This window comes from Fibrobacter sp. UWB5, from assembly GCF_002210295.1.
GTDB lineage: Bacteria > Fibrobacterota > Fibrobacteria > Fibrobacterales > Fibrobacteraceae > Fibrobacter.
On the sequence record NZ_MWQH01000011.1, the window covers coordinates 1 to 57,671 of the forward strand.

At 50.6% G+C, this 57,671-nt stretch carries 55 protein-coding genes (1 of these 55 running past the window's edge); 26 read left to right on the forward strand and 29 right to left on the reverse strand.

Translation table 11 applies throughout. The annotated features are described in order from the left end of the window. The first annotated feature begins 276 nt into the window (after positions 1-276). The 3 genes from B7989_RS12685 (at position 277) to B7989_RS13905 (ending at position 1,634) form a co-directional block, all read left to right on the forward strand. Positions 277-873: a hypothetical protein gene (locus tag B7989_RS12685; RefSeq protein WP_144265068.1), complete on the forward strand. Its 597-nt coding sequence runs from the start codon at positions 277-279 to the stop codon at positions 871-873. A gap of 116 nt (positions 874-989) precedes the next feature. Further along, a complete protein-coding gene (locus B7989_RS12690; RefSeq protein WP_088628846.1) occupies positions 990-1,295 on the forward strand; it encodes a hypothetical protein in 306 nt (101 codons plus the stop codon). 27 nt (positions 1,296-1,322) lie between these two features. Further along, positions 1,323-1,634, forward strand: coding sequence for a hypothetical protein (locus tag B7989_RS13905; protein WP_144265069.1), 312 nt, complete (start codon positions 1,323-1,325; stop codon positions 1,632-1,634). 224 nt (positions 1,635-1,858) lie between these two features. Here B7989_RS13905 and B7989_RS12695 read toward each other — a convergent pair whose 3' ends face one another. Continuing rightward, the gene (locus B7989_RS12695) at positions 1,859-2,140 is read right to left on the reverse strand and encodes a hypothetical protein (RefSeq protein WP_144265070.1); all 282 of its coding nucleotides are present in this window, start codon (positions 2,138-2,140) and stop codon (positions 1,859-1,861) included. 310 nt (positions 2,141-2,450) lie between these two features. Between B7989_RS12695 and B7989_RS12700 the strand changes: the two genes are divergently transcribed. Further along, positions 2,451-2,798 (forward strand): hypothetical protein, encoded by a 348-nt coding sequence (locus B7989_RS12700; RefSeq protein ID WP_088628848.1) that lies wholly within the window; start codon positions 2,451-2,453, stop codon positions 2,796-2,798. A gap of 241 nt (positions 2,799-3,039) precedes the next feature. Next, on the forward strand, positions 3,040-4,407 hold the full coding sequence (locus B7989_RS12705) for an ATP/GTP-binding protein (RefSeq protein WP_088628849.1): 1,368 nt from the start codon (positions 3,040-3,042) through the stop codon (positions 4,405-4,407). Positions 4,408-4,724: 317 nt separating this feature from the next. On the opposite strand, the gene B7989_RS12715 is transcribed toward B7989_RS12705, so the two are convergent. Next, on the reverse strand, positions 4,725-5,279 hold the full coding sequence (locus B7989_RS12715) for a GNAT family N-acetyltransferase (protein WP_233144424.1): 555 nt from the start codon (positions 5,277-5,279) through the stop codon (positions 4,725-4,727). Between the two features lie 161 nt (positions 5,280-5,440). On the opposite strand from B7989_RS12715, the gene B7989_RS12720 reads away from it, so the two are divergent. Both B7989_RS12720 and B7989_RS12725 read left to right on the forward strand, forming a co-directional pair. Beyond that, a complete protein-coding gene (locus tag B7989_RS12720) occupies positions 5,441-6,772 on the forward strand; it encodes an ATP-binding protein (protein WP_088628852.1) in 1,332 nt (443 codons plus the stop codon). A 115-nt stretch (positions 6,773-6,887) separates the two neighbouring features. After that, positions 6,888-7,292, forward strand: coding sequence for a cupin domain-containing protein (locus B7989_RS12725; protein ID WP_198959562.1), 405 nt, complete (start codon positions 6,888-6,890; stop codon positions 7,290-7,292). A 1-nt stretch (position 7,293) separates the two neighbouring features. On the opposite strand, the gene B7989_RS12730 is transcribed toward B7989_RS12725, so the two are convergent. After that, the gene (locus B7989_RS12730; RefSeq protein ID WP_088628853.1) at positions 7,294-7,779 is read right to left on the reverse strand and encodes an AraC family transcriptional regulator; all 486 of its coding nucleotides are present in this window, start codon (positions 7,777-7,779) and stop codon (positions 7,294-7,296) included. Positions 7,780-7,867: 88 nt separating this feature from the next. Here B7989_RS12730 and B7989_RS12735 point away from each other — a divergent pair, with 88 nt between their 5' ends. Then, positions 7,868-8,377, forward strand: a complete 510-nt coding sequence (locus B7989_RS12735) for a hypothetical protein (protein WP_088628854.1) — start codon at positions 7,868-7,870, stop codon at positions 8,375-8,377. A 28-nt stretch (positions 8,378-8,405) separates the two neighbouring features. After that, positions 8,406-9,560 carry an SGNH/GDSL hydrolase family protein gene (locus B7989_RS12740; protein WP_088628855.1) on the forward strand — a complete coding sequence of 385 codons (1,155 nt, stop codon included), beginning with the start codon at positions 8,406-8,408 and terminating at the stop codon, positions 9,558-9,560. Positions 9,561-9,852: 292 nt separating this feature from the next. Here B7989_RS12740 and B7989_RS12745 read toward each other — a convergent pair whose 3' ends face one another. Then, complete coding sequence (locus tag B7989_RS12745; RefSeq protein WP_088628856.1) at positions 9,853-10,860, reverse strand: hypothetical protein; 1,008 nt, start codon at positions 10,858-10,860, stop codon at positions 9,853-9,855. A gap of 38 nt (positions 10,861-10,898) precedes the next feature. Between B7989_RS12745 and murJ the strand changes: the two genes are divergently transcribed. After that, positions 10,899-12,491 (forward strand): murein biosynthesis integral membrane protein MurJ, encoded by a 1,593-nt coding sequence (gene murJ, locus B7989_RS12750; RefSeq protein ID WP_088628857.1) that lies wholly within the window; start codon positions 10,899-10,901, stop codon positions 12,489-12,491. 14 nt (positions 12,492-12,505) lie between these two features. On the opposite strand, the gene B7989_RS12755 is transcribed toward murJ, so the two are convergent. Both B7989_RS12755 and B7989_RS12760 read right to left on the reverse strand, forming a co-directional pair. After that, a complete protein-coding gene (locus tag B7989_RS12755; protein ID WP_088628858.1) occupies positions 12,506-14,044 on the reverse strand; it encodes a phosphomannomutase in 1,539 nt (512 codons plus the stop codon). Positions 14,045-14,052: 8 nt separating this feature from the next. Continuing rightward, entirely contained in the window at positions 14,053-15,795 is a 1,743-nt protein-coding gene (locus tag B7989_RS12760; RefSeq protein WP_144265071.1) for an FISUMP domain-containing protein, read from the reverse strand. Positions 15,796-15,966: 171 nt separating this feature from the next. On the opposite strand from B7989_RS12760, the gene B7989_RS12765 reads away from it, so the two are divergent. Both B7989_RS12765 and B7989_RS12770 read left to right on the forward strand, forming a co-directional pair. Further along, positions 15,967-17,601 (forward strand): endo-1,4-beta-xylanase, encoded by a 1,635-nt coding sequence (locus B7989_RS12765; protein ID WP_158212924.1) that lies wholly within the window; start codon positions 15,967-15,969, stop codon positions 17,599-17,601. A 119-nt stretch (positions 17,602-17,720) separates the two neighbouring features. Then, complete coding sequence (locus tag B7989_RS12770; RefSeq protein ID WP_158212925.1) at positions 17,721-18,416, forward strand: FISUMP domain-containing protein; 696 nt, start codon at positions 17,721-17,723, stop codon at positions 18,414-18,416. Positions 18,417-18,582: 166 nt separating this feature from the next. Here B7989_RS12770 and rbr read toward each other — a convergent pair whose 3' ends face one another. After that, positions 18,583-19,122, reverse strand: a complete 540-nt coding sequence (gene rbr, locus B7989_RS12775) for a rubrerythrin (protein ID WP_073057415.1) — start codon at positions 19,120-19,122, stop codon at positions 18,583-18,585. A 130-nt stretch (positions 19,123-19,252) separates the two neighbouring features. Between rbr and B7989_RS12780 the strand changes: the two genes are divergently transcribed. From B7989_RS12780 to B7989_RS12790, 3 genes are all read left to right on the forward strand, one after another. Then, positions 19,253-20,623, forward strand: a complete 1,371-nt coding sequence (locus tag B7989_RS12780; protein WP_088628862.1) for an anaerobic C4-dicarboxylate transporter — start codon at positions 19,253-19,255, stop codon at positions 20,621-20,623. 87 nt (positions 20,624-20,710) lie between these two features. Next, a complete protein-coding gene (locus B7989_RS12785) occupies positions 20,711-22,459 on the forward strand; it encodes a 1-deoxy-D-xylulose-5-phosphate synthase (protein ID WP_088628863.1) in 1,749 nt (582 codons plus the stop codon). Positions 22,460-22,527: 68 nt separating this feature from the next. After that, the gene (locus B7989_RS12790; RefSeq protein ID WP_088628864.1) at positions 22,528-23,751 is read left to right on the forward strand and encodes a DUF4434 domain-containing protein; all 1,224 of its coding nucleotides are present in this window, start codon (positions 22,528-22,530) and stop codon (positions 23,749-23,751) included. A 14-nt stretch (positions 23,752-23,765) separates the two neighbouring features. Here B7989_RS12790 and B7989_RS13910 read toward each other — a convergent pair whose 3' ends face one another. After that, positions 23,766-24,017, reverse strand: coding sequence for a hypothetical protein (locus B7989_RS13910; protein WP_144265072.1), 252 nt, complete (start codon positions 24,015-24,017; stop codon positions 23,766-23,768). Positions 24,018-24,069: 52 nt separating this feature from the next. Between B7989_RS13910 and B7989_RS12795 the strand changes: the two genes are divergently transcribed. Further along, a complete protein-coding gene (locus tag B7989_RS12795) occupies positions 24,070-24,945 on the forward strand; it encodes a glycoside hydrolase family 11 protein (protein WP_088628865.1) in 876 nt (291 codons plus the stop codon). Between the two features lie 35 nt (positions 24,946-24,980). Here B7989_RS12795 and B7989_RS12800 read toward each other — a convergent pair whose 3' ends face one another. The 5 genes from B7989_RS12800 to B7989_RS13915 form a co-directional block, all read right to left on the reverse strand. Next, positions 24,981-26,237 (reverse strand): radical SAM protein, encoded by a 1,257-nt coding sequence (locus B7989_RS12800; RefSeq protein WP_158212926.1) that lies wholly within the window; start codon positions 26,235-26,237, stop codon positions 24,981-24,983. Between the two features lie 36 nt (positions 26,238-26,273). Beyond that, positions 26,274-27,173 (reverse strand): hypothetical protein, encoded by a 900-nt coding sequence (locus B7989_RS12805; protein WP_088628867.1) that lies wholly within the window; start codon positions 27,171-27,173, stop codon positions 26,274-26,276. 31 nt (positions 27,174-27,204) lie between these two features. Next, a complete protein-coding gene (locus B7989_RS12810) occupies positions 27,205-27,447 on the reverse strand; it encodes a hypothetical protein (protein ID WP_072801197.1) in 243 nt (80 codons plus the stop codon). Between the two features lie 129 nt (positions 27,448-27,576). Continuing rightward, the gene (locus tag B7989_RS12815) at positions 27,577-29,643 is read right to left on the reverse strand and encodes an AAA family ATPase (RefSeq protein ID WP_144265073.1); all 2,067 of its coding nucleotides are present in this window, start codon (positions 29,641-29,643) and stop codon (positions 27,577-27,579) included. 2 nt (positions 29,644-29,645) lie between these two features. Then, entirely contained in the window at positions 29,646-29,897 is a 252-nt protein-coding gene (locus B7989_RS13915; RefSeq protein WP_144265074.1) for a hypothetical protein, read from the reverse strand. Positions 29,898-30,288: 391 nt separating this feature from the next. Here B7989_RS13915 and B7989_RS12825 point away from each other — a divergent pair, with 391 nt between their 5' ends. Beyond that, positions 30,289-31,644: an ATP-binding protein gene (locus tag B7989_RS12825; RefSeq protein WP_088628870.1), complete on the forward strand. Its 1,356-nt coding sequence runs from the start codon at positions 30,289-30,291 to the stop codon at positions 31,642-31,644. 3 nt (positions 31,645-31,647) lie between these two features. Here B7989_RS12825 and B7989_RS12830 read toward each other — a convergent pair whose 3' ends face one another. The 3 genes from B7989_RS12830 to B7989_RS12840 form a co-directional block, all read right to left on the reverse strand. Continuing rightward, positions 31,648-32,241, reverse strand: a complete 594-nt coding sequence (locus B7989_RS12830) for a fibrobacter succinogenes major paralogous domain-containing protein (protein ID WP_233144425.1) — start codon at positions 32,239-32,241, stop codon at positions 31,648-31,650. Then, entirely contained in the window at positions 32,238-34,310 is a 2,073-nt protein-coding gene (locus B7989_RS12835) for an FISUMP domain-containing protein (RefSeq protein WP_088628872.1), read from the reverse strand. The genes B7989_RS12830 and B7989_RS12835 overlap by 4 nt, the downstream gene beginning before the upstream one ends. Positions 34,311-34,410: 100 nt before the next feature. Continuing rightward, positions 34,411-35,733 (reverse strand): aspartate kinase, encoded by a 1,323-nt coding sequence (locus B7989_RS12840; protein ID WP_088628924.1) that lies wholly within the window; start codon positions 35,731-35,733, stop codon positions 34,411-34,413. Between the two features lie 331 nt (positions 35,734-36,064). Here B7989_RS12840 and B7989_RS12845 point away from each other — a divergent pair, with 331 nt between their 5' ends. Further along, positions 36,065-36,961, forward strand: coding sequence for a sigma 54-interacting transcriptional regulator (locus tag B7989_RS12845; protein ID WP_088628873.1), 897 nt, complete (start codon positions 36,065-36,067; stop codon positions 36,959-36,961). A gap of 39 nt (positions 36,962-37,000) precedes the next feature. Here B7989_RS12845 and B7989_RS12850 read toward each other — a convergent pair whose 3' ends face one another. From B7989_RS12850 to B7989_RS12880, 7 genes are all read right to left on the reverse strand, one after another. Then, positions 37,001-37,945: a PorV/PorQ family protein gene (locus B7989_RS12850; protein ID WP_088628874.1), complete on the reverse strand. Its 945-nt coding sequence runs from the start codon at positions 37,943-37,945 to the stop codon at positions 37,001-37,003. A 26-nt stretch (positions 37,946-37,971) separates the two neighbouring features. Further along, positions 37,972-38,679 carry a hypothetical protein gene (locus tag B7989_RS12855; protein WP_144265075.1) on the reverse strand — a complete coding sequence of 236 codons (708 nt, stop codon included), beginning with the start codon at positions 38,677-38,679 and terminating at the stop codon, positions 37,972-37,974. A 93-nt stretch (positions 38,680-38,772) separates the two neighbouring features. Next, the gene (locus B7989_RS12860; RefSeq protein ID WP_233144426.1) at positions 38,773-40,449 is read right to left on the reverse strand and encodes a glycosyl hydrolase family 5; all 1,677 of its coding nucleotides are present in this window, start codon (positions 40,447-40,449) and stop codon (positions 38,773-38,775) included. Between the two features lie 19 nt (positions 40,450-40,468). Beyond that, the gene (locus B7989_RS12865; RefSeq protein WP_233144427.1) at positions 40,469-42,070 is read right to left on the reverse strand and encodes a glycosyl hydrolase family 5; all 1,602 of its coding nucleotides are present in this window, start codon (positions 42,068-42,070) and stop codon (positions 40,469-40,471) included. Positions 42,071-42,330: 260 nt separating this feature from the next. Continuing rightward, positions 42,331-43,356 (reverse strand): phosphoribosylformylglycinamidine cyclo-ligase, encoded by a 1,026-nt coding sequence (gene purM / locus B7989_RS12870; RefSeq protein ID WP_072799985.1) that lies wholly within the window; start codon positions 43,354-43,356, stop codon positions 42,331-42,333. Between the two features lie 36 nt (positions 43,357-43,392). Then, positions 43,393-44,190, reverse strand: coding sequence for a Crp/Fnr family transcriptional regulator (locus tag B7989_RS12875; protein WP_088628876.1), 798 nt, complete (start codon positions 44,188-44,190; stop codon positions 43,393-43,395). Between the two features lie 3 nt (positions 44,191-44,193). Then, positions 44,194-45,381, reverse strand: coding sequence for an ABC transporter substrate-binding protein (locus B7989_RS12880; RefSeq protein WP_088628877.1), 1,188 nt, complete (start codon positions 45,379-45,381; stop codon positions 44,194-44,196). A 117-nt stretch (positions 45,382-45,498) separates the two neighbouring features. Between B7989_RS12880 and B7989_RS12885 the strand changes: the two genes are divergently transcribed. After that, positions 45,499-46,416, forward strand: coding sequence for a hypothetical protein (locus tag B7989_RS12885; protein ID WP_088628878.1), 918 nt, complete (start codon positions 45,499-45,501; stop codon positions 46,414-46,416). A 50-nt stretch (positions 46,417-46,466) separates the two neighbouring features. On the opposite strand, the gene B7989_RS12890 is transcribed toward B7989_RS12885, so the two are convergent. Next, the gene (locus B7989_RS12890; protein WP_088628879.1) at positions 46,467-47,165 is read right to left on the reverse strand and encodes an NYN domain-containing protein; all 699 of its coding nucleotides are present in this window, start codon (positions 47,163-47,165) and stop codon (positions 46,467-46,469) included. Between the two features lie 132 nt (positions 47,166-47,297). Continuing rightward, the gene (locus B7989_RS12895; RefSeq protein WP_233144428.1) at positions 47,298-48,173 is read right to left on the reverse strand and encodes a lipopolysaccharide assembly protein LapB; all 876 of its coding nucleotides are present in this window, start codon (positions 48,171-48,173) and stop codon (positions 47,298-47,300) included. A gap of 527 nt (positions 48,174-48,700) precedes the next feature. Between B7989_RS12895 and B7989_RS12900 the strand changes: the two genes are divergently transcribed. Continuing rightward, positions 48,701-48,916, forward strand: a complete 216-nt coding sequence (locus tag B7989_RS12900; RefSeq protein WP_088628880.1) for a hypothetical protein — start codon at positions 48,701-48,703, stop codon at positions 48,914-48,916. A gap of 95 nt (positions 48,917-49,011) precedes the next feature. Here the strand turns inward: B7989_RS12900 and B7989_RS12905 are convergent, their stop codons facing one another. Further along, a complete protein-coding gene (locus B7989_RS12905; RefSeq protein WP_088628881.1) occupies positions 49,012-50,805 on the reverse strand; it encodes a penicillin-binding protein activator in 1,794 nt (597 codons plus the stop codon). Between the two features lies 1 nt (position 50,806). Further along, the gene (locus B7989_RS12910; RefSeq protein WP_073057116.1) at positions 50,807-51,121 is read right to left on the reverse strand and encodes a DNA polymerase III subunit beta; all 315 of its coding nucleotides are present in this window, start codon (positions 51,119-51,121) and stop codon (positions 50,807-50,809) included. Positions 51,122-51,170: 49 nt separating this feature from the next. Here B7989_RS12910 and B7989_RS12915 point away from each other — a divergent pair, with 49 nt between their 5' ends. The 5 genes from B7989_RS12915 to B7989_RS12935 all read left to right on the forward strand — a co-directional run bounded on the left by B7989_RS12915 (position 51,171) and on the right by B7989_RS12935 (position 55,490). Continuing rightward, positions 51,171-52,418, forward strand: coding sequence for a metallophosphoesterase (locus B7989_RS12915; RefSeq protein WP_088628882.1), 1,248 nt, complete (start codon positions 51,171-51,173; stop codon positions 52,416-52,418). 130 nt (positions 52,419-52,548) lie between these two features. After that, the gene (locus B7989_RS12920) at positions 52,549-53,016 is read left to right on the forward strand and encodes a hypothetical protein (protein WP_088628883.1); all 468 of its coding nucleotides are present in this window, start codon (positions 52,549-52,551) and stop codon (positions 53,014-53,016) included. A gap of 10 nt (positions 53,017-53,026) precedes the next feature. Beyond that, positions 53,027-53,488, forward strand: coding sequence for a hypothetical protein (locus B7989_RS12925; protein WP_144265076.1), 462 nt, complete (start codon positions 53,027-53,029; stop codon positions 53,486-53,488). Further along, complete coding sequence (locus tag B7989_RS12930) at positions 53,488-54,576, forward strand: hypothetical protein (RefSeq protein WP_088628885.1); 1,089 nt, start codon at positions 53,488-53,490, stop codon at positions 54,574-54,576. The genes B7989_RS12925 and B7989_RS12930 overlap by 1 nt, the downstream gene beginning before the upstream one ends. An 11-nt stretch (positions 54,577-54,587) precedes the next feature. Further along, positions 54,588-55,490 (forward strand): hypothetical protein, encoded by a 903-nt coding sequence (locus B7989_RS12935; RefSeq protein ID WP_144265077.1) that lies wholly within the window; start codon positions 54,588-54,590, stop codon positions 55,488-55,490. Here B7989_RS12935 and B7989_RS12940 read toward each other — a convergent pair. Both B7989_RS12940 and B7989_RS12945 read right to left on the reverse strand, forming a co-directional pair. Continuing rightward, positions 55,457-56,677 (reverse strand): glycosyltransferase, encoded by a 1,221-nt coding sequence (locus B7989_RS12940; RefSeq protein WP_088628887.1) that lies wholly within the window; start codon positions 56,675-56,677, stop codon positions 55,457-55,459. The genes B7989_RS12935 and B7989_RS12940 overlap by 34 nt on opposite strands. A 2-nt stretch (positions 56,678-56,679) precedes the next feature. After that, positions 56,680-57,132, reverse strand: coding sequence for a hypothetical protein (locus B7989_RS12945; protein ID WP_088628888.1), 453 nt, complete (start codon positions 57,130-57,132; stop codon positions 56,680-56,682). Between the two features lie 28 nt (positions 57,133-57,160). On the opposite strand from B7989_RS12945, the gene B7989_RS12950 reads away from it, so the two are divergent. Continuing rightward, positions 57,161-57,671, forward strand: the beginning of a protein-coding gene (locus B7989_RS12950; protein WP_088628889.1) for a DUF4954 family protein. 1,367 nt of this gene lie beyond the right edge of the window; 511 of the gene's 1,878 nt are visible here — the first part of the coding sequence; it begins with the start codon at positions 57,161-57,163; its stop codon lies beyond the right edge, outside the window.

The window sequence follows — 57,671 nt, forward strand, 5'->3', positions numbered from 1 at the left end:
GCGCAATGAATATAGTAGCTTATGCTACCCTCTTATTAAACTCCTGCATAGTCCAATACAAAAGATAATTCCATATCAATAAAAAAATTATTAGGGCACAAAGAAGATAAAAAGTCCGACTCTTTGTCGAAAAAAGAACGGGCCCAACTAAAAAGATACTCCCTCGAATCGTCATATGGATTTTGGGTTCCTCGGGAATATTGCGACAAAGTCGAAGACTCCTTAAAGGCTTCCAAAGAAACAAAAGAAAAAACACTGAACAATTATATCAGCATCTTGGAAGAAAACTGCTCAGAAATTGAAAAAGGGTTCAAAAAATTCCTATGCATACTGATAAACGAATTTATTTCGTCATACCAAAACGGGATACTACAAAAAAATCCATTACCACAATTTGATTCTATAGAATCAAAAATCAAATTCTACAAAGAAATATTAACCCATGATGACAATGAAATTATTGCGCGACTAGAAACGCGCTGGAAAAAATGGTTTAAAAATTTAAACGAAAAATTTTGCATTCCATATGAAGGGAAAAAGAATGATGACCCAAAGCATATAGACGCACGTGAAAACTTAAAGAAAAAACTGTCCACGAATTTATACGGATATCCAACGCCAGACATATGGAATGACATTGACGCCGCAGGATCTTTTGAAAAATCTATTATAGATTCTATAGATTATTTATTGCATCGCAAAGGAAATAAACCCGCAATTATAAAAGATTTGATAGGCGACGCAACTTGCGACACAGATGAGGAAATAACAAAACTCCTCATTAACCACAAATTTGCCATTCCTTCCCCGGAAACAGAAAACAAAAGAAAGGGAAAAATGTCTAAAAAAAGGCGACGGAAGAGAACGCATTAATGCATTCAGGCCCTATTTGAATCTTTTTTGTAACAAAAACGTACAGAATTAAACGACTTTTGTTTGTCCGAAATAAATTAGTTTGTAAAAAACAACTATCAACTTCGGAGAAAAAAATGGGTCGTTTAATTTTAAATCCATGCGCAATCACAAACTTTACCATTAATATTGTTAAAGAAAACGCCAATCTTGACGTCATACATTTGACAATAGACACAGAAGACGGATCCTTAAAATATAGGATTTGTTGCGATGACAGAGAGCCCAATCTTTTGTCTATTCAAAACCAGCTTAATGCGGGCTTATCTCAAGTACTTAATGGAAATGTGGATATTGAACTCCGTGAATATATAGAGAGAGACTATTTATTTATCAAATACCCTAACGGGGTCACCAAACAATATACCGCAAGAAAAATATGATGGAAAATATCTAAAAGGAAATCGAAAATGAAAGCACACGGAACAGATCTAAAATCTTTTTCAGTACAGCAAACAACCTGCCCTTGCAAGGGAGACCCAACACAATCGCGAAGCTGTGTTCATTTAGAGATTGTTCTTATCACGAATAAAACGTATAAGTACAATCTTTTCGGTGATGAATCAATGACAGAGCAGCAAATTGATACCTACTTAAATTCAGAATGCTCCAAAATTAAGGACTCAAGCCATCTTTTTAAAATTGTTAAAGAGTCCCATCCTGGCTATATCGGATTTACATTCGCGGGAAATTACAAAAGAGTTTCCGGCGAAACAGCATAACGAAACCTTTTATTTAAAACGGTCCGACGGCCGTTTTTTTTCAAACTTTCAGGTTCTTAAGGGCGGAGCCCTTAGGCGTGAAGTGAACCCCAAAAGTTGGACACAACTTTTGAGGTTCACTTCAGGAGGAGGGGTAGCGAAAGACTTGCCCTAGATCCTTCGACTTCGCTCAGGATGACACGGGGCAAGGCTGGAGCGAGGGGAGGGCTCCCCCTCCAATAAATTCACCCGTAGTATTCCTCGTAAAAGGTCTTGAACTCCGGGATTGCGTCAACTACGGAAAAAGCCATTTTCATGTACCGGTTGAACAGTAGCGCCTTGAACCCTTCGGGCACGCCGTCATCTTCCCGGAATTCCTTCACGTAGCACCTGTATTCTTCAATCTGGTCTTTGTCGTCGCCCATGGAGGCGTAACTCTGCTCGTAGAACCAGAGCATCGCCTTGTCCTGATCCTTACCCTCGAAGGGATTTTCACTTTCGTTCTTGAAGTATCTGAAGAATTGCATCATGAAAAATATACATCAAAAAAAATCCGAACGGACCTATTGACAAACCAGATTTTCAAATTTATATTTAGTGCACAAGTGTGTAGTCTTTGGTATGGCTCTGTCAAGTCATTCAGTATTTTTTTCCAAAACTGCGGGTTAACTGCATTCTGGCTGCAGTTTCGGATGGGCTGACGTATTGGGAAAGTTTTGCCAGCCGTTTTTTGTGAATGGAATGGCTTGACAGAATTTTTTAAAAGCTATGTTTTGATTCCTTTTTCGTAAAGAATAAAGTATTTTAGGGATAATCCAGGAAGACTGTGGAGGCGTTATGTCATCAGAAGTAAGAATCTATAAAGGCCATTATACCAGCGGATCTGCCGTTTGGACTTTTGCGGATAACCGTTTGTACTCTGGTCATTATGCCAGCGGTACGGCTGTGTATTGCTTTGACAATGGTCGCATTTACAAGGGCCATTACGCCAGCGGTTCCGCCATCGCAAACTTTGACAAGGACCGCATTTACAATGGCCATTACGCTAGCGGCACTGCGGAATACTGCATTGACGGTGGCCGAATTTTCGAAGGTCATTATGCCAGTGGTTCCGCTATTGCTTGCGTTGATAAGGCTCGGGATTTGCCTCTTTACGTGCTTGCCTTTGTGGCGACGTTATTTTGATTAAAAATCCAAATTTTATTCCGAATAGGAAAAAGGGTCTTTTTGCTAACCGAGGTCCCGTGTAAGAATAATTCCTTGACAGAGCCTTTGGTATTTTGTCGCTTGTATGCCAGAGGAGTTGACGATGCCTTTAGGAACTTACTCTCCCATTTTTAACACAACCAAACCAATTTTCGATATTTTTTATATCATTTTTATATTTGACGTTGACTTTTTCACCTAATTAATCTATTTTAGGGGTATGATGAACGCAACGGTCATATTGAAGAGAATCCTCCTTGAGAACTTCAAAAACGTCAAAAGGGGAGAAATTCCCCTAGTTCGCAAGGACGAAAACGGTGCTTGTATTGCCGGTATTTACGGACAAAACGGTTCCGGTAAAACGGCGATTATCGAAGCCCTTGTCTTGCTGAGACATTGCCTTGTGGGATACTCAATGCCTCAAGACGTCGCCAACTATTTCATATCTTGCATCAATGTTGATAGCGAGTCCGCCCGACTTGAATTCGAGTTCGTAATCGAAGATAACGATAGCGAAACCAGCTACAAAGTAGTCTATAGTTTTACACTAAAAAAAGTCGAAAGCGAAAACCTCACCAAATTGGTCATTTGCAACGAGAAGATCTCTTATTCGAGCAAGGGCAAAGATACCGCAACCAAATTTGTTGATTACATTGACACCGACAGCGATACCCCATTTGTCCCCAAGGCAAAATACGACACGCTCATCGGAAAAGACAAAAACAAAAAGACCGATTTGCTCGTCGCAAAGAAAATGGCCGAAGCAAATACCGCCTCCTTTATTTTTTCAAAGGAAATATGTGACGCCATTTTGCCTAGAGAAACCGGCAACATTCTAGAACGTTTAGCATGGTATGGAGCACGTGAACTTTTCATAATCAGAACAGCATCCACGGGGCGTATCAACTTAAACGATATGCCACTCCATATTTCTCTGGACCACGGCGAAAACCATACATCAATAAGCCTATTGCTTGCATTAAAAAGATCAACACCTGTTTCTGCGGGCATTTTGGAGATTTTGAAAAAAACAATCAACAGCATAAACATCGTTCTGCCGCAGATTGTTCCCAATCTCAAGGTCGGTTTGAAGGTTCTCGGTAACGAACTTATGCCCGACACATCAATGGGTTATATCGTGCAGTTGACATCTTGCAAGGAAGGCCATGAATTTCCCCTTGCGATGGAATCCGACGGCATCAAGAAAATCATTTCCATACTCTCCTTGCTCATCGATGTTTACAACAACCGTTCCATCACGGTCGCCATAGACGAGCTCGATTCCGGCATCTTCGAATACTTGCTGGGCGAAATCCTCCGAGTTATTTCCGAAAAGGGCAAGGGGCAGCTGCTGTTCACGTCGCACAATCTGCGCCCTCTCGAAACATTGGACAAAAACTTCATCGTATTCACTACCACAAACCCGATGAACAGATATATCCGTTTCAGCGGCGTGAAGACAACCAACAATTTGCGCGACTTCTATTATCGCGATATTATTTTGGGAGAACAGAGCGAACCCGTTTACGAATCAACCAATAATTCCGAAATTGCACTAGCATTCAAACTTGCCGAATTCCAACGATAAGGACAAAGAGAATGATGCCGTAAATTTTGCCCTGCACTATAGGGAAAACATTCCCGGATTCATCAATTTCATTTCAAAGTCCGACTTCGCATACAAGCCGAAACCCGAATTATCGCTCACGGAAAATCACAAGGAATCATGGAAAGAAATCCAGGTGGGAAAAAACTCTCTGGAAAGACGCACGAATTTCGGATTAGCGTTTATGTAATAACCAAAAAGTAGTTGTCAAGGAATACTTGACAACTACTGAACACGAGTTCCCTTCATTTTTACTCGGTCACTTCGACGAGCACTTCGGCAGGCTCAGTGACCTTTTGTTACCCTAGTTGCCCGGGCAGCACGAGCTTTTCCTTATGCGGAAACTCCTTATCGTACTTCTCGAACGCCTCGGGGTTGCGCATGGCAACAAAGTACGGTTCAGGGTCGCGGTAGCTGCCGGTGATTCCGTCGAGGAACCCTTCTTGCAGTTCTTTGCAGAGGAAGTAGGGTGTGTCACTTTCGGGGTCGTCGGCGTAGCGGATTCCCCTGGTGCTCGCGACCACAAAGCCGCTCTTGCCGTAGAACGCGATGTTCCCGCAAATCAGGAGGCAGCCCGCGCCCATCTCGGCGGCAATGCGCATGGAATGGTCGAGCAATGTTTTCCCGTATCCCTTGCGCTTGTAGTCGGGGCGGATACTGATGGGCCCGAAGGTCATCATGCGGATTTTGCACCCGTTGTCGGCGTCGATGTGCGACCACGCGTACATCACGTGCCCGATGATTTCGCCGTCCACTTCCAGCACAAGCGAGAGTTCCGGCACAAAGTCGGGCTCGCTCCCGTAGCAGTGCAGCACGTAATGCTCGGTGCATCCGGGACGGTCCTTTTTTTGCAAAAGGGGCAAAAATGCCGAAATTTCGTCAACTTTCGCGATTTGCCGCTATTTTCATTGAAAAATCTATAATTTTTAACAGATTTTATGTTGAAATATCTATAATTTTATGGTATATTTATGTTGAAAAATCTATAATTTTTGGATAATAACGGCGAGGAAGCATGTTCAAACGCAAGGCATACGACAAATTGAAGGAGTGGAAACAGACTTACTCCGGGCGGTACGCCTGCCTTCTGGAGGGGGCGCGGCGCGTGGGCAAATCCACCATCGCCGAGGAATTCGCCAAGAACGAATACGAATCCTACATCCGGATTGACTTCGCCAATGTCACAGACGAAATGCTAGATGTCTTTCGCGATATTTCCAAGCCGGACCTTTTCTTTTTGCGCCTCCAGGCAGAAACGGGCGTAACTCTCAAGGAACGCAAGTCCGCGATTATCTTCGACGAAATCCAGCTCCAGCCCAAGGTGCGCCAGGCAATCAAATACCTTGTTCAAGACGGCCGCTACGACTACATCGAAACAGGGTCGCTCATATCCATCAAAAAGAACATCCAGGGAATCGTTATCCCTTCCGAGGAGCACAAGATTAACGTCTATCCCATGGATTACGAGGAATTCATGTGGGCAATCGGCAAAGATCCCGCGGTGATACGCGAAATCTACAAGGCCAAGACACCCATCGGGAACGCCACCAACAGAAGCCTGATGCGTGATTTTCGGCTTTACATGGCTGTCGGCGGCATGCCGCAAGCGGTCGATGCGTACATCCGCAAGGAAAACTTCGAGGTTATCGACGGCATCAAGCGGAAGATCAACGACCTGTATTTTGACGACTTGAAAAAACTGGACCCGACAGGACGTTTGTCCAACATTTATAAATCCATTCCGAGCCAGCTCGCGCTGAAGAAAAAGAACTTCACAATCACTAAAGCGACGGGCAAGCAGAAAACGCCAAAAGACGAGGAACGCTTTTTTGAACTGATGGATTCAAAGACGGTGCTCGCCTGCTACCACGTGAGTAACCCGGCCTCGGCTCTAGCACAGACAAAAGATTTGGACAAGTTCAAACTCTACACCGCCGATACGGGACTTTTTATCTCGCTGATGTTCGACAACTCGAAACAGACCAACGAGATTTACAAGAAACTTCTGAGCGACAAGCTGGATGCCGATTTAGGTTACTTGTACGAAAATGTCGCGGCCCAAATTATAGCTTCAAGCGACAGGGAACTGTATTACCACACCTGGCAAAAAGAAAACAGCACGCACTATTACGAGATTGACTTTCTGCTATCGCATGGTAATAAGGTAGTCCCTGTCGAAATAAAGTCTTCGGCAGCACGGAACCACGAATCCATCGACCAGTTCGCAGAAAAGTATTCCAAAAAGGTTTACCGCAGAATCCTCTTCTCGCAAAAGGACGTGGACCACGTCGGAACACTGCAACTCAAACCCCTGTACATGTTGCCGTTTGCATTGGAAGAGATGTAGGTATTTCCGCAATTTTGTCCAATTTTTCCATATACCCCTTCATATAGATTTCGGGCATAACCGCGACACGGTTTGCAAAAAGTCGCGAACGAAACACTAACATAGGAGTAAAATCATGGAAAAAGCTATTCTCGGTAACGATATTTTCGAGAAATTCAACGAGGGCGAGCTCAGGCTCCCAAGCAAAACGGTCGCTTTCAAAGGTATCGCGTGGTCCAAGCATCCGACTTTCGAGGGTGTTGAACTCAAGCATATCATCACCGCGAAAGAAACCGGCGGCATGTTCAGCTATCATTTGGTGAGAATCGCGCCGAACAAAAGCATCAAAACGCACATTCATGAAACCCAGCTCGAAACGCACGAGGTTATCGCAGGGAGCGGCATTTGCACCAATGACGGCGCCAAGCTCGAGTACGCTCCGGGCGTCATCTCGATTATGCCGGCGAAGGTCCCGCACCAAGTAGACGCAGGCGACCAGGGGCTTTATCTGTTCGCAAAGTTCATGCCGGCCCTGTGCTAGGCTAGAGCTTCACCGCTTTCTTGTATTCTTTCGGAGAAAGGCCGACGACTTTTTTAAAGCAACGGTCCATGTGGCTTTGGTCGTAAAATCCGGCATCGAATGTCACCTCGGCCGCGGGCCTTTCTTCGAGTAATTTTTGCGCCTTGCGGACTTTGCACTGCATCTGGAATTGGTGCGGCGTGAGTCCGAAGGCCTTTTTAAATTCACGTATCATGTGAAACGGACTGATGCACGCATCATGCGCCATTTGTTCTATCAGATAAATGTTCTCGGGATTTTCGAGAATACTTTTTTGCAATTCATCTAATCGTGCAACCGAACTTTCTGCACAGGCATCTAAAGCGATGCACAGAACCACCATTGAATAGCATTCATAGCCGACGGTCATGTGCCCGGTATGCGTGTGCGGCGGGTACGACTTGCGCCAATCCTTGTAACGCACGCATTCAATCCGGTCATTCTTTTTGCTGTACGAAATCTCGCTCATTTTCTATCGCCATAGATAACAATTTACTACTCCCCGCTCACCCACTTTTTGTATATTACCACTCGTTTTCAATTAAGGAGGAAAACAAATGAAGAAAATCACCCTAATTATTTGCCTTTTGGCATGCATCAGCTTTGCGCAAACCAGTATTTTTGCTGGGCTTGGGCAAGCTTACCATGGACTCGTCGGTGTGGAACAGACGTTCTTGAACGGGCACCTGTCTGCAAACGCGCACTGGCTGGGCTACGATTCCGACTACGACTTTATGGGCGGCGCGGGCGTGGCTTACCGCTTTAACGGTTTGACCGGCCCGTACGTATTCCATTCGTCTGAATTCCTGACCGGCAGAACGAACGACCATATTTTCCATGAAGAACTGGGCGGCGTGAAAGAGGACCGCTTTTATTACTGGCGCTTGGTATTCGGTTTCGGTCTGCAGCACATGTTCAACGAACACTTGGGAATGTTCTTTGAAACGGGCTTTGAATTTTATGCCGGCGATGGCGGCTACTACACCTACCTCGACATGGACGATGGCGGACTCAGCAAAGACAAGATCGCCTTCCCCATGGCCTTCGGCTTGGTCGTGAAGTTATAAGCTACGCTGATTTAGCTATCTTTGGCGTATGCCAGAGAAATTTTCGAAATGGGTCGCTTGCTGGGGCAATGCGACCTCTATTACAGACCGCAAAGAAGCGACTTACGCAAAAGACTTGACGCTCCGTTACCCGATTCGCGCATGCTTTTCGGGCAACAAGTTGCGGTTCCATTTTTCGAACTTGACTGGCACGGAGCCGGTGACCATTAGCGAGGCGTACGTCGCTAAAGAGGCGCCGAGTTCGTCGGAATATGCGCCGACCCCCATTACGTTCGGTGGCCGCACCTCCGCCGCAATCCCCGCTGGCGAAGAAATCTTGAGCGACGAGATCGCATTCGATGTGACCGCGGGCGAAACATTCGATGTGAGCCTCTACTTTGCCGACTTTACGCAGATGAACGCAGGCACGGCGATTACGGGCCCGCTTTCGGGCGGCAAGTACAGCTACGGCAATTTCGCAAAGTCCGCAACGCTGCCTGACGACCTGACGCGCAAAACGAACTGGATTTACTTCCTGAATACCATCGACATTTTTACCGAAGAAAAGAATTTTGCGTTGGTGTGTTTCGGCGATTCCATTACGGCGCAGGACTGGCCCGATTACCTGACGCTGCGTTGTGCACGCGAGGGTTTTAACAACGTGGCGATTATCCGTCGCGCGGTGAGCGGCACTCGCATTTTACGCGAATACAGTTGCATTACTTACGCGGCCTATGGGCTCAAGGGCGCCACGCGATTCCCGATCGAGATGAACGTGGCTGGGGCCCGCACGGTGATTGTGCAGCACGGCATCAACGACATCATTCACCCGGTGGGTGTCGAGGTCAACAAGTTCCGTCCCTGGAGCGATATGCCCACGGCCGATGACTTGATTAACGGCGTGCGTTCGCTCTACATTACGCATGCGCGCAAGCTCGGGCTCAAGATTTACAGCGGCACGCTGCTGCCGATTTACGGTTGGCGCACCTACAACGAAAACCGCGATATCATTCGCATGGCGTTTAACCAGTGGCTGCGTACTGCTCCCGACTTTGACGGCTGCGTGGATTTCGACAAGGCGGTGCGCGGTCACGACAATCCGAAACAGTTCAGCAACGGGTTCGATTCGGGCGACCATTTGCACCCGAGCGCCAAGGCTTACGAGGCCATGGCCGAATGCGTTCCCGAAGAATTGTTGAAATAATTTTGCCTATTTTAGGCGTTTTTCGCGAAATAAGATTTTCGTAATGTAAGCTACATCACACTGTTTACAAGTGTAAAATTATTCGTTCCTTACAATATGGCTTTTGGCGGCCCAGAAATGTATCTTATAGGCATGAATTCAAGAGAACTTCAAATCGTCAAACAAATCGTGTTGCTGGTTGCCGTAGCTGTGACCCTCGGTTTCATTTACGGTTAATCTCAGACGGTTTTAAATATTTAAAAAGTCATTGGCAAGCGCCAATGACCTTTTTTAATTCTCTTTCACCTTTCGATTAGTAGTTGATAGCGATGTAGAAGCTACCGGCGCCGAAGCGACGGTCAAAGCTTTCAAAGCCATCCCACAGGGCGTCCCATGCGAGGCCGACTTCGAGCTGGGTGGCGGAATTGCGGAAGAAGATGACGCCGAGTTCTGCGCCGGCGGCAAGACCGATTGCAAAGCTTTCGTCGCTGTCGTAATAGCGATCGTCAATCTGAATACCGAGACCAACGCCTGCGCCCAGGAACGGGGTGACAACGCCCGTGCTCGGGAAGAATCGACCGCCGAGCAAGAAGACTTCGTGCCATTCCCATTCATCGCCGAACGAAATATTCATGTTGTCCACGATGGTGATGGCGGCTTGCGGAATCACTTCGAAGATGCGAGCGTAGTGGAATACGAATGCCTGTTCCCAAGAGCGTTCGACGTCGCGATCCTTGTGGCAATCGTCGGCATTGGCGTACTGCTTGCAGCTCTTGTCTTTAAAGTCGTAGTTGTGCCAGAGGGCGGCACCCAAGCCGTAGCTCACGTAGTTGCGGGTGGGGCGCTTGTGGGCAAAGTTGTCGTTCGGGTCGCCATCGTTACGGTCGGCGGGCACGAGCACGACGACTTCGGGTTCCGAGCGGCTTGCCGTAGAGGCGTAGTAGTCTTCGGCAGGGGCGGCGCTTGCGTTATTGTCTTCAACGTTGGCGAGGGCGCTCTTGACCGCCCCTTCGATGGCCACGTCGAGGTCGTCTACAGAGCCGGCCTTTTGTTTACCGCTACCGACCACGGCGCCGTCTTTGACCTGTTCGCAAACCACCACGAAGGTAGAGCCCATGGTCATCACGTTGGTGCGCAGCTGGATTTCGGCACTGCCGTCGACCGGGGTGTTACCTGTCTGGCTCACGGAGGCGCGCACAATGGACTGCACCATGTTCGGGGCGTCGGGAGCAAATTCCGCACCTTCGGGGGCAAGGACTTGAACGTTTGCGGCGAGCGAGAACGCTGCCAGAGAAAGGATAGTGGAGAAAATCTTTTTCATGCCATAAAGATAATAAAAGAATTGCTAAATTCAAGCCTATGAATAAAGCCGCTATTATCGTTGCCGTTTCGATGCTTTTGAGCCGCGTGCTCGGAATTTTCCGCGAAATGCTTTTGGCACATGCCGCGGGCGTGTCGCTCGAAAAGAACGCGCTTGACCTTGCGTTCATGATTCCGGACATTTTGAATCACGTGGTGAGCACCGGATTTTTGTCCATCATCTTTATCCCGATTTTTACGGGCTACAAGGTGGCCGGCGATGAGAAGGGCGGTTGGAAATTCTTTAGCAATGTCCTGAATACTTTCGGAATTGCGCTGTTGATTTTGGTGGCGCCCGCATTCATTTGGATGAAGGAACTCTTGCAGCTCTTGACGGTCGAGGGAGCCACGCCAGAACTGATCGAGCGCGCCGCATACTATGGCCGCATTATTTTGCCGGGACAGGTTTTCATTTTTGTCGGAAGTATTTTGGTCGCGGTGCAGCATACCCGCAAGCAGTTCTTGATTCCGTCGCTGACGGGCCTGATTTACAACGTGGCGATTGTGGGCGGAGGCGCTTTGGGACTCGCGCTCGAGAAGTTCAGCGGCACGGAATACGGCCTGGAAGGTTTTGCCTGGGGCGTGCCGGTTGGCGCCTTCATTGGATTCTTTGCCTTGCAGATTTTTGGCGCCCGGCGTGGCGGTGTGCATTACGAACTCTTGGTGCAGCCGACTCACCCCGATATCGTTCGCTATTTTAAGATGATGCTCCCGATGTCGCTTGGTGTGGGCTCCATGTTCGGCCTTGAATTCATTATCAGGAGCTTTGGCGCGAACTTCGGTACGGGCGGCATTTCGAGCTTGAATTACGCTTACCGCGTGATGTACACGCTGGTTGCGGTGTTTGGATTTTCTGTTTCTGTCACGAGCTACCCGGACATGGCCCGCCTTGTTAAGGAAGGCGATTTCGGCCAGCTGAACCGCAAGATTTGGAAAAGCCTTTCGCGCATGTTCTGCATCTTGATTCCGGCGGTGGTTGCCGTGTGGGCTTTGAGTTTTCCGGCGGTGCGAATCTTGTTTGAACGCGGTGCTTTCCAGCGTGAAACCACCGAAGCGATTTCCGAGATTCTGCGCTGGTATTTGCCGGTGAGCCTTGGGCTTTGCCTGCAAGCAGTGCTTGTGCGTAGCTTCTATGCCTGCGAACGCATGTGGGTACCGACCCTTTTGAATACGGGCATTTTTGCCGCAACTATTCCCGCCTACATTCTGCTGGGCGCGCCTGAAGTGGGTCTCGGCATCAAGAGCGTGCCGATTATCGGCGCCACCGGCGCTTTGCTGCAGGTGATTTCGATGATTTTCATGTGGGCAAAAAAGAACGGCACCGACGGCATGAAAGAAGCTTTGCTGAATATGGCCCGCGCCCTGGTTGCCTTCGGCATCATGATTGCTGCCGCTGTCGGACTTGACCGCGTCTCGGGCGCATTCGTGCGCGAAGCAAACTTCGTCGTGCTCGTTGTATACGCCTGCGCTGCCGGCATTTTGCTCTTCACGCTCACGCTGATTATCCAGCGTTACCTCGGAAGCAAAGATGCCAAGGATATTCTCAACGAACTCCTTGGCAAAATAATGAGGAAATTACATTTGGCGCGCTAGTAGCGTTCTTTCGTCTATTTACGCCAGGATTCCATGACCTTCATGCAGCCAGCGAGTAGCTCGGCGGAACGGTCCTTGGCTTCGGTTTCCACGTAGCAGCGGAATTCCGGAGCGTTGCCGCTCGGGCGCAAGTGCACGATATCGCCGGAATCGAATTCCATACGATAGCCGTCCGTTTCATCGATGGAAACAACTTCGCCGTGGAACGGCTTGGGAGCCGGGCCATCCTTGGGCTTGAACTTAGAAGGCTTTGCGGTAAGCGCGCCGAACAATTTGGCGCCGAGTTTCTTTTCGCGAATTTCGGCGAGCTTTGCCTTCGACACTTCGGTCGGGAATTCCTTGAGGCGGTCGCTGAGCGTAAAGCGCTTCGGGAGTTTCTTGAGCAAGTCCACCACGCACATTTTCTGTTCGCGGACCATGACCATCACGGCAATCATCGGGAGCAATGCATCGCGGGTCGGCAGCGCCGGGAGCGTGCGGGTTGCGCCATCTTCAAAAGAACGCGTGAGGTTTGTCTGCAGCAAGAATCCGCCGTTAGCTTCGTAGCCTGCGACAGAGACGCTCTTGTCATTTGCATCCACCAGGCTTTCCATGCCGGCGATCACGTACGGGCTTCCGATTCGCGTGCGGCAAATACGCTCGAAGCTGCCAGATTTTTCGAGCGACGTGTTGCAACTCACCGGAGTTGCAATGCGCTTGATACCAAGCGCCTGGGCAGCCAAGATGCCCAGCACGTCGCCACGGAGCCACATGCCTACATCGTCTGCCAAAAGCGGGCGGTCGCTATCGCCATCGGTACTGAAGATTGCATCTACGAAATCCTTGTGTGCAAAGTCGCGGGCCAAGTCTTCGTCTTCTTTACGGATAGCTTCGGTATCCACCGGAATAAAGGTTTCGCTGCGGGCAAAAGGCTTGACTGTTGCGCCCAAGCTTTCGAGCACCTTCACCACAATATCGCGGCCCACGGCGGAATGCTGGTACACGCCAATGGTCAGGCCTTGCAAAGCCTTAGCACCGAAAAATTCCGGATAGCGCTTGCAGTAATTTTCTTCGGCTTCGGTTTCGACAGCCGGGAGCGCGGGGGCATTCTTCAGCATGCCCTTCGCATCGAAAATCGATTCGTCGAAATCCACTGACTGCGAAACAATTCCCTGTTCGTCCTTCTTGGTGATTTCGCCCTGCGGGTGGTTGAACTTGATGCCGTTGCGGTCGGCCGGAATGTGGCTACCCGTCACCATGATAGTCGGGAGAGCCTTATCGATACCGTACAATGCGATTGCCGGGCTCGGAATGCGGCCGCAGTAAATCACCTTCCAAGAGGAATCTTCGCCGGCTTTGACCAAGGCCTTCAAAATGCGTTCGGTACTCGGGCGCAAGTCGCCAGCAATTGCAATCGTATGGTCGCACTTGTAGCTAGCCTCGCAGTACTTGATAAACGAGCGCGCGTACACATAGCACACGCGGTCCGTCATTGCCGTCACCAGGCCGCGGGCACCGCTGGTACCGAATGCCACGCCGGACTGTTTCATTACTTCTTGCATTGAAATGCTCATAGATTCCTCTAGTCGTTATAAATGCAACGGACGTTTACCGCAGCGTATTTATGCGCGTTGTCGGATCCATCCGTATCGTCCACATGATAGGCCCACAAATAGGCAAATTCATAACCATAGCCCGTTCCCGAAACATCGTATTCCGTAGAGCTCCAGTATAAAGATTCGTAATCCCCATTCTTGTAACGCCCTTCGTAGTGATAATATCCACCAATCTGGTTCGTGAAATACACGGTATATTCGGGGTGATCATTGAAATATTCATTGAGTTTTTTCCATTCCTCAAAACTCGGGAGGTGTGTGCCTTCGGGGCAAATTCCCTGATACGGCAAATCAATTTCGCCAAGCTGTTTCCGATCGTATTCCGTATCGATTTTCATGGCCTGCGCCCACGTATAAAGGCGGCCATGCTTTTCGCAATTTTCAGGGACATCGTCGTAGCAGCGGCTGCCTTCAACTTCAACATTCAAGTTGCGCGTCATCCATTTCTGTTCACCTAACTGAATGCTCGTCAGTTCCGGATCGTACACTTCATTCATCGAAGAATACACCAGCTCGCTAGACGAAGAAGACTGTACACTCGAAGAAGACTGCGCACTTGAAGAGCTCAGTTCCACCTTTTTAGAATCATCCCTAAGGCAGCGCACATAGGCTCCCGTAATTTTATGACCGTTGTCGCGACCTCTAGATTCGTCTTTACGGAACGACCATAGCCACGCAAATTCATATTCATAAAGCGCCGTCACTTGATATTCCGTAGAACTCCAGAAAAGAGCCTCGTAACCTTCGGACCTGTAATAGCCCTTGTAATCGTAGGCGCCGCCAGATTGCTGGTTGAAATACTTGTTATAGTCAGGATTTTTTTCAAGGTAGCTGAAAAGCCAATCCCATTCCGCATAACTCGGCAGGTGCGTACCTTCGGGGCAAATGCCCTGATACGGCAACTTGATTTTGCCCAGTTCTTTTTTGTTGTAGCTCTCGTCAACCTGCATCACTTGCGCCCAGGTGTACATGCGGCCATACTTGTCGCAATTTGCAGATTTGTCGTCATAGCACATGCTACCGTCAACGGCAACATCCAAATTCCTTGTCGTCCATATCTGGCCACCGACATTCACAAAACCGGAATCCGTAGGCGCAACTTTTTCGACACTGCTGCTGGACTTTGCCGCACTTGACGAAGAGCCTTTTTCGTCTTTACTACTCGAAGAAATCTTTGAATCGCTGGAGCTGGATTCGGCAGAAGAGCTGGAATCTTCCTTGAGCAATTCAGGATCTATGTTGCGGTAGTAAGTCTTGTCGTCTTCGGTCTTGCAGAAGCATTCGCCAAAATCAAATTCGGGCGAATTGGCGACAAATCCATTGAACTGGTAATTATCATCGACACCCAGCTTGTACTTGCAACCCGAAACATCGGCCCAAAGGTGATTGTCGTCTCTTTCGGTAAGAACATTGATATCGAAACGGTTTTTAGACTTGTCGTATTTTGCCCCGGTACACCTTGCGTAGAACGAAAGCATGTAGCTCATGCGTTCGGACACCCTGTCGCACACAATCTTTTCCAGATAGGTGCCGCCGGATATCATTTTGGACCATTCGGCGTTTTCTTCGAAACCGTATTTTTCGTAACACCGGTCTGCAACAGGGTCAACCACAGGCTCTTCCGGCGCACTGCTTTTACTATCGCCCCCGCAACCGTAAAACGACGCCATGGCCGCAAACACACCAAATAGAACAATGTTCTTCTTCATGAAAATAAAGGTAGAAAAGATAGCGGCATCAATCTTTTCAAAATCGTAACCAATGCAGGGCCAAGGCGAAAACACTTGATACAGTCGTATACAAAATCATCGCTTTTACGCTAACACCCCCCCGAAAAAAGAGGATATTTTCTACTTTGGATGTTAAAATAAGGGATGATTATGCTCAAAAAAATCTTGACCGCAGGCGTTTTCAGCGCCGTAGCACTTAGTGCAGCACCGCTCCTCACCAACGGCGACTTGTCCTACGGTGACGGCGGTTGGTATGTTTGGAACAACCCCGATGGCCCCGCCAAGTACGAAAGCAAAATCGGTGTCGAAGGCCTCGGCGTAAACGGCAGCGAAGGCGTCAAGCTCACGGTGACCGAACTCCCGAACCCCTCTTGGGGTTTGCAGTTGCAGCCGCCCAAGTGGCTCGCCGACTCAGCCTACTACAAGCTCAGCTTTAAGGCCAAGGGCAACATGCCCATTAACGCCATCATTCAGGGTGGTCCTCCTGACTGGCGCCAGAAAGAAAGCGCCTCGTTCATGCTGACCAAGGACTGGAAGGAATATTCCATGATTTTCCTTGCCGACCAGAAGGGTTACGGCGTGAACAACGTGACATTCCACGTGGGCCTTGCCAAGGGCTGGCTCCAGATGGATGACGTGTTTATCGAAAAAATCGAAGGCATGGATGACATGACCTGGTACAACAATTCCGCCGCCCGCATCGACAGCCTGCGCAAAAAAGACTTGACGCTCAAGGCTGCCCCCGGCACCCAGGTGAAGGTGGAACTCATGCGCCACGCATTCCCCTTCGGTACAGCACTCGCCCTCTACCCCACCAAGGACAGCGTCGAAACCTGGTACCGCAAGACCGCCAATAAGTACTTCTGGTATGGCGTTCCCGAAAACCAGTTCAAGTGGCCGGAATACGAACCCAAGAAGGGCAAGATCCGCCGCGAAGAATTCAAGCAGTACCTGGATTACGTGAACGATTACAAGTGGGGCTTCCGCGCCCATACGCTCATGTGGGGCCACCAGGGTTACGGCTTCGACAAGCACTTCAGTAACCAGGGCAGCTGCAAGGATATCTCGAAAAAGATCAAGGAACGCATCACCCGCGACGTGAAGGAATACAAGGGCCGCATCAAGGAATACGACGTGTGGAACGAAGCATTCCACGAACCGTTCATCTTTAACAAGTGCGGCTGGGACCTGTTGGATAGCGCCCACGTTTGGGCTCACCGCGCCGACCCCGAGGCACGACTCTTCATCAACGAATACAACGTAGTGTCCGCCGGCGAAACCGACCGCCTGTACGAAATCGTGAAGGGCATGCTCGAACGCAAGGTTCCTGTACACGGTATCGGCGTACAGTGCCACTTCGGCGACCGCCAGCTGAATCCGGCATTCATCAAGGCCCGCTTCGATAGGCTCGGATCTCTGGGGCTCCCGATCAAGGTGACCGAACTTGACTTTGGCGACTGGCAGAAGGGCATGTACTTCGGCGAAGAAGAACAGGCCAAGCGCTACGAGATGTTCCTGCGCATCGCATTCAGCCACCCGGCTGTCGAAGGCATTGTGCTGTGGGGCTTCTGGGATGGCCGTCACTGGGTCAAGAACGGCGGTATCGTTGCCATGGACGGTCGCGAAAAGCCCGCTGCCAAGCTCATTTACGACTTGTGGCACAAGGTGTGGACCACCAACGGTACGTTCAAGGCCGACGAAAACGGTGTCGTGAAATTCCGCGGCTACCCTGGCAAGTACAAAGTAACCATCGACGGCAAGTCCGAAATGGTTGAGTTAAAGTAGACGGTAGACAGTAGGAAGTAAACAGTAAAAATTTTTCAGAAGATGCTCCCACGCGGGGGCATTTTTTCTATTATGAACTAATAAACCTTAGTGAGGAAACAATGAAGAGTTCTTATAAAATGGCAACGGCTACATGCGCCCTGTCTTTCGCATTGGCATTCACCGCCTGCGACGATTCCACCTCGGCCAGCGACAACGGCGGCAATGGCGGTAATGGAGGCGCAAACGTCGCCTGCACCAACGAACCAGTAGAATGCCCCACCATCCAATTCGAAAACGAAGTTTACGACTATCGAGACTGCAATCATTACAAGATTCAAACCTTCGGCACACAGACATGGATGACCGAAAACTTGAACTACAACGGTTGCGAGACCAAGGGACAAAACTGGTGCTACGGTGGTGACGCAGCCAACTGCCAAAAGTACGGTCGCCTTTACACCTGGACAGCCGCAATGGGCCTCGATAAATCTTACCAGAAGAATTACGCGAACCTGCCCGAAGGCACCGTCACCAACGGACTCTGCCCTGTCGGATACCATATTCCGAGCGACGCCGAAACGGATATTCTCATTGCATACCTTGAAGACAATGACAAAGTGGCAGAATTCAACTTCCAGTTCGGCGGCAAGAATAACTTCGCAGGCTTCGCCGACTTAGACAGAACCGCATACTTCTGGACTGCCGACGAAGACCACTCCGAATTTGGCGGTAAAGAAAATGTCCGCATCTGGAGCTATTCCGAAACATTCAGCTTCGGTGGCGGTTCCATATTCAAGGACAGCGGTCTTTCGATCCGCTGCGTGAAGGACTAAAAATTTCTGCATAAAAGAAAACGCCCCGCGATATAATCGCGGGGTTTTTCTTGTTGCTATTAAATGCAGCATTGTTTGTGAGCAACAAACGCCTCGTATTAACGAGGCGTGGTTGCGAGAGCGAGGCGATATCACATTCTTGTTGATGCGATAGAGCCGAGCGGTCTTAGTAGTTTTCGGCGGTCACTTCGAAGAAGGACTGCGGGTGGGCGCACACCGGGCATGCGGCCGGAGCCTTGGTGCCAACGACAATGTGACCGCAGTTGCGGCATTCCCACACTTTGACTTCGCTCTTTTCGAACACGGCTGCAGTTTCCACGTTCTTGAGGAGTGCGCGGTAGCGTTCTTCGTGGCGCTTTTCGATAGCGGCGACCATGCGGAACTTCTTGGCGAGAGCGGCAAAGCCTTCGGCTTCGGCAGTCTTTGCGAAGTCTTCGTACATGTCGGTCCATTCGTAGTTTTCGCCATCGGCGGCAGCCTTCAAGTTGGCAGCAGTATCACCGATACCGTCCAATTCCTTGAACCAAAGCTTGGCGTGTTCCTTTTCGTTGTCGGCAGTCTTCAGGAACAGTTCAGCGATCTGTTCATAGCCTTCTTTCTTGGCGCAGCTTGCAAAGTAGGTGTACTTGTTGCGAGCCTGGGATTCGCCAGCGAAGGCGGCCTGGAGGTTCTTTTCGGTTTGGGTTCCGGCGTACTTGTTTGCCATAAATTCCTCTCTTGGTTGAAGTGTCTCGAAAAGAATATACACATTTTTAGGTCGTCCTGGGCAAAAATAAGTCCATTCAGAGCCTTTTTTCTGCAAAATAATATATATCTAAACCCAAAGGAGGCCTTTTATGACCCTCATGATTATCCAGCTTTTGATTGTACTATTGGCACTTTACGTGGGCTCGCGATACGAGAGCCTTGCCCTCGGCGCCATTTCGGGAATCGGTCTTGCCATTCTGGTGCTCGGGTTCGGCATGCAACCCGGCAAACCGCCTACCGACGTCATTTACATCATTATCGCGGCAGTCACCTGCGCGGGCATTATGCAGGCTTCGGGCGGTATGGATTGGCTGATTCAAATTGCAGAGCGCCTGTTACGCAAGCACCCGAACCATATCACGATTCTCGCTCCGCTCTGCACGTTCTTCCTCACGGTTCTCGTGGGCACCGGTCACGTAGTTTACACCCTGATGCCGATTATTTGCGACATCTCCTTGAAAAAGGGAATCCGCCCGGAACGCCCCTGCGGTGTAGCTTCTGTCGCCTCACAGGTGGGCATTACCTGTTCCCCCATTGCAGCCGCCGTCGCCTCGTTCGTGATTATCTCGAACGCAAACGGTTTTGAAATCAACAACCTGCAAGTCATCGCGATTACGATTCCCGCCTGTCTCTGCGGTCTTATGGCCGCAGCCGCCGTCTCGTACAAGCGCGGACTCGACCTCGACAAAGACCCTGCCTTCCAGGCGCGCCTCAAAGACCCGCAGATGAAGGAATACATGTATGGGAATACCGCTTCCGTGCTCGACAAGGAAGTATCCAAAGAAGCAAAACGAGCTGTATTCATCTTCCTCGGCGCTCTCGCCGTTATTGTGCTCTTCTCCGTGTTCCAGATTATCGGCCATGATATCCGCCCGCAATTCCCGACCGGCAAGATTGTCGATGGAGTCGCCCAAATGAAACCGCTCGCCATGAACATCATCATTCAGATTGTGATGATTTCGGCCGCCGCGTTCATGGTTATTTTTTGTAAGGCAGCCCCCAAGAAGGCCGTAGCTGGAGCCGTGTGGCAAAGCGGCATGGTGGCCGTCGTCGCCATTTACGGAATTGCCTGGCTTGCCGACACTTACTTCGCAAACTACATGGACGTGATGCAGGGCGGACTTAAGGACATCGTGCAACATTACCCATGGGCTATCGCATTCGCATTCTTCGCGGTGAGCGTGCTCATCAACTCGCAGGGCGCAGTCGTGGTCGCCATGCTCCCGCTCGCCTATAGCCTCGGCATCGAAGGCCCTGTGCTCCTGGGCGTACTCCCGAGCGTATACGGCTACTTCTTTATTCCGAATTACCCTTCGGACATTGCAACCGTGAACTTCGACCGTTCGGGCACCACCGTTATCGGCAAGTACCTATTGAACCACAGTTTCATGCGCCCAGGCATGGTGAGCGTCATCGTCTCGACCATCGTAGGCACCATCTTGGTGAAAATTTTCTACTAGCTGTTTCCTGCGAGAACCAGAAAATTTCTTTTTAAAGGACGAGCAATCGTCCTTTTGTTGTATATTTGGTAAAAAAAGGCGGTACTTATGCTGATGGAAAAGATTGCATCCCCTGCTGATGTGAAAAAGATGGACACAGAAAGCCTCAAGGCGCTCGCGGCAGAAATTCGCACGGCACTTTTGAACAAGATTTCCAAATGCGGCGGGCACCTGGCGCCGAACCTCGGATTTGTGGACGCCACCATCGCATTGCATTACGTTTTTGAATCGCCCAAAGACAAGATTGTCTACGATGTTAGCCACCAGAGTTACACCCACAAGATTTTGACGGGCCGCGCCGAAGCATTCCTGAATCCGGACAAGTACTGGAGCGTTACGGGCTACACCGAACCCTGCGAAAGTGAACACGACCAGTTCATGATTGGCCACACTTCGACCTCGGTGAGTTTGGCGCTCGGGCTTGCAACCGCCCGCGATGTGAAGGGTGAAAAGGGAAATGTCATCGCCGTCATCGGCGATGGTTCGCTCAGCGGGGGCGAAGCATTCGAAGGCCTCGACAACGCCGGCGAATACGCGACCAACTTTATCGTAGTCGTGAACGATAACGAGATGTCCATCGCCGAAAACCACGGCGGCCTTTATGGGAGTCTCGCAGAACTCCGCGCCACGCAGGGCAAAAGCGAAAACAATTACTTCAAGAGCCTCGGCTTTGATTACCTGTATGTAGAACAAGGTAACGATATCGAATCGCTCATCGCCGCATTCAAGCAGGTGAAGGATTCCACGAAGCCCGTGGTCGTACACATTCACACGCTCAAGGGCAAAGGCTACAGCTTCGCCGAAAATTCCAAGGAAGGTTTCCACTGGGCCGCACCGTTTGACATTCCGACCGGTGTCGTGAACTGGGACAGCGGTGAATCGTACGGCAACATTCTCGGCGAATACTTGATGAAGAAAATCAAGGCCGACCCGAAGGTGGTCGTAATCCATTCCGCAGTACCCGCAGGTATCGGCTTCTTTGCCGAACAGCGCAAAGCGGCGGGCAAGCAGTTCATTGACGTGGGCATCGCCGAAGAGCACGCGGTAGCTCTGGCCTCGGGCCTTGCCAAGGGCGGCGCAAAGCCCGTGTACAGCACGCACAGCACGTTCATCCAGCGCACCTACGACCAGCTTTCGCAGGATTTGTGCGCGAACAACAACCCGGCCACATTGCTCATTACCATGTCCGGTGCCGACGGCATGAACGACACCACGCACCTCTGCATTTTCGACATCGCGATGATGAGCAACATCCCGAACCTGGTTTACCTCTGCCCCACCTGCGTAGAAGAGGCGATTGCCATGATGGATTACGCGATCGACCAGACGGAACACCCCATGGCCATCCGCATCCCGAACGGAGTCGCGCACAGGAATGTCGCGTTTGACACCGACTACTCCAAACTGAATACATACAAAGTAGACAAGCGCGGAAGCAAGGTGGCGCTTATCGGCCTCGGCAGTTACTACGCCCTCGCCGAAGAAGCCGCCGCGGAACTAGCAAAGTCGGGAATCGATGCGACGATTATCAACCCGCGATTTGCAACGGGCGTTGACCGCGCGGTTCTTGAAGGATTGCTCGCAGACCATCAGGTCGTCGTGACGCTGGAAAACGGCGTCGTCGATGGCGGCTTCGGCGAAAAGATTGCCCGTTTCTACGGCAACACCGACATGCGCGTTCTGGTAAAGGGGCTCAAGAAGGAATTCTACGACAAGGTGCCCTACGGCGAGCTCATGGAAAGGAACCGCCTCACGCCCAAGCAGATTGCAGAAGACGTGATGGCTGCGCTCAAATAACATCGCCGAAATAACGTCGCCGAAACCAGAATCGTGCCTTTCGCCTGAAATAAGTATATATTTCAGGTATGTCCATCTCGCAGCACATATTCCGACTCATGCTCCCCGCGCTCCTGTGCGGAGCTGTCGGGCCGTTCGCCGGCATATCCTATGCCGCCGACTCCGAGGAAGCAAGCGCCGCGGAAACAAACGTCGCGAAAACAAGTGCCTCGGGAATCGCGGGCATATTCGATGCAGGCTGGTCGACCGCCTACCAGTCGCAAGATTCCATTACGCACATGCACCAACGCCTGCATGCGCTCGGCATGGAGCAAGTCGTTTTGCAATACGCCGCCGTCGAAGCGACACATTTGTATTACCCCTCGGAACTGGACTTTCTGCAGAACACGCAATACAAGAACAATGAGCTTTTCCCCAAGAGCATTGAGGCGGCAAAGGCCACCGGGACCAGGGTCTGGCTCGGGCTCTACTACAATGGCGAAAACTGGTACACTCCGCCGACCGCCGAGCAACTTGACACGCTCGCATCACGGAACCTGAAGGTACTCGATGAAATCCATTCGCTATACGGCAGCGAGAACGTTATTGAAGGCGTGTACATTCCGCAAGAAATCGCGCGCTATTACTGGGACGGCCTGCGCGATGACGCGACACCGGAAATGCTCACGGAACATTTCTTGAAGCCGGTCACCGAAGCCGCACAAGCGAAGGGCTGGAAGGTGATGGCGGCCCCGTTCTACAACCAAAACCTGGAAACGCCCGAGAAACTGCAATCGTTTTTCGAGAAACTCTTTGCCGCAGGATTCAAGCCAGACATTATCGCCGTGCAGGATGGCATCGGTGCAAACGACGCAGGCAAACTCCATGCCGAAACCGCGACTGTGGGCAATTACGAACGCGCCGTAGCGCAGGCCTGCAAAAAGTATGGAATTGAATTCTGGGTCGACATGGAACTGTTCCACACCGACGACTCGCACGCGCTCGCCGACAGCGCAAGAATCTCCGCACAGCTCGATACCGCAAACGCCGCAGGCGCCACAAAAGTCATCGCCTACGACCTGGCCGTTCTCGGAAACGCAGGCCTAGACTCGCTTGAAAAGTGGAAATTAAAATCGAGCGTGGAACCGCCGGCCCGCATCTACAAAACGCCCCGCGAAAGTCGCCGCGCATCCAATGCCCACAGCGAAAAAACGCAGAAACGCGAACTCTTCCTGAACGGGCGTTTACAGAACAGCCGTCCCCTAAACGAAAATTCGCAATACTACAAGGCGAACGGCGCGAAGGTCAAGTAAGTTTTTCACGAGCCCTAATGCTCGTGTTTTCCTGTCGGGCTATAACTGCAACCGGAACCGTAACTAGTCGAGCCGCAATAAGCGCACTTGTCATTGCCGTGACCGTGCTTATGCTTGCCGGTGGGGCTGTAGCTGCACGAGCCATAACTGGACGAGCCGCAGTAAATGCATTCGGAAGAGTCCGCAATATGGATATGCTTGCCAGTGGGGCTGTAAGAGCAACCGCTCCCGTGACTGGATGAACCACAATAACGACAATGTGACATAATTAGTACCTCTTGTCGTAATATACATTAAAAAATAGTGTATATTAATAACATGAAGAAGAATCTAGCGGGTTTAGGAATCGCCCTCATCATGGGCATGGCTACGACTGTCTATGCGAATAGGTGCCCTAACGCATGGCCCGCGGAGGGCGAAAACTACGCCTCGGGCACAATAGACAGCACAAACTACAGTTACGAAGTCTGGCGCACTGGCTACGCCGCGTCTTTGAATTGCGACGATAATGGCAGCTACGTAGTTTACTCCAAGGACGCGGACGAAGCTATCGTGCGTTTCGGGCCCAAGTTCGACGAGCCCAAAACCTTCGACCAGCACGGCAATTTTTCTGCGGACTACAAGTTTCGCACAAAAGGCGGCGGCTTCGGCACCCCCTTTTACCTGGTCGGCATCCAGGGCAATACCACCGAGCCGAAAACCGAATTCTACATCGTAGACTACTGGATCTACGAAGACGCCGACACAACAGTATTCGGGACCAGGATGGGAGAATTCACTGTCGATGGCGACACCTACGACATCTGGCAGAACACCGCCAACAACTACTTGAGCGCCCAGGGCGACATATCGTACAAGCGGTATTACAGTATTCGCCGCACCAAGCGCGATAGCGGGCACGTCGACATTACCGCCCACTTCAAGAAGTGGGAAGAGCTCGGCCTGAAGGTGGGCAAGATAACCGATGTCATGGCGCTTGTAGAAGCGAGCAAAGGGGAAGGCTACATCAACTTTTTTCAAATTGACTACTTCAACATCACCGAATCGGCAGACACTACCGGCACCACGGCCATCGCAAAACGCCGTGCCCCCAATGCGCACGCCAGTGACCGCAAGCAAGCTCCACTCAAATACTACAAGCCGGACGGAGCAAGAGCCCAGCCCGGCCAGAGAGTGAGAACGTTCACGAGATAAAACTCCCCTAGCGAAGCGTCAGAAAGAACCTCTTTCTAGGCGGTCTCCGCAAGCCTCCGCATCTTCTCAAAATCGTGGGTGGGATTATCGACCACTTCGGGGATGCCGAACGCGTCCTCTTTCAGGGTGAGGCCGTACTGCCCGATATCATCGGCAAGTTTCGTCCCTTTGTAAATCTGCAAGGGGAACGCACCCACCTTCCCGACACCGTAGCTCTTGACAATCCCGACATCGCGGGCAAAAGAATCGTAAGTCTGCAGCGGAAGCCCGTAAATCAGGGTGACCATCGTCGCGATGCCAAGTTCCCTGCAACGATCCAGCTTTTCGCGGAGTTGCGCCTCGGTCTTGTTGCCGCCACGCTGAATCGTCTTCAACACAGCCGGATCAAGGCTCTGCACGCCAATCTCGAAATTCACATTCGGATTCAGCGAAGCCTCTTCCATAAACCGTTCCGTCAGCAGTTCCGGGCGAATCTGCAGCGTGACTTTTCCAGCGAAACCGACTTTGCGAATCAGCTTTAGGTACTGTTCCCCGTGGCCTTCGTAATCGTTGAAGAGCGGGTCCAGAACGTTCAGCTTTTTCACCCCGCGTTCCTTGAACAACTTGAGTTCGTCAAGATGACGCTCGTAATTATCGATGCGATACACCTTGCCCGAAAGCGTATCACGATGCTTACAGAAGGAACAGCGGAAAGAGCAACCGCGGCGAGTTTCGGCCCGCACGGTATCGACACCTCCGCCAAGGGAAATGACGCCCGAAAGATACGGAGATTCAAGTTCCCCGAACCTGGGCAAATCCATCACGCGGGCAACTCCCTGACTGATATAATGGCGTAAATTCGCGAATATCTTTTCGCCGTAGCTGAGCGTAAACATATTCGCGAACGGGAAACGCCTGCGAAGATCCTCTTCACTTCCAAAAATGGAGGCTCCCCCCAGCATAATGAAGATGTCCGGAATGCGTCGGCGAAGTTCCGCGCCAGCGAGCGCCACCATCTTCTCGCACCAGCCAAACACGCTGAACGCGACCACGTTGTACCCACCGATAAGCGCCCTGGTGACAACCTCGCTTGCCACGAGATTCCAGTCGATATCGAAATCGCTGTTCATCTTCTGAAAGCGATTCAAGTCGCTGGTGAACACGTCAAGCGTATCGCCTGCATTCGCAGGACTATTCCAGAACGCGCCGGCAAGGCAGCTGGCCCCGTAAGCCTCGCGAGGCTCGTTCTTGCGGCAGAAATTACTGCTCACAAGCAGCACGCGAAGCGGAGAGTAGATGAAGGAATTTTTCATGAGAGCCTCCATTATAGGTAGCTACGGAATCATATCCTACCCATTAAGGATGGAATTAATCCACATTTCATCAGAAGCATCAGCATCCGTGAAGAGGCCAAACATCTTCTTCATCGAGAATACAAGTTGGGTTGTTTCGCAGTCTTGTACCTTGTCTTCAGAAGAAAACTCTAACCAACTACACAAATCATCCATCGAGACTTCGGCAAGCCCCTTCAAAGGCATGCATCCAACATTATTAATCTGATAGATATTCCCGTTGGAAGACACTACCAAGGCGCGTTCTTTCGTAGAATTCCTGACCTGTACAGAGAGAGTCGTATCCATGATGTTATTACGGAGAAACGAGAAAAACTTGAAGTCAGAGGTCGTTTGCATTCCGTCATCATCCTGCCGTAAAATTTTCCACTGACAGTTCTTGAATCTTTGAAGAGAATCGGCCAAAATTTCGGTGTAGTTGTTTTCGTTCACTACCGTCCTGAATTTGACAATCAACTTCTCGTTAACCTGACGCAATGATTCAATCTTGCGAGAAAGACCTTCAAACGAAATATTCTGAGCAAGGACATCGCGATTCTTTTTCTCGATAAATTCGGGAACAAAGGAATCAACGGGTACCTCCACCTCAGTAATCAGGTGCGCCATAGGGCGCAGAATGCCAAGTTGCGAGTAATCAACCAATACCGAGATGCCAAAGCCGTTTTCTTTGGCGATTTTCGAAACCCTTAAAATCTCTTCCGGATCGAAAGTACCCCTTTTAGTGGGAATGCACAGACGAATATCGAAATCCTTGTAGTAATCTCGTATTTTCTTGGCAAATTGCACTGTGCGAACACTGTCACCAAAATTTTTTTCTTCGAAATAACAGAGCGAGAACCCCAAAGAATCTTTGGAATTATTTTGTGGAATTATTGCGATAGGAATGAACTTTGACATGTTAATCTCCTTTTGTTATTTTTGTTGTGGTTTAGGCGATGATGACGCCGGTTTGAATGAGGAATGCGCGGATATAGCGATTGTAATCCCTTCGGAAGTTCGCAAAAGCGCGCGGGTCACTTGGCGTGCATGGGACAATAAAGAACTTGGTCGCCCCATCAGCCAAATGCCGTAGAATCGGATGCTTCGAGTGTCGAGTAAGTTCCCAACGACCACTTTTCAGCATCGCGTTGCACATTTCATTGATTTTGGAATCATTTGAGATGTTTGACATGATAATACTCCTTAAGCCCATTCCTAGTGGGAATGGATTTGTAGGTTGGTTTGAACGATTTTAGACAATACTCGTACAAGGCATTCAATGAAGAATGCCTAAGTAAAGTGCATTTGGGTTAGTGGCTTGTTACTCGTCTATGTCGTTAAGGATTTTCTTGAATATTTCGCGAAAGTTATCACGAGTCTTATCCGATAATGAATCCTTTATGCTTGGGATATGGTTCTTGAAGTAGTACGAGCCATACTTTAAGCATAACGAGTCCGTCACGAACAAAGTGCGGATTGAATGATCAGGAATGCTTTTCTTGTTGATAAATGAACTGTAGTTTCTGACAAGGACGTTCCTGCTGTTGGCGTCCTTTTGGCAGTAGTCCCCAATACGCTTGAAGGCCGTGTCGTTAGGAAGCAAAATGATAGAATTTTGCTTGTTTATTCTGCGAATTTCATCCATCAGCTTAGCGATGTCCTCGTCTTCATCCACTTTTCCGATAGGGAAGAAATATATGTCGTTTATACCTTCTATATCAAGAACTTTCTTGAAAGCAGTCAATATGTTGTATTCTTCCATGCTTTCAACGAAGACTACCTTTGAACCCGGCTTGATGATTTGGTAGTTCTCTATCGTGAGGGCTCTCTTGACATCAATGGTTGCTTTGGAGTGTTTAGACAACAGAGTGTATTCGTTATCTATAGAGGCTATCCCGTTTTCATCGCAAGATACAATTCTCAGTTCGTCCAAGTTATCAGGGCTGATTAGGAAAGGGCAATGTGTCGCGCAAAGAATCAAAACCTGATTGCGAATGGCGAAATCCTTGAGAAACGAACGTAGTTCCTTTTGGGCTGGTACGGACAAGTTGGTTGCCGGCTCATCCATGGTGATGATATCACCCGGTTTTAAGCTTCCATCGTACAGCAAACCAAAATACATATTGAAGAAGTAGATAAAGCCGGTAGCCTCGTTTTTAAGGACTACACGCTGGTTTCCCTTCCTAATTAGGAAATGGATTTCGTCTTTACTCAAATCTATTTCGAAACTGTACTTGCTCGGGGAATTGTATAGCTTGTTGAAATCGTTTGCAACCTTAGGTAATTTTTGGTTGATGTCTTCCTGCAGATCCTTTAGAATCCCGTAGCCATCCAAGTGCTTGTACGTCTGATAACGGTCTTCTACTATCGCTATGTCGTAGCTGAGTGCCTTGAAAAGTGCAGAAAAAAAACGACTGTTTGAAATATTAGTCCATCTTGATTCAAGATCCTTATCGGAAAAAGATTCCGACTTATACTCGAAGACTTTCCCTACGAGGTCGATGTTAAAACGTTCTTTGAAATTTGTACGATATTGGAAAAATTGATCATTCTCCGCAAAAAATCTTAGGTCATTGCCAATTTTATAATAGACCTCGTTAACAAAACGTTCATACATATCCTTGTGAGGATCATACATCGATGACTCTTGTCTGTGAGCGAAATCCATGTACTCCCTTATGACAGACCAAATACGTTCTTTAATACGGTCGATTTCTTGGGTTGACAACTTCAAGCTGCTCATAATTTGGCTTTGCACCTGTTTCAGGAATTCCTTATAAGCTTCGGAATTTGGGTATGCACAACCAGAAATGTCAATTTTGAAGTCCGCCGAGAGATCCTTGCAATGTGTGCGAATGACATCGTTCAGGATGTCATTTAAGCGAGTTTCTATGGGGCGCGAGTTAGTATATCTATTTTCGAGAAATGTATCTGCTTCTATTTGGCAAAAAGTGAAAAAATTGGAGAACAACCTGTCTTTCAAGTCTTTTTGCTTTACGCTTGTAGCCGAATTCTCAGCTTCCGGCGAGAACGAAAACACACCGCCGTTTTCCTTGGTGATTGAAAACTTTTGCTTATTGCTTGGTGAACCAGCGCAAATGCAGGACATCGTAATTCTTGGCCTTCTGCATTCGGTGTTCCAAGATATTATCGTATAGTCCTTGTCAATGAATCGGTTGTCTGTAGTCCACGCGAAGTGATTGACTGCATCGAGGGCGTTCGACTTGCCGGCTCCGTTTTCACCAATCAACAAAACTAGGCCACCAGCCTTGCCAGGTTCAAAATTACGGTCGAGAATGAGAGTCTCTGAACTTGGCTTGAAGCCATCGCCGTCTTTTGCCAATCCAAAATTACGGAAGGCCTCCATGCTTAGGGTTCGTTCTATCACGTTTAATTCTCCTTGCAGTTGTCGATGATGTTCCTGATGTCATCGTACGGCTTGATAAATTCGATTTCCGCATCGCTCAGGCGTCGGTTGCGGAGTAGGGGGTAAACTTTCAGAAGGTACTCCAAAATGCTGTCGAAATCCGTAGTTGATACAGCCAGCTGGATAAATTCGGCTTTGGGAGATTCGGGGTATTCTGCTAGATACTTCATTACTGGCGAAAGTGCGGTGTTTGCCGCATTGTCGATTCGTTCCATATTGTCGGTAATATCGGACAGTATAAACGCGATGACATTTTTTTTGCCAGCGGATGGGTTGTTAGTTACGTAGTCAAAAATCTTGAGGACCTTTTGGCTGATTAATTTTTTTTCTCCTTTGTCGTAGGCGTCCATAAAGTTGTATATGGTGGTCCTTGACATGTGTAGGTAATCGGATAAATCCGTTATTTTGAGTTCCATTGATTTAAAACGTTCGCGAATCATGTCCATAACATACATTTTTGAACATAATTTGTCAAGTAAAAAGTTAAAATCGAACAAAAAATGTTCAAAAACCAACGAAATTGGAAAAACGGACAAAAATAAATAAAAAATAGTTGGAAAAACGGATAAAATTAGTTATTTTAAGGTTGGATAAACGGGAAAACCTATGATTCAACGCAAAATAGACAACTATTTGGTCGATTTCTATGCCAAGCATAGGAAGGCGCTGCTTGTTACGGGAGCAAGGCAAATTGGCAAGACGAGCTCAATTCGCGAATTCGGTAAAAAGCATTTCAAGCACTTTGTTGAAATCAATTTCCTGGAATCGCCAGCCGCTAAGGCGATCTTTGAGGGAGCCGACACCTCCGACATTCTACTCCGTCTGTCGGCATACACCAAAACGAAGTTGGTCAAAAACGAAACCCTGATTTTCCTAGACGAAATTCAGGAATGTCCGAATGCGGTAACGGCGATCAAGTTCCTTGTCGAGGAAGGCTCTTACCGTTACATCATGAGCGGTTCACTTCTTGGAGTGGAACTCAAAGATATCCGTTCCCTTCCGGTCGGATTTTTAAGCATCAAGGAAATGTTCCCTCTAGACCTGGAGGAATTTGCGAATGCGGTAGGCGTGCAGCCGGAAGTCCTGAAATCTATCCACTCTGCTTTCGCAAATAAAACCGAAGTTGATGCGCTTGTCCATGAAAAAATGATGGCAATCTTTCGCCTGTATATGGTTATCGGCGGAATGCCCGCAGCAGTCGCGGAGTATCTGGAATCAAACAACATCCAGAATGTCGTAGAAATTCAGCAAAGCATTATTGAGTTATACAAGAAGGATATTGCCAAATACGACCCCAAGAACAAGTTGTATCTGAACGAAATCTTCGACTTGATTCCGCCGGAACTGAACAACCAGAACAAGAGATTTATCCTGAAAAAACTGAACGAGAATCTCAAATTCTCGCATTACGAAAATTCCTTTATCTGGTTAAAAGAAGCAGGCGTGGCGATCCCTGTTTATAATGTAGATGAACCCAAAATACCCCTGTTACTTTCGCGTTCGCGGAACCTGTTCAAGTTGTTCCTGAACGATGTCGGATTGCTCACCTGCCAATATGCAAACGGAATCCAGCTGAAAATTTTGAACGGCGACTCCGATATCAATTTCGGCTCTGTTTATGAAAATGTCGCCGCGACCGAACTCCGGGCGCACGGCTTTGACCTTTATTATTTCAACAGCAAAAAGCAGGGCGAACTGGATTTTGTCATTGAGCAGAACGGGAACGTTCTCCCCATAGAAATCAAGTCGGGCAAAGATTACAAGCGACACAACGCCCTGAAGAATGTCATGGAGACACCCAACTATGCAATTAAGCAGGCAGTGGTGTTTTGCAATGACAACATCCGTACGAAAGACAGCATTTTATATTGCCCGATTTACATGCTCATGTTCTTGAGCAACGAAAAGATTGTTTTGGGAACGTATAAGCTTGATTTAAACGGCTTAGAGTCGCGTGTATAGATTTCACTTCACGCACCTAACAGACCGCGCTTCGTCTTTGCCGAAGGCGCTGAGCTTGGCGGCCTTGATGCTGAAATCTAATAGCATGTAATAAGCGAGGCCATCAGGGGTTTCAACGGCGCTCCAGATATGCGCATAGCCGCCGATGCCGTCGAACTTGCCGCGCGTACCATTTCCGGCGAGGCGGTAGCCTGCGGGCAAAGCATTAAAGCCGTAATCGTCCGAGCCGTTCCCTTTCTTAAACCAGCCGCTTGTCGATTTGAGCGCATAGCCGGCAACCTCTGCGCCGCCAACACTTGCAATCAGTTTTTCAAAGTCAGCGCTGTCGGGCAAGTGCCAGCCTTCGGGGCACACGGTGCGGGCCATGTCCCATGTGTAGAGCCGTCCGTACTTGGAGCATTTTCGGTCGTCACCTTCGGGGCATGCGCTTCCCTGGACTTCGTAATCCATATTCTCGGCCATCCAGGTCTGCGAACCGATTTGCACAATCGCATACGACTTGCCGTCGCGCGGATCGGTAAACGATTCGGAGCAGGCCGCCAGAATAATTGCCGCGAGAACGGAAAACAGCGAAAATCTTGTTATCAAGCGCATCATTCCTTCATGCACCTAAGGCTAAACATTCCATACAACGGACAAAGGCCAAGACTTACATAGTCATAAATTCCCCAACCTTCCCAGCAAGACATATATCTCAAATCTCTTGAAGACGTCCAATAGTGAGCGCCCCAACGTTCCACAGAAAACTCCCACGAACCAGCATCATCACGCTCCGCGCCGCCAGAGGGCAACATGGTAAATCCAGACTCATTCGTAAAAATCCTGCGAGCGATAGCCCTGTTTTCATTCATTACATACCACTTGTGCGGGCTCAAAAGATACGTCGCTACATGGAACACCTTGTCGGTCGTATCCCTTTTATATTCGCGGCTAAGGTAGCGTCCCAGTTCAACATAGTCCGAATCCGTCGGCACGTGGTACCCTGCGGGGCAAATTCCCCTCACATGTTTCTTGTCGTCAATGTAATCTGCCGACAAGTCACATTCCGAAGAATCCTGGGGGCATTCTTCCAAGGTCTTGCCAACCGCCACATGCCACGGATAAAGTCTTCCGTGCACAGCGCAATTTGCGGAATCGTTGTATAGGCAGTAGCTGGAATCGGCGGCGTAGTTCAGGTTCTGCGCCATCCAAACCTGGTTACCCAATTTCAAGGTGCGGTACACGTGATTGTCGCGCTCGTCAAGCAGTTCGCCGTATTCCACATCCGGATTCAACAGACCCACATATTGGCAATCGTACTTTGAACAATCATACTTTTTGGAAGGAATCTTTGCAGGCACAAAGAGATCAGACAACGTGTAATCCGAAACGGAATCCCTTCCGATATACAGCTTCGTCAATTCTACGATATTGACATTCTGGTATTCATCTTCCACCTTCACGCGAATCTGATAATAATCCGTATCGCCCAAGCGAAGGTCAATAAGAGTCGTATCCAATGTATTCAGCAGGTAATTGGTCGTATCGTTTTTCAAGACGACAGAATCAGAATAAATCGTCTTGTATTCATCCGAATCATATTCGGCGGCTTCCAGATAAACCTTCGCAAACCTTTCTGCACCGTACACGGGCTGCACCAAGTCGAAAGACACCTTGAACTGGGTCATGTATTTGTCGCTGGCCCTATAAATCGAGGCCGCATAATCCTTCGGCATGTTCGCAATTGCAGGGGCATTGCGGCCAATCACGAAAGACGTATCGCTGACTGCTCCAAGAAGCCCCTTTCGAACATTCAGGTTTTCATCGAAGGCCCAAGCCAATTTTTGATCCGTCGTACTGTCTTCCGTATCGTTCCTCAGCAATTTCAGGTACATGCTCGTATCAGGCGCCACAATACCGGAAACCGCCATAAAGCGCAAGGAGTACCGGCCTTCAGGCAACACGTTCCAAAGCGAATCCATGGAATACGAAAGCAACGGCGTAAACCTATCGGGCTTGTAGAATTGCCTTACAGTATCGCCCTTAGAGTCCGTCATTATCATCTTGTAGATATGCTCTTCAAAACGGCAACCTTCGCACAGTATCTCTACGTTCTTGTGTTCTTCGGTCATGTCAAAATCCCAAACAAGATCGTCAAACCTGCGAATCAGCAAAAACACGACATCGTAAGACTTGCCGTAAAATTCCAGCACTACCTTGTAATAGCCATCTACCAGTTTAGACTTTTTATCCAGTTCTGTCAGATTGTAGCTCAGGTGCCATTTACGCGAATTAGCCGTATCCTGCACCACCTTCACTTTAACCGAGCCGACTTTCTTGTACGATTCAGTAGCGCCGATCATTTTGTATTTACTTTTAGCGGCTTCATCGTAATACAAGGTCGCCGAATCAACCTCGACTTCCTTGTCACAGCTAATGGTATTGACGCTTGCCGTAAAATCAAAATCAAGATCCGCGATATAGGAATCGTTCAAGGGCCAAACCAAGTTCAACACGGGCGGCACACTACAGCGTGTCTCGTAAACCGGCTCACTGCTACTTGACTCGGCTTCGCTGCTGCTCGATTCCTCCGGTGCGCTGGAGCTGTTGTCGTCTCCGCATGCGCACAAGCCAACACAAAATGCAATGGCTAACATGCAATCGAGTAAAATGGAATGAAATTTCATATTTCCCCCTAACACTATTAGTTTGTATTACAATATAACAAAACACCCCCGACTGTTAAGTCGGGGGCGGCAATGGTTCGCGGGGTTCACCCCGCCATTTTTATTTTACGAAGGCGCCGTAGATGGCCTTGATAGCCTTCTCGGTATCGGCTTCGTCAACACCGGTGATGATGTTGATCTGCGAAGAACCCTGGTCAATAATGCGGACGTTCACCTTGTTGTCTGCGAGAGCCGTGAAGAGCTTTGCAGCCACACCGATCTTGTTCGTCATGCCGTGACCCACGGTAGCGATGAGTGCGATACCCGGGAACACCTTGATACGGTCGGGGCGCATCTGCTGCGTGATGTCTTCGAGAACCACGTCCTGCACGGCGTCGAGAGCCTTGCTATCTACCACGATGCTCATGGAGTCGATAGCGCTCGGGCACAGTTCGTAGGAGAGGCCTTCGCTTTCGAGCACGGCGAGCACGCGGCGGCCGAAACCGACTTCCTTGTTCATCATGGACTTTTCGATGTAGATCATCGAGAAGCCCTTACGGCCGGCAACACCCGTAATCGGGAGCTTTGCTTCTTCCGGAGTGGGGCCGATGATGGTACCCGGATCCTGCGGGCGGTTCGTGTTGCGGATGTTGATAGGAATCTTCTTGGCGCGGCACGGAGCGATGGATTCGTCGTGGAGCACAGAAGCGCCGGAGTAAGCGAGTTCACGGATTTCGCGGTAGCTCACGTATTCGATCGGCAGCGGATTTTCGACGATGCGCGGGTCAGCCATGAGCATGCCCGAAACGTCGGTCCAGTTTTCGTACTTGGCAGCATCGATGCCGTTGGCAAGGATAGCGCCCGTGATGTCGGAGCCGCCACGGCTGAAGGTCTTGACTTCGCCACGGAGGTTGCTACCATAGAAGCCCGGCAGCACGTAAAGCTGGTTTTCGTCGGACAAGGTCTTCGCGATGTCTTCGTAAGTCTTCGGCGTAATGCGATACTTGTCGTCGAAGGTGATCAGCGGGAAGGTGTCCACGAAGTTTGCACCCAGGTACTTGGCCATGAGACGGGCGCAAAGGAATTCGCCGCGGCTCACCAAGAAGTCGGTGCTGATGGTTTCAGGATGGTTCTTGAGCTTGTCTTCGAGGCTGTCGAGATCTTCGGAAAGCTTGTCGCCGAGGCCCAGGTCCTTGCAGATTTCGTCGTAGCGCTGGCGGATCAGGTTCCACGGGGTCGAAAAGTCGAGACCCTTGCTAGCGAGGTCGTAGGTGCTGTAGAGGAGGTCGGTAAGCTTGGTTTCCTTAGGATTGCGCTTGCCGGGGGCGGAAACGACGATGACCTTACGGTTCTTGTCGGATTCAACGATGGCCTTGATCTTCTTGAACTGGCCTGCATCGGCGACAGAGCTGCCACCGAACTTACATACGATTCTTTGACTCATTTTTTCCTTTTGGGCCACCAAACCTCTCAGCTTCGAGCGCAATCGCTTTCCTCGCGACCGTCGTGCCCAAGCCTACCCATCTGGCCAGCCACTTGGTTTATTTGTCTATGTCTGCGGTAGGAAATCCACCGCGCGGGGGAAAGATAAAAAAATTGCCCCTTTGTTTCAAGGGGGGAGGCCTCCCCCCTCGGTGGCACGTTGTTGCCACCTACCCCCTCTGCGGGAGCACCCGCAACGCCCCATCGCATGTAAAAAAACGCCCGCAATTGTAAATTATTCGCACTTTTGGTATTCAGAGCCTCGAAAAAAGCGTGTATAGTATAGAGGCTCTATGAACAGACACGAATCCATGTTACGTATTGCGGCAAGCTCCGACATCTCGGTGCTACTGCTTGGGGAATCGGGCAGCGGCAAAGAAGTCGCCGCCCGCTTTGTCCACGCTCACAGCAAGCGGGCGGGCGGGCCCTTTATCGCCCTCAATTGCGGGGCGATTGCCAAGGGACTCACCGAAAGCATTCTGGAAGGCCACCGCAAGGGGGCTTTCACCGGCGCCTCCGAGGAGCGCCTGGGAGTGGTGCGCTCGGCGGACCACGGCACACTTTTCTTGGATGAAATCGGCGAGATGCCGTTCGAAACCCAGTGCAAGCTGTTGCGTATACTGCAGGAGCGCGCCGTCATGCCGCTCGGCAGTTGCGACCCCCTGCCGGTAGACTTTCGGCTGGTCTGCGCCACCAACCGAGACTTACGCGCCGAAGTGCATGCAGGCCGGTTCCGCGAAGACCTTTACTTCAGACTGAACGTGTTTCCCGTAAAAATCCCGCCACTCCGCGAACGCGAAGACTTCGCGGCCATCGCCCAAGAAATCTGGAAAGAAATCGCCGATCACAATCCGCTTAATGCAAACGAGATTGCATCGCTTTCAAAACGCAAATGGCCCGGGAACGTACGCCAGCTCAAGAACGTACTGCAGCGCTATTCGCTTTTAAAGCCCTACGATATCACCCTGCCCAAGCTACTCGACGAAGAATTCTTCGACCCGACATCAAGCAACATTGCCGAGCCAAGCAGGCTTTATAACATCAAATCCAGGCGCATCACCGAAACGCCCGAATGGAAATTAATTTGTTCAGAACTTTCCAAGAACAGCGGCAACAGGAGCATCACCGCACAAAAACTAGGTATCAGCCGCGGCTGCCTAAATTACCATATTAAGAAACACCAGAGCTAAAAAGAACTTAGTTGGCAGAACTTAGAACTTAGTGATTAACTAGAATCGAATGCCAAGCGTCAAGTAGTGGTAGCCACCATCAAACGCTTTTTTGGGGCTGTAGGCGTAATCGAAATGCGCCATACCGATAGCAACGCCAAGGCCGGCACTGATACCGTCTTCGGTATCGGGGCGCGCCGCGTAGCCCATACGGAACGCGAGCAAGTCAGCGTAAGTCAGTTCGCCACCGAATCGCCATTCGGGGTCCTGCATATCGGCGCGGCGGTAAGCGTCGGCAGACACATGCAAGTTCCAATTGCTCTGCAAGTCAAAGAACTTTGCAATCGGCAAAATGCCCGTAATGCCTGCCTGCAATGCCATCGGGGCAGTTTCATCTTCGCCGTCGTAGTCGCTCATGTAGCCAAAGTTCGTAAGGGTCGCGCCAAAGGCAAAGTATTCATTCACATGGTAGGCGCCACCCACATCGCCAAGGAACGCAATCGCCGATTCGTCATCAATCGTCTGCACACTCAAACGCGCCGACGTTGCCCAGTTAAAAACCTTGCTGCGGTTACCGAGGCCCGCCGAGAGCGACCAGGCGTAGGCACCGTATTCCGACGTCTTGAAACCTTCTTCGTCGCGGCCCTCGATGCCATCGTAACCCAAGAATTCAAAACCTGCCGACGCCGTGAGCGGGAATTTCCAGAATTCGAACGGGAGCGCCAAATACGCCGTCGTAAAATCGTCGGCCGTCATTTCCGGGAAAATGACATGGTTAATGCCCGCCTCGGCCTCTTGAACCGCGGACATAGCCAGCGGGTTACGCGAAATTTCAGAAGCATTCGCCGCATCGGCAACACCCGCGCCCGAAAGGCCGGCAGTCCTAGCCGACGCATGCATCGAAAGGAACTTCATCGATACCCCGCCCGCATCTACGTTCCAATGCTCCCCGGCAAACACAAGGGAACATGCAACAAGACTTATAGCGAGGATCTTCTTATTCATGCCCTATAAGATACAAAATTTCGGATTTATTCTTCTAGCCGGTTATAGCGATTCACTGCAGAACTATAGCTCGCATGAGACACAGCCATCATTGTAGCCCCAAACGGAATGGCAACAATGCCTCCCATCATCAGAAAATGGCCATAATTCTTGTCATTCACCATGGCTACACCACCCGTCGCAATCAAGGCTGCTGAGGCGACCGCCAAAAATACTCCCGCTGCATTCATCTTCTTGCTCGTCTGCAATTGCGATTTAGCCTTTTCGCGCTCCATCAAGGCCTCTTGAATATCACGGCCCACGTTATAGCTATCCACCTTCATGTTCTGCACTTCGTAATATTCAAAGAATGACAGCCATAAAAGCGGGGCCATGGCAGCGCTACTTACCAAAACGTACTTTCCGCCTTTCTGCGACGCACTTAAGCTTCCGGTAATCAAAGAAAGCAGTTCAAGCGTCACCATCGATATGCCAGAATATTTCCAGAACTTGCCTTTAAAGCGATAGGAATCGTACCACTCTTCGCCATCAAACAAAGGTTCGATTTCATCAATAGAGGCCTTCTTGCCATCCAGCGTATAGTCCCAACCCACGCCAAGTAAAACCAAAGGCGAACCAAACTCATACGCCATTATATGACGGTCACTGGTATCTTTTGCAGCAGGCAACACCTGCGCATACACCGCACACGGAATCAAGACAAGGAACAATACTTTTATCAGGGATTTTATCACCACCCAAATCTAACAAATTAACAATCTTGTGTAAAGTAAAAAAATAGTCCCGCGAAAACATCGCAGGACTATTCAAATCACGTTGTTTCCGGCTTATTGCACATCGCAACCGGCGCTCGGGTTGACCCAACCGTCTTCCGGAGGAGCCTCGCCCGCCTTCCAGCAATGGAGCGTATCGAGCACGTCGCCTTCCTTGAAAGTGGACCAGTCCGTCACCTTCTTATAGTTGTTTTCCAGCGAGGTGTTGTATCGGCTCATGTAATGGTCAATCAAGTACTGCGGGCATTCCACTTCTTCGATGTAGTAAGTCGGATTGTCTGCTGCCATGTACCAGTCGGCAAACCAGTGGCAACCGCGCAAGAGATTCGGGAGGCCGGCATCAGCAAAAGCGGCGTCGCACATATCCTTGACACAAGTCTGATAACATTCCAAGGAACCTTCGGTACCGCAGTTGACGTTTTTCTGGCATTCGGTCAAGAATCCGCCAAAGCCTGCGCCCCAGTTAAAGTCGCTGCCCTTGTTCACCTGAGTAGAGAGAGCGTCAAAGGCGCCCACGCCACCGCCCGGAACCATCAAGTCAAACTGACCTGCCGGAAGATCCGGATTACCGCCTGCCACATCCATACCGATGTTAGAGGCCATCACCACCAGATGCTTACCCTTAAGTGCCTTATGAGTCGCCTTGGGCGGGTTCATCTCGAACTCATCCTTAAAGTGACCATCATACTGCAAGTGATAGCACTTGCCGCACTTGCTATCGGCAGTGCCTGCAACGTATGCATAGGCAAGAGTGTCGTTCACGGCAATCGGCGCCATGTCGGTGCAGGTGAACACGCCCTTTTCCTTTTCGTCACCGCAAGCGCTTCTGGTCCCGTTGTAACCGAACCAGGACTTCGTTACGTCACCCAAGGTAAAGGTGGGAACTTCGACATCGTGGATGTTGCAGTTACGCGCAGTGCCAAAGTCGGCAAGGAACGCCTCGTTGGAAGAAGTATCTGCACGGGTTTTATCGTTAGAGCTTTCCTTAAGCCAGGAACAATGCGGCTTACAGGCGTCCCAGTAGCGAGTGTTCCAGCCACGTTTTGCCGTAGCGCTAATGTCCTTGGTGTATTCGGCCGGAGGCGCACCGTAAGATTCAAGAGTCGGGAACCCGTCGGGGCCCAGTTCCGGATCCGTATTCACGGAGCCGCTGCTTGCAACAGGGTCAGCGCCCGCACTCGACGTCGGATCGGTAATGCCCGCAGAAGATGTCGGGTTAGTCGGATCGGTAACGCCCGCGCTAGAAGTCGGATTCTGACCATTGTCAGTTGCCGAAGAAAGCGGAGTGCCGTCTGCAGCGGTATTGGCCTGACAGAACTGCTTTACAGCCATGTTCATGTCAATCCAGATATCCTTCTCTCCGTTGATAATTTCGTAGACATGTCCGATTTTGAATCCGTTCTTCTCTTCTTCGTAGTAGTAGTAAGAAGAAACTTTTCCGTCGGAATCATAGACAATGCCTCGATCCGTTCCAGAGGTTGCCTGGTCAATGACCAAGTAATCGCCACCACCGATATCTTCGATCCAACCCGGAGCAACCACCTTGTATTTTGCACAGGGGTCGTTCGCGTTGTTCTTATTGGAATCGCCAGGCGTCTGGGCGGAATTACTCGAAAGATCCGTACCATTGCCCGGGCTCGGCTGCGACGAATTGCTGGAATCGTCACCGCAAGCGCAAATCATGGCAACCGCGCCTGCAGCAAGCATGGACTTAAACAGTTTACGATTCATAAAACCTCTTACGGGGCGACTAGTAAGACTTGGCCTTGTCAGCAGCTAGCTGATCCGGGTCGCAGTATTGTCCCTGTGCATCGGGAGTTCTGGAGCAGGCATCCGTGGTAATGAATTGTCCATCCCCTTTATAGTTGTCCCACTTGTCAGAGTAAAGGACATTGGTTTCAAGTTCCAGGCTGAGAGTCGTACGGTACTTATCCACCAAATACTGGGGGCATTCCACTTCTTCCCAAACAAAGGAAGGATTGTCCGCGGCCTCGAAGAATGTGGCAAGCCACTTGCAACCACGATTCAGGTGAGGCCATACAGTGGAGTCAAATACGGCCTCGCACTTTTCAATCACACATTCCTGGTATTGTTCCTTGGTCACTTGCCAGTAACCCAGTTTCTGCATGCAATAGCTCAAGACACCACCATTGTTGCTACCGAGGTCTTCCGGAGACTTGCCAATCTGCGTAGAGAGTGCGTTAAAGATACCAACACCACCACCAGGAACAAGCAGGTCGAACTGGGTGCTACTAGCATCAACATCATGACCGATATTGGAAGCCATGACGATCATATGCTTGCCCTTAAGTGCTAAGTGCGTGTCCTTTACATCCGGGCCACCATTTCCCATATTGCTGGTGCTGCCATCATACTGCAAGTGATAGCACTTACCGCAACCCTGGTTGCTGGGGCCAGCCACAAAGCCATAGGACAAAGTATCGTTCACCTTAATGGGAGCCATATCGGTACAAGTGAAGGAACCGCCAGCGCCAACTTCACAGGAGCTGGGCACACCTTCCATGCCCCACCAATAACGCTCCAGGCCCTTGCTCAATGTGAACGTGGGAATTTCAACGTCATGGATGTTGCAGTTCCTTACCGTGTAACCCGCAGCTGCATACGCGGCCTGACTGGAGGTATCCACATTATCCATCCAACTGCAGTGGGGCTTGCAGGAATCCCAATAGCGAGAGTTCCATCCCTTTTGGGTCGTGCCTGCCGCCAGGAGGTTCTTATAAGATGCAACAGGATACTTCTTGATGTCTTCTTCGGGGTTGCCGCTCGGCTTGACAGGTTCCACGCTGCTGGAGCTGGTTTCTACAGGTTCGGTGCCTGCGCTAGAAGTCGGGTCGGTCGGATCCGTGACACCTGCAGAAGATGTCGGATCCGTCGGATCGGTCGGGTCCGTAACGCCCGCAGAAGACGTCGGGTTCGTCGGATCGGTCGGGTCCGTGACGCCTGCAGAAGATGTCGGGTTTGTCGGATCGGTCGTCACAGACGAAGAACTAAACTTTTCGATGACGCCCGTTTGCGGGTCAACAGCCGCATTTGCCGGGCACATGGTAAGGTCGGCCAAGTTGACATTCTGCGCAAGAGGAGCGCCGTTCAAATCCATCACGATACCGGCATCAAAGTAGCCAATTGCATTGCCGGCAAGATCGGTCACGTTACCGTCGGCATAAATGACCCAGTTGTTCAAAAGCCATGCATCGGCAGTTACGACAGCCTTCGCGCAGCCGTTATCGGCAATCGGGGTTGCAGGATTGCTCGAAGCGGAATCGTCGCCGCAAGCGCAAATCATGGCGACCGCACCGGCCGCAATCATGGACTTGAATAATTTACGTTTCATACATCCTCTTATTGTTTTTCAATTCTAAAAATAAATTCTGTTGCCCGATTTTCAAAGCAAAATCAAATTACTAAATCATTATATGTTCCCGAAATGTGCACAAAGCCCCGAAATATGAGAACTGCGTCACGCAAAATTACTCGGGGCTTTGACGACTATTCCGAGCAGGTTGTATTTTAACCTGCCCTTCATAGTCGCATACCGCAAAAAAAAGACTTGCAGCGAATGCAAGCCTTTTAAATTCTCTTGTTACGAGAGGATTAGTCGCGGAACTTCACCTGCTTGGTGCCCTTCACGACTTCGCCGATCTGCACCCACTTTTCGCCCTTGGCTTCAAGGTGAGCGGTGACTTCGGCCTTGTCAGCCGGGTCGATGAAGATGAGCATGCCCATACCCATGTTGAAGGTAGAGTACATTTCGTCCTTTTCGACAGAGCCGGCCTGCTGGATGAGCTTGAAGATCATCGGAGGATCCCACGTGGTGCGGTCGATAATCACGTCGACATCGTCCGGCAAGATACGCGGAATGTTGCCCTGGTAGCCAGAACCCGTGATGTGTGCGAGGCCCTGAATAATCTTCTTGTTGCAAAGATCGATGAGGCTCGGATAGTAGCTGCGGTGCGGCACGGCGAGAGCTTCGCCGATGGACTTGTCCATGCCGTCGACCATGGTGTCGACCTTGTAGCCGGCCACGTCGAAGAGCACCTTACGGGCCAAGGAATAACCATTGGTATGAAGACCGGTAGAAGGCAGACCGAGAATGATGGTACCCGGCTTGATCTTCTTGCCATCGATGATGTTTTCGCGTTCCACGACACCCACGATGGTGCCGGAAATATCGTAGTCGCCCGGACCGTAGAAGCCCGGCATTTCAGCAGTTTCACCGCCGATCAACACGAGGTCGTTTTCGCGACAAGCCTTGGCCATACCGGCAACGAGCTTGTCCATGACACCCGGTTCCAAACGGCCGGTAGCCACGTAGTCCAAGAAGAACAGCGGACGTGCGCCCTGCACCAGAATGTCGTCGCAGCAGTGGTTCACGATATCCTGACCCGGAAGTTCGTGCGTACCCATTTCGATGTCGACCTTGAGCTTGGTGCCCACGCCGTCCACGGAGCTCACGAGCACGGGATCCTTCATGCCGAGGTGGTTCAGCGTAAAGAGGCCGCCGAAGTTACCCACGTCGCCCAAAACGCCCTGGTTGAATGTAGTACGTACGGATTTCTTGACACCGACCATTGCTTCGTCGGCACGTGCCAAGGACACTCCTGCGTCTGCGTAGTTCATCTTTTATCCTTTGCCCTAGCGGGCATCTTTTCGCCCTTAACGGGCATTTTGTTTTTCATCAATATTTCTGAGCGCATCCAGAATCAGGCTCGTGGTGTCGGACATCTGGTTGATGTTCACGATGTCAGGCATCAGGTGGGTGTCGAGCTTGAACAACGTCTCGTCGCCCCAGGAGAGCATTTTTTCGAGAGCGTCTGGGCCTGCCAGTTTGCCACACTTGGCACAGCAGATTCGGCCGTCCTGGAATGCGATAAAGCCCTTTTCGCCATTGCATTCGAACATGACCGTTCCCGTAACGCGGCTCTTTTCCAGAGTTTGCGCAAAATCGATAAAGGGGAGCACCTTTGCAGAAGCAAGGAGCGAAAGTCTTTCGAATTCGTCGAATGCCTTGTTCTTTGCACGCAGGCGGTCGGCGACCACCTTGTAAAGGTACACCATGATGTTCGGGTTCTTGTCCAAAAACTTCACGAACTCGTCGCTGGGAATATGGAGCACCGTAGCGCCATCTTCGCCTGCAACCACCGTATTGCTCGTGGGTTCGTTACAAATGATGGACATTTCGCCAAAGCACGCGCCCATTTCGAGCTGGGCAAGCGTATTGTAGTGGCCGTCGGCCAAAAGTTCGCCACAAATAAAAGCGCGACCGCTCTGCAACACGCAGAACGAATCCCCGACCGAACCACCGTTGATAATGATTTCCCCCGGCTCGTACTCGCGGATCTGCGCATTCAAGAGCAAATAGTCTGCACAGTCCCTGGGCACCTGCTGCAAAAAAGGTGTCCCAAGTTCATAGTTGGCTGCAATCCAGTCACCAATACCAGTATGAGTCTTCATGGTCTAAAAGATAAAAATATTATGGTACCAGTCAAAACCCTTTCGGGTAGAATCAGCCCCATTTGTAGAGTTTTGTATACATAGACGCAAATTCGTAAGAATTTCGGCAGGGTACGCGACTGCAGACTCGAAGAAATCGTTCCCGCCGCCGGCGCCCTTGACCGCGTCGTTCTGGTACACGCGTTTTTCCTTGAACGCCTTGATGAACTTGACGCGGGGTTCGGCCATCAGCAAGTCATCAACAGTCGCGAACATTCCCGGATTCACCCACACGTCGGCGCTGTCCGCCACCTGCAAGATTTCCTCGAGGCTGAACTGCAGATCTTGATTCGTGTCCGCGGCCCACAGGTAGCAACCGCCCGCATCCTTGATGAGACGCGCAGTAAAGCTGTTGCCGCCCGGCGCATGCCATACGCCGCCGTAGCTCATACCTACAAGAACGCGAGGGCAAGAATTAGTTGGCAGATGGTAGTCGGCAGCTGGCAGAGAATCAGCAACGTCATTGCGAACATCGCGAAGCAATCCATCTCTGACGTCTAAATAATCTTTCTTACTTTGTTCAAAAATCGAATCCGCAAGCGCCTCGACACCGAACAGGCGCCCGAACAGCTTGATCCACTCGGCCTTCGCGAGCGGGCTCCGTTCCTGCCATTCCGACGTAAGCATCAGCGAAAGCCCGATGGCGCCAATGCGCTCGTAGTCGTCCATGCCGCCGCCAGTCGCAAAGTCGAACACCAGGTCGGGCTTTGTCGCCATCAGCTTCTCGAGCGAAAGCGTAGGCCCGTTACCGACCTCGGCCACTTCGCCCGCGGCGACGCGCGCATAAAGAACGCTATCGACCAGGTAGCGCCCCTCGCCCACCGCCACGATGCGGTCGCGCAGCCCGAGGCGCAGCATGTAGCCCACCTGCGACGACGAAAGCGCCACCACGCGCTTAAGCGGCTCGCCCAGCTTGAATCGCTTGATCAAGGTATCGCGGCCCACGATCGAGCGGATTTCGGCGTAATCTTCGCCGCAAAGCTTGCCGATTTTCAGGTTTTCGCTAAATTCCAGCGACGGAAGTTCGCCACAATCGGCCGTTTTCCCGCCGCCTTCGGCCTCGTTTTTGCAGCCCGACAGCCCAAAGGCCGAAAATGCCATAAAAAGCCCGAAGGCAGCGCTTGCGACCATTTTTCCACAAAAATTCAACATCCTAGCTCCTAAAAAAGCACGTAAATCGTTGATTTTTAACGTCTTATGAAAATTTCCGATGCAATTTTCCTAAACATAATGTATTTTATAGCCTAGATATTAGCAATGGAATCTTTTATGAAAACAAAGATAGCCTCTTTTTTGAGCATTGTTGCTCTCAGCTTGCTCACCCTCGCAACCGGCTCGTTTGCCGAAGAAGAAGAAGGGTTTTACGAAAAGGACCACGTCCGTGGGTTCATTTCTATTGGCGCCGACTACCGCGGCATGCGCAAGGAATTCCAGCGCTACGTGAACAATACGGCCTTCCAGAACTTCGGTCACCGCGTCAAGTACGCCGTCCCCGATAGCACAGGCAATGTCGATACAGTCCAAACGACTTCGTACGGCGCATTCAGATACGACAAGTTCGATGACTGGTACCTGGGACTCCACGTAAACGTAGGTGCCCAGTACAAGCAGTTCATGACCTGGATCGACTTCAACTTCATGCCCTCCCAGGTGTCCGAACGCAAGGCCGACTGGTATACCGCAGATATTCCCGCAACCGCACTGCCCGAAGGTTCATACGCCGTCACAGACGATTATTTCCCGCTTTACGACGTCGAATGGTTCGCTTACGGCGCCGACTGGATGTTCGCATGGAAGCTCTTCGGCGAAAATGCGCCGATCAACCTGATTCCGGCAATCGGCTTCGGTTTCAACCTCATCAACTTCCACTTCGCCTCCCACTTCGACCATTACGAAAAGGGCAACGAAGACCACGTGGAAACCGTCCGCGACCGTTTCTACAGCACGTTCGCAACGACGGTCAACTCCGAACTTGAACTCCGCATCGAACTCGGTCGTTTGGCTCTGGGCGGCTACATCGGTTACCGTTTCATCCGCTATAACGACCTCGACGTCGAAGGCTTTACCATTCAGTACGGCGCAGTCCCGAACGGCACGGACAACGTCGGCGATACCTACTACCTCGGTCTTCGCCTGACGTGGTACTTCCTTTCTCAATGGGAAAAGAAACAAGCGGATAAATTGTAATAAAGGCTTTTTGCTAAAATCGCCCCGCACAAAGCGGGGCTTTTTTGTATTTAATTAAGGCGGCGAGGCGCGTGAGGATCGCGCCCCACCGCCACCTTCGGTCGAGGATTACGCCCTTTGCTGAACGCGTGCTCGCGCTTGAAGAAAAACCCGCAGGGGGCATCGCCGTTCGGATTGGAATCCAGAATTTTTTCCATGGCCACGTAATGGGCGCAGGTGCGCCTCAAGCACGAATCCGTTTTCCAGCGGACCATGTATTTCGCCTTCGGGTAAATGAATTCCCAACCCAGCACCAGTGTAGGAACCCCAAGCAACCGCAACCTGTCGGGGAGTGGCGCGTACTCGCCCTGTGTAGATAAAAGCACCACGGCATCGAGCTTGCGGTACATGGCAAACAGCAGCGCATCTTCCATGAGCAACATGTTCGGGCCCACGCAACCGCTCTCCGCGGGGTTATTAAAATGCACGCTGTAACCGGCATCCATCAAGGTCTGCTCCAGCCTGAACACGCCCTCACGGTCGCGCGCGAACACATGCGGGTCGCGGTACGGGTGGTAATAGTGCGACTCCATTTGCAACTCGCGGTACTTGCCGCCCTCGAAGTAGCGTATCGCCTGCGATTCGACCCAGAGCCTTAAACTCCTGAAGTCCAGGCTCGAATGGAAACGGTGAACGTTGCGGTAATAATCGTTCACCTTTTTCAGGGTAAAGCCATCCAGGAAAAATCCTATGCGGAGCGGTTGCGGCATAATACCTCCATAAAAGACGTGCCTCTTACTAACACGCTTTTTTTGGGGTACCTAATACCAATTTCAGATGTTAAATTTTCTATACAAACTATCGCGTGGCATTTTGCGCGATACACTTGCGTCGACACAACCTTAGAGCAATTTACGCTTCTTCAGATCGTCCATGAGCGAGCCCGGCATCCAGTCCTTGAGTTCCTTGAACTTCGGGTCGTCCAACGTCTTGCGCCAGGCTTCGGCTTTTTCCTTGTCGCCCTTGTCGCTGTAGATGCGAATCAAATTCAACGCCGAGCACCAGTAGCGAATGCTCTTGCCCGTGCGCTTCAGATAGTCGGCGGCGCTGCGCTCGTAAATGCCCGCGGCCTCGTCATATTTCTTGAGGCGGTAAAGCATGTCGGCCTTGATCTGCAGCATGACGGGGTGATTCGGCGCGCGCTTGAGCCCGCGTTCGGCAAGACTCAGGCCCGTCGAAAAGTCTTCCTTGTCGTAATGCATCCAGATGAGCGGCGTCAGGAACAGCGGCCAAAAGCGCTCGGACTTTTGCGAGGCGCTGTCGAGAGTGGCCAAATAAAGATCGCGGTTGTCCGACTTGAAGGGCACCCAGCTAAAGCTCTTGTCAATGTAATAGGCGTAAATGGCAAAGAAGGCGCGAGCTTCGAGTTCCTTGGAATCTTCGAATGCCTTAGCCGCAGAGCGCGTGGTCATTGCCCCTTTGACCGAATGCCCCGTCTCGCCCTGCACGAAACCCATCTCAAAACGGCGCAAGGCATCCCAGAGGCCAGCGGTCTTGCAGCTTTCCAAATACTTGCCCGCCTTCTGGAGAGCGGCCGTGTCGCCCTTGTCGTCGTAAATGCTGATGCGCACGATGTTTTCGAGCACGCAGCCCGCGCCCTCGTTTTCGGCACGCAGCTTCTTGGCAAGCTCCAGGGCATCGCCATAGCGCAGCGTCATGGTCGCCGAAGTCGCCTTGGACCAGAGTTCCGCCTGTCCCTGGGGGAGCGAAAGCGTCAAAGGTTCCTCCGCAAAACAAAAGGCAGCCAGTGCAAAAAGGGCACAAAATATCGTCTTCAAGAATCGCATCGGTGCAAATTTAGAAAATATGGCAACCCATGAACCGCCCAAAATGTGTTGATAAACTATTGATAAAAAACACTAATTCACGATTTATCCACAAGGAAAAATCAGTTTTCGGCGAATTCCCAAAACTTATTTTCCTTATTTTTTATTCCAAATTGGAATATGTCGAAAAGGGGCAATCCCGAGGGTCAAAGGGGATCAAAACGGGCAATCTAACCTGTTGATAGGCAACGATTTAGATTTTGACATTTTGGACAAAAGTGCTTTTTTCAAGCGAATTTGGGCAAATTTAAGAAAATGTTTCTTAAACCTTACACGCTTTTTTGGTATTGCCTGGGCACGAAAAATTATCTATAACTGGTATAGAAGTTCAACAAGTTATCAACATATAAACAACAATCTGTTATGTAAAACCTTAATATTCAGGAATCCAAAAAGGAATAACACGCGACGGAGGTCTTATGAAACTTTTCCATAAAACATCTGCATTGTCATTCTACATGATCCACTCCGGCTTCAGGGCATTCAAGGCCCGCGTCAAGGAAGAACTCGACGCTGCCGGCGGCGGGAACCTGGACGACCTCCTGGACGACGACAGCCTGCATGCCTATTACCGCAACGGGGACTCCCCGGACTACGTGGCGGCATCACTTTGCCCCACCTGTGAAGACGACTGAATTTCTCTCCCTCCTAGAAACAAAAATTCCCGTAGCGCGCCGCTGCGGGAATTTTTTGATATCTATTCTAAGTTCTAAGTTCTACCAACTAAGCTCTATTTCGCCGGGCAGCCTTCGACGGTTTCGAACTTGCCCTTGTTCACGGTCACGATCTTGGTGTTCATGTTCATGCCGCGCTTGAACTTGATTTCGCCGTACACGCCGTGGAAGTTTGCAGTGTAGTTGATCAGGTTCGTGAGGCTGTTCGGGTTCTTGGCCATGGAGCTGAACACGATGTTGGCAGCGTCGTAGCTGAGTCCGCTCACCCTGTCTTCGCCGGGTTCTGCACCCCAGCGTTCCTTGAAGTCGCTCACAAACTTCTTGAGGCCGTCGTTGTTGCCGCCCATGTCCATGGCGGGCACGCTAAAGTAGGAGCTGTCGACCTGGCGCTTGCCCTGGATCAGGAGCTCGCGGCCATACCAGCCGGAGGCGCCGAGCAGCACGCCCGAAATCTTGTTGAAGGCCACCTGGCCTGCCATGAGGCCAGCGTCACCCGGGTTCGTCGCCGGAATGAAGATGCCCGGAATATTGAACGTGGAGTCCTGCATGTAGAAGCGGCGTTCCTTGGCGTTCACGGCGTCGAGGTCGCTGGCACCGCGGGCAATGTTCTGGCGGCGGTTGATCTGCTTGAAGCGCACATCGCGAAGCAGGCTGAATTCGGTCTTGTAGTCGGGGCGGCCTTCTTCGTAGTTACGGAAGGCGATCACGGAACCGCCGCGGCGTTCGACGGCGGTGGTAAAGCTCTGCGACATCGAGGCGCCATAGCCACCGAGCGGGCTCAAGATGGCGTATTCGCGGATGTTCAGGCACTTGGTCGCGAAGTCGGCGATGCTTCTGGCGAGGTTATCCATGGTGATGTTCACCTGGAAAATGTTCGGGCCCATCTTGGCGATACCGTCGTCGGTAGCGGTCGGGGTGAGCATCGGGATGTTCTGGAAGTTACTGCCGAGCCAGGCGGCAACGGTTGCGGCCGGGGCACTCATGATGGGGCCGATAACAGCCACAATGCTGTCCTGGTTAATGGCCTGCTGGGTGCGGAGAAGCGCCTGGGCGGCGTCAGCACGGGTATCGGCCACGCGCAGGTTCACCTTGCCCTTGAGTCCGGCCTTTTCGTGGGCGAGAATCACGCCCTGAATGGCCGCCGCGCCGAATTCGGCATAGTCGCCCGAAAGCGGTGCGAGCACCAAGACCGTCGGCATACCGGCGCCGCGGTCTTCCAAAGATTCAAGCCCCTTCTCGGCGGTGTTGGAGAGGTTTTCGGCCACCCCGCCTGCCACAACCTTCTTGTACCAGTAACGGGCTGCCTTGTAACGCTTGGAGTTCTGGCATTCGCGGCCGATCTGCAGCTGCATCCAGCCCACGATGTCCTTATCGACCGGGTACTTTTCCAAAAGGGCCTGCAACTGGTCGGCAGTCAAGAGAGAGGCGGCCAGCGTCTGGATGGCGACATCCTTGGTGCGGCTGCGGGCGGCCGGGTTCTTGGAGTAGGCCAGAATGCGGAGCATGGCCTCCACGCCTTCGTAGACATTCCCCTTTTCGACCAGCACGATGGCGTTGGCCAGTTCCATGCGTTCGCGGTAAATCGTGTTCACGTAGTATTCCAAAAAACGGGAAGAAAGCTTCAAGGCTTCGTCGCGCTTGTGTTCGCGCAGGTAGCATTCCGTGAGCATCACGGCGGCCTTTTCGCCCGAGGACTTGCGGAAGCTGGACTTGTAGACCTTCTGGAGCGGGGCAATCGCCTCGGCACACTGGCCATTCTGGATTAAATTCTTTGCCTCACGAATTTCGTCCTGGGCAAAAGCGGAAGCGGCAAGCATTGCCACCAAAGCAAAAGGTAAAAGACGTTTCATACTAGGATTCCGCAGCGGCTTGAACCACGTCGTGTTCTTTCTTGATTTGTTTTTGGAGAGATTCAGGGAGTTTAGCCCAGTCCATGACATCGACCCGGAACGGGAGTCCGCTATCGACAAATGCCTTTTCGACGGCGGTCATCGCCTCGAAAGAAAGGGGACTATCGGAAATAACCACCAATTCCAGTTCCGTATCGGGAGTAAGGTCTACTCCTGTGACACGGGCTCCATGCGCCCATACTTCGAGCCCTTCGAAATGGAGGGCCAAGATCCTCTGGACCTTTTCCAAATGATCTGATTCAATACATAAAGCCATACGGGGTCAAATATAGTTAACTCAAAAAAAGTTTTGCTATTATTGAAACATGATTGCGTTCCTATTTATACTGCTTATCGGCCTTGCGCTGATTTATATTAACGTCAGCAGCGTCGCCAAAGGTAAAACAGGTAAAATTATCGGCGCAGCCGTGCTGTTCGTGCTCTTTTTGGGCATGTTCTTGCGCTCTACGCTTATCGGAAGTTTAATTGTTACCTTTTTTGCAGTTTGGCTCCCCAATTCTCTAATTCTTTACATTCCCTGGACACTTTATAGAGTCGTCTATTACTTTACACAACCGCATCACCTGAGTAGACACCTGGTGCGCCGCGTGAGCCGCTACCTGCTCGGAATCACATGCGCATTCACGTTCATATTCATCGGCTACGGCATGCAGCACAACGATGAATACAAGACGAACTTGCTTACTATCGACTTGCCAGGCGTTTACACCGAAAGCTTTACCGCCATATTCTTTAGCGACATTCACGTAGACCCGCTGTTCAACGCCCAAAAGCTGGAACGCCTTATTGCGCAAGTCGATTCCATCAAGCCCGACTACTTGCTGTTCGGTGGCGACTTGGCAGACATTACCACCGAAAAGATGGACCGCATGGGCTACGATAGTTTGTTCAAAAAACTGACCGCCGGAGCGAAAGTGGCGGCAGTTGCCATCAATGGAAATCACGAAGCGTTCATGGCGAACTCGGACAACAGCCCCGAAGAATGGATGCGCAAGGTGGGTTTCGTGGTGCTCGACGATTCTACCGCATGCCTGGGCGGCGTCTGCTTTACCGGCCGTACCGACTACATGGTCGCCCGCGGCAGAGACATTGAACGCAAGCCCCTTGGCGTACTGATTCCCGATTCCATCAAGATCGTGGAACACGTAAAAGATACTACGGATTCTCTCGCAGATTCTACAAGGACGGTTGCCGCACAAGATTCGACCATGGATACCGTTGCCGCCGCCCCTGCAATTACTTACGATACGATTCCGCTTTACCGCCCGTGGATTTTGCTGGACCACCAGCCCAAGGGAATCGAGAAAACGCATTCCGGCAGACTTCCGGATTTCGCGCTTTCGGGCCACACGCATGACGGCCAATTCTTCCCGGTCACCATCCTGATCGATTTCGTATGGAAACTCGCCTACGGCAAGGGTGCGCTCAGCGGCGTGCTTTGGCTCGTGAGTTCCGGCTTCGATTGCTGGGGCCCGCCCGTCCGCTTAGGGAGCGATTCCGAAATTTGGGTCATCAAATTCAAGGCGAAAGAAGCCGATTCAAGCGATCAATAACAGCAGGGCGATTTATAGGTTTTACCTATAACTAAAATAAAGCCTTGACCCTCTACAATTGTTTTGATATATTTACATTAGACTAGTGAAAATCCGGAGTCCATCCGGATTTTTTTCGAGGGAGCATTTTATGAAATATTCCATTCGCGCCTTAATCATCCTTGCCGTCGCCCTTCTTACCGGCTGCGCCGCGACCTACGACTTAAAGGAAAACTGGATCGACGACGATGATATGCAAACCATTCTCGCCGAACCGAACATTCAAAAAATCGCTCCGCTTCTCGGCACACCGGTCTTTACCGAATACCGCGGCGACACCGTCGAATTCGTGTACAACTACAGACCCCACCTTTACAAGTCCGCACGCAACGGCCGTGAATTCAAGCCCAACGACAAGGACCGCGTCGACTTGTGGAGCGTACGCACCGAACTCGTCGGAATCCTGGTAGTCAACAACCGCATTATCGGACTCCGTCCGAGAGACGACTACAATGTCGTCGACAACAACAACACCGTGAAAACAACGACCCCCGTTTGGCTGATTATACTCGGTATTGTGGCCACAGCAGGCATCATCGTCCTCATCGCCGTTGACTAGCGGGGTTCCTATGTCAAGACTTATTCTAGCGATTCTCTTGATAGCGCCGTTCGCCTTTGCAATATCGAACGACGCGTCTTGTGTCGAGTTCTGCAAAAAATGCGCCGAGGAACAGTCGGAATTGTGCACCGAAATCATCGAGACTTGCCAATGCAACGAGTCCAGCGAAACTGTTGTAAATGACGATGAAAGCGCACAAGCCGAAGAACCCGAAGCCGTGAGCAAAACCGTCGAGCCCGCTCCAAGCGCACCTATCATGAAGGCTTCTTTTGCGCCGCCGCCGGAAAAAAAGAAAAAGAAAGACGGCGCCATTATGAACGTCAACTTCGGTTACAAGGGCGACAGCGAATACACCGCCGAACTGCAAGCCGACGGTTCTTACGAAATGAAGGAAAAGAGTAATACGGGGATATGGGTTGCCATTGGGGGCGGCATCGTGTTAGCACTCGTCATCATCTTAGCATCACTATAATGAAAAATAAAATCCTCCCGTACCTTTTATTCTTATCAATTAGCGTTTTCGCTAACGACACCTGCATCGAATTTTGCGGATCCTGCATGGGCAAGAGCGATTCCCCGGCCTGCGCCAAGGTAGAACTGCTTTGCAAGTGCTCCGAGATGATTTCGAGCCTTAAGGACGAAATCTCCGAAGTCCCAAGCGATACCGTTACAACCGACAGCATTCCTGCCGATACCGCTTTCGTCGATACGGTTTCTGACGACACCTTGCAAGCAGCGGATTCGACAGCGGACACAATGGTCGTCGACACCACCGCCTTGCCAGCAAAAGATTCTGTCGTTAAAGATACCGTAGTTAAAGATACCACCACTCAAGAAGCTGCTCCCGATACAAGCCTTGCAATCATTGCGCCGACAACGCCGCAACACGTGGAAGTGAATTCCGACAAAAAGGAACGCAATTTCTATAAAGGCATTTCGCTTGGATTTGAGCAATTCCAGGAAGTATCTGTCGCCAATTACGATGTAAAAAAAGCCGACGAAGTATTCAATCACTTGGGCCTCAACTTGGGATTTTTTATGCGTTGGTATTTCTATTCCGCCGGTTCTTTCCAGATTGGCTTAAATGGTATTTGGCATCATGGACGCTACGCTCTTGACGGATCCAATTTTGATGCCAGATGGTATGTTCTTTACTACCACCACGACGTTTCAATTGATTACCATAACATCATGGCCGAAATCCCCTTGACAGTCAGATTCGGTCTGCCATTCAAGTATAGCCCTTATATTAGCTTGAGCGCCCATATCCGTAAACCCATTTACGCATGGGTCGAATACGATGCAAATATCAGCTGGAGTATTGACGACGACTACTATGATCCATGGTCCTATCACTTTGGTGATTTCAACAGTTCAGATGGAGCCTATACTGCCGATGACTGGGAATTCATAGGATTCGTTGGCGCAGGTCTTGAAATTTCGCGTCACGTATCAATCCAATGGCAAGTGGTATGCATCAACGCTGTCACCTACTCCAACGAACACATCAACTACAGACTCGGCGAATCTTGGCGCCTTAGCCTTGACTTTGCATGGTAGGAGAATTGAAAATGAAAAAAATCTTCTTGTTTGCAATTCTTGCTCTTTTCGCCGCCTGTAGTGACGAGAACCCCTTCGATTCCATCGAAGACGATCTGGACGCCAACTACCGCGAAGCAAATAACGAAGTCGTAGAGTCTGAATATAACTCTCATCGTTCCAGCTCCAGCTACATGAGCGAATCTGAAAAATGCCAGATGGGCATCAGTTCCTATAGTGACACATATTGTTGCTCCAATTACGGATACAAGTGCAGCTCCAGTCTGGGTGAGTACGAAAAATGCCGTTTAGGCACGAGCACAAAGAGCAATAGCTATTGCTGTTCTCAATACGGATTCCAGTGCTATAACTCCAGCAGTTCCAGCTACATGAGTGAATCCGATAAATGCCGCTTGGGCACCAGTTCCTATAGCGACAGCTATTGCTGTTCTTATTACGGATACAGGTGCAGCTATGTTTCAAGCAGTTCATCGCGTTATACATCAAGCAGCTCTAGCGCCGTCTACTACTTGACCACCGCAAAATCGATGAAAGTCACCCTGACCTATTACAAGCAGCTTTCAAGTAACTGGGATGGTTTAGACAACGCTGGCGACCCGGAAGTTTCGTTCACGATTTACACTTACAGCGACGGCGTTTTAGGGCAAACCATCAACACCACCACCTTTATCGACAAACAAGATACTAGGCTATGGAGCGGCACCGTTACCAAATCTTATACGATTAACAAGGGGACGGACCAGATTAAAATTTGCCCCAAAGTCATCGACGAGGACATCTCGGAACATGACAACTATTCTTCGGGAAAATGCTTTACGAAATCGAACATCGGATACCTAAAATCCACCGATGTCATGGAGCACGAAGATTACAACAGCAACTACGACCTTGAATGGGAATGGTATCTGTTGTAGACCGCGATTTGACGCTCGATGATTCCGTCCCAGGTAAAGCATTCGTTGATGCGCTTCTGGGCGCCGGCGAGTAATTGCTTTATGAGTCCGGGCTCGGCGGCGAGACGCTTGTAGGCGCTTGCGAGGGCCTCGGGGTCTTTTTCGGGAACGAGGATTCCCGTTTCGCCATCAATCACGACATCGGGGATTCCGCCCACATTGCTTGCCACAATCGGGAGGCCGAGTTCCATGGCCTCGATGAGTACGACGCCGAGGCCTTCGGTGTCGCCCTTGCTGTCGACAATCGCCGGGAGCGTGAAGACGTTGGCAGTCTTGTACTCGCTTGCGAGCGCTTCGGGCGAAAGCTTGCCGGTGAAGATGATTTCGGCGGAATTCGGGGTCGCAGACTCCGAAGCCAACTTCTTCAATTCATCCGTTAAATCGCCGACGCCGACGATTCGGATTTCGAACTGGTCGCGGGGCAGGTACTTGGCCGCTTCGATCAGGTAGCGAATGCCCTTGCGTTCAATGTGGCGCCCGACAAAAAGAATCTTGAACTTACCGTTTATTGCATGCGGTTCGGCGTTCCCCGTCCCCGTCTCCAAAGTTGTTCCATAGGGGCTCCACTCGACATCGACATTGCGGAGGGCCTTGATTTTGCTGGCGGTAAAACTTGAATTTGCGAATACGGCTTGTGCCTGGCCGATTGCAAATTTAAGGAGCGGCTTGACCCATTTCTTTTTGCGGATGAGCAGGAGTTCAGCCCCATGGAAATTCAGCACCAGCGGGATTTTGAACAACTTAGCGGCACCGAGCGCAATGTAGGCGTGCGGGAACGGCCAATGCGCATGGATGATGTCGGGCTTGAACTTGCGGCAGATTTTAATGCACTTGAAGAACCCGCTGATGATGTAAGGAATCGCCAAAAGCTGCAACCAGGGCTTGTTCGCCATCTTGCTGGGAGCGCCTTCTTCGTGGGTCAAGAATTCCCAGCTTGCAGGTGCGTAACGGAATCGGTTGACCTTCACGCCATCGATTTCGTGGCTCTTCAGACCCTTGTATGCAGGCGCCAAAACCTGGATATCGAGGCCCGCCTTTTTGAGGTGCGCAATCGAGGCTCGCAGCCAGGGGACTTCGGCGTCTTCGTGAAAGCGCGGGTAAACCGAACCGATGACTAAAACTTTTTGAACGCCGGATTGTTCTGCCATAACTACACAGCCGCCGGCGTGGGCACGTTCTGAATGCAAGCCGGGTAAAGGATCGGCTTGACAACTTTGTCCAAAATAGCCTTGATTTTCCCGTTATTGTCGGCATCGGCCTTCTGTTCGATGCGGCCCTTCACGCGCAGCCAGCCATCGAGTTTAGAATCGAGCAAAAGCATGCCGATTCCCGATTCATGTTCCAGGAACCCGACAATGTCGCTTCCGCGGCTGCCACTGCTCAATACGGCAAAAATGGAATTCCAGAACTGGGCGTATTCGCTTTCGTCGGGCAGTTCCTTTTTCAGAGTTTCAAAATCGAATTCCAGATATACAAACGAGCTGTTATCCTCGTCACTGCGGATAATTTCTTCTTGACAACGTCTTTCAAAGATCTCTTCGGTATAAATCGAGATACTATACTTGTGTTTTCGTATCAAATTATAGAGCAGCTCTTTCATCATCCACCCAAATTTAGGCTATTTTTACGACATGCAGCGATTGTTAAAATTGAAAAAAGTGCTCAAGAACAGCATTTTGGCGACCTCCGTCGAAAATTTCAAGGGAATCAGGTCCGGAACCGCAAAATACCGCCACCTGACCGAAGACGAAATCCAGATTCTTGAAAAGAACGGTAACCGCTCCGAATCTTGGGACAAGGTCATGGTCGAAGCCGACTTCGACCCGAACCGTATTATCCGTTCGTCGTTCATGGGCGAAGTCTACCTGCCCAAATTCTTCGGAACGCTTTTATTGCCGGGCGACGTGTCGTTCCCCACAGGCATTTACGACAGCCTTGTACACAATTGCTTTATCGAAAACGCGCTGGTCCACAAGGTGGCCATGCTCAGCAACATTCTAGTGCGCAGCAGCGCCGTGGTGCAGAACGTGGGCTCGATTATCAGTAGCGGAAAAATCAGCTACATGATCGGAAACTCCATGCACGTGGGTAACGAAATGGGCGGCCGCAAAGTCGCCGTGTTCCCCGAAATTACCATGGAAC

What these genes read in the sequence shown, in the direction of transcription:
- B7989_RS12790 (WP_088628864.1), top strand. Translation starts at nt 22,528, where the DNA reads ATGTCCATCTCGCAGCACATATTCCGACTCATGCTCCCCGCGCTCCTG.
- B7989_RS12740 (WP_088628855.1), top strand. Translation starts at nt 8,406, where the DNA reads ATGCCAGAGAAATTTTCGAAATGGGTCGCTTGCTGGGGCAATGCGACC.
- B7989_RS12930 (WP_088628885.1), top strand. Translation starts at nt 53,488, where the DNA reads ATGAAAAATAAAATCCTCCCGTACCTTTTATTCTTATCAATTAGCGTT.
- B7989_RS12735 (WP_088628854.1), top strand. Translation starts at nt 7,868, where the DNA reads ATGAAGAAAATCACCCTAATTATTTGCCTTTTGGCATGCATCAGCTTT.
- B7989_RS12810 (WP_072801197.1), bottom strand. Translation starts at nt 27,447, where the DNA reads ATGTCAAACATCTCAAATGATTCCAAAATCAATGAAATGTGCAACGCG.
- B7989_RS12880 (WP_088628877.1), bottom strand. Translation starts at nt 45,381, where the DNA reads ATGTTGAATTTTTGTGGAAAAATGGTCGCAAGCGCTGCCTTCGGGCTT.
- B7989_RS12875 (WP_088628876.1), bottom strand. Translation starts at nt 44,190, where the DNA reads ATGAAGACTCATACTGGTATTGGTGACTGGATTGCAGCCAACTATGAA.
- B7989_RS12915 (WP_088628882.1), top strand. Translation starts at nt 51,171, where the DNA reads ATGATTGCGTTCCTATTTATACTGCTTATCGGCCTTGCGCTGATTTAT.
- B7989_RS12850 (WP_088628874.1), bottom strand. Translation starts at nt 37,945, where the DNA reads ATGAATAAGAAGATCCTCGCTATAAGTCTTGTTGCATGTTCCCTTGTG.
- B7989_RS13915 (WP_144265074.1), bottom strand. Translation starts at nt 29,897, where the DNA reads ATGGAACGAATCGACAATGCGGCAAACACCGCACTTTCGCCAGTAATG.
- B7989_RS12720 (WP_088628852.1), top strand. Translation starts at nt 5,441, where the DNA reads ATGTTCAAACGCAAGGCATACGACAAATTGAAGGAGTGGAAACAGACT.
- B7989_RS12945 (WP_088628888.1), bottom strand. Translation starts at nt 57,132, where the DNA reads ATGATGAAAGAGCTGCTCTATAATTTGATACGAAAACACAAGTATAGT.
- B7989_RS12800 (WP_158212926.1), bottom strand. Translation starts at nt 26,237, where the DNA reads ATGAAAAATTCCTTCATCTACTCTCCGCTTCGCGTGCTGCTTGTGAGC.
- B7989_RS12890 (WP_088628879.1), bottom strand. Translation starts at nt 47,165, where the DNA reads ATGCCGCAACCGCTCCGCATAGGATTTTTCCTGGATGGCTTTACCCTG.
- B7989_RS12920 (WP_088628883.1), top strand. Translation starts at nt 52,549, where the DNA reads ATGAAATATTCCATTCGCGCCTTAATCATCCTTGCCGTCGCCCTTCTT.
- B7989_RS12780 (WP_088628862.1), top strand. Translation starts at nt 19,253, where the DNA reads ATGACCCTCATGATTATCCAGCTTTTGATTGTACTATTGGCACTTTAC.
- B7989_RS12805 (WP_088628867.1), bottom strand. Translation starts at nt 27,173, where the DNA reads ATGTCAAAGTTCATTCCTATCGCAATAATTCCACAAAATAATTCCAAA.
- B7989_RS13910 (WP_144265072.1), bottom strand. Translation starts at nt 24,017, where the DNA reads ATGTCACATTGTCGTTATTGTGGTTCATCCAGTCACGGGAGCGGTTGC.
- B7989_RS12690 (WP_088628846.1), top strand. Translation starts at nt 990, where the DNA reads ATGGGTCGTTTAATTTTAAATCCATGCGCAATCACAAACTTTACCATT.
- B7989_RS12705 (WP_088628849.1), top strand. Translation starts at nt 3,040, where the DNA reads ATGATGAACGCAACGGTCATATTGAAGAGAATCCTCCTTGAGAACTTC.
- B7989_RS12835 (WP_088628872.1), bottom strand. Translation starts at nt 34,310, where the DNA reads ATGAAATTTCATTCCATTTTACTCGATTGCATGTTAGCCATTGCATTT.
- B7989_RS12865 (WP_233144427.1), bottom strand. Translation starts at nt 42,070, where the DNA reads ATGAAACGTAAATTATTCAAGTCCATGATTGCGGCCGGTGCGGTCGCC.
- B7989_RS12770 (WP_158212925.1), top strand. Translation starts at nt 17,721, where the DNA reads ATGGCAACGGCTACATGCGCCCTGTCTTTCGCATTGGCATTCACCGCC.
- B7989_RS12745 (WP_088628856.1), bottom strand. Translation starts at nt 10,860, where the DNA reads ATGAAAAAGATTTTCTCCACTATCCTTTCTCTGGCAGCGTTCTCGCTC.
- B7989_RS12725 (WP_198959562.1), top strand. Translation starts at nt 6,888, where the DNA reads ATGGAAAAAGCTATTCTCGGTAACGATATTTTCGAGAAATTCAACGAG.
- B7989_RS12760 (WP_144265071.1), bottom strand. Translation starts at nt 15,795, where the DNA reads ATGAAGAAGAACATTGTTCTATTTGGTGTGTTTGCGGCCATGGCGTCG.
- B7989_RS12840 (WP_088628924.1), bottom strand. Translation starts at nt 35,733, where the DNA reads ATGAGTCAAAGAATCGTATGTAAGTTCGGTGGCAGCTCTGTCGCCGAT.
- B7989_RS12940 (WP_088628887.1), bottom strand. Translation starts at nt 56,677, where the DNA reads ATGGCAGAACAATCCGGCGTTCAAAAAGTTTTAGTCATCGGTTCGGTT.
- B7989_RS12755 (WP_088628858.1), bottom strand. Translation starts at nt 14,044, where the DNA reads ATGAGCATTTCAATGCAAGAAGTAATGAAACAGTCCGGCGTGGCATTC.
- B7989_RS12765 (WP_158212924.1), top strand. Translation starts at nt 15,967, where the DNA reads ATGCTCAAAAAAATCTTGACCGCAGGCGTTTTCAGCGCCGTAGCACTT.
- purM (WP_072799985.1), bottom strand. Translation starts at nt 43,356, where the DNA reads ATGAACTACGCAGACGCAGGAGTGTCCTTGGCACGTGCCGACGAAGCA.
- B7989_RS12825 (WP_088628870.1), top strand. Translation starts at nt 30,289, where the DNA reads ATGATTCAACGCAAAATAGACAACTATTTGGTCGATTTCTATGCCAAG.
- B7989_RS12885 (WP_088628878.1), top strand. Translation starts at nt 45,499, where the DNA reads ATGAAAACAAAGATAGCCTCTTTTTTGAGCATTGTTGCTCTCAGCTTG.
- rbr (WP_073057415.1), bottom strand. Translation starts at nt 19,122, where the DNA reads ATGGCAAACAAGTACGCCGGAACCCAAACCGAAAAGAACCTCCAGGCC.
- B7989_RS12695 (WP_144265070.1), bottom strand. Translation starts at nt 2,140, where the DNA reads ATGCAATTCTTCAGATACTTCAAGAACGAAAGTGAAAATCCCTTCGAG.
- B7989_RS12905 (WP_088628881.1), bottom strand. Translation starts at nt 50,805, where the DNA reads ATGAAACGTCTTTTACCTTTTGCTTTGGTGGCAATGCTTGCCGCTTCC.
- B7989_RS13905 (WP_144265069.1), top strand. Translation starts at nt 1,323, where the DNA reads ATGAAAGCACACGGAACAGATCTAAAATCTTTTTCAGTACAGCAAACA.
- B7989_RS12845 (WP_088628873.1), top strand. Translation starts at nt 36,065, where the DNA reads ATGAACAGACACGAATCCATGTTACGTATTGCGGCAAGCTCCGACATC.
- B7989_RS12910 (WP_073057116.1), bottom strand. Translation starts at nt 51,121, where the DNA reads ATGGCTTTATGTATTGAATCAGATCATTTGGAAAAGGTCCAGAGGATC.
- murJ (WP_088628857.1), top strand. Translation starts at nt 10,899, where the DNA reads ATGAATAAAGCCGCTATTATCGTTGCCGTTTCGATGCTTTTGAGCCGC.
- B7989_RS12830 (WP_233144425.1), bottom strand. Translation starts at nt 32,241, where the DNA reads ATGATGCGCTTGATAACAAGATTTTCGCTGTTTTCCGTTCTCGCGGCA.
- B7989_RS12700 (WP_088628848.1), top strand. Translation starts at nt 2,451, where the DNA reads ATGTCATCAGAAGTAAGAATCTATAAAGGCCATTATACCAGCGGATCT.
- B7989_RS12795 (WP_088628865.1), top strand. Translation starts at nt 24,070, where the DNA reads ATGAAGAAGAATCTAGCGGGTTTAGGAATCGCCCTCATCATGGGCATG.
- B7989_RS12935 (WP_144265077.1), top strand. Translation starts at nt 54,588, where the DNA reads ATGAAAAAAATCTTCTTGTTTGCAATTCTTGCTCTTTTCGCCGCCTGT.
- B7989_RS12925 (WP_144265076.1), top strand. Translation starts at nt 53,027, where the DNA reads ATGTCAAGACTTATTCTAGCGATTCTCTTGATAGCGCCGTTCGCCTTT.
- B7989_RS12730 (WP_088628853.1), bottom strand. Translation starts at nt 7,779, where the DNA reads ATGAGCGAGATTTCGTACAGCAAAAAGAATGACCGGATTGAATGCGTG.
- B7989_RS12785 (WP_088628863.1), top strand. Translation starts at nt 20,711, where the DNA reads ATGCTGATGGAAAAGATTGCATCCCCTGCTGATGTGAAAAAGATGGAC.
- B7989_RS12860 (WP_233144426.1), bottom strand. Translation starts at nt 40,449, where the DNA reads ATGAATCGTAAACTGTTTAAGTCCATGCTTGCTGCAGGCGCGGTTGCC.
- B7989_RS12900 (WP_088628880.1), top strand. Translation starts at nt 48,701, where the DNA reads ATGAAACTTTTCCATAAAACATCTGCATTGTCATTCTACATGATCCAC.